Origin of the sequence: Salinicola sp. RZ23 (genome assembly GCF_003206675.1) — a bacterium.
Taxonomy (GTDB): Bacteria; Pseudomonadota; Gammaproteobacteria; order Pseudomonadales; family Halomonadaceae; genus Salinicola; species Salinicola endophyticus.
In genome coordinates this window covers 57672-114565 of record NZ_PZJK01000004.1, presented here as the reverse complement: position 1 = coordinate 114565, position 56894 = coordinate 57672, and the positions used below count along the sequence as shown (strand labels likewise).

Genomic DNA, 56894 nt, shown 5'->3' with positions numbered 1-56894 from the left:
CAGGGCTTGCGGGTCGAGGTATCGCGTGCCGTCATGGGCACCTCCTGAGAGATTTTGTTGTTGTCGTCGCTCTCCGCCGGGCTGCATGTCGGTACCGTGCGGCCGGTCGGGGAGTGCTATTGATTATAATGAATAGACGCTAAGCCGGATGGGCAGGGGTGTCAACGCGACGAGCGGAGGTTGCCGCTCGCGCCACGTCTTGCCTGTGGCGGGCGCGGCGCAGGCAGCCGGGGCAGGGCGAGAGGCCTCTCGGCGGGGCGTGTCGAGGTGGGCGCTCTCTTCGGTCGCGTGCCCAGCACATTGATTGCGTTGAGAAATTCAGCGCCAGGAATTCTCACCCGCTGTGCGATTCACCCTTGACGCCTCGAATCCAGTCCGTATACTACGCCGCGTGCTGACAGATGTTCCCCGATAGCTCAGTTGGTAGAGCAAATGACTGTTAATCATTGGGTCACAGGTTCGAGTCCTGTTCGGGGAGCCAACAGCCAGCACGCGATGAATCCGATCCCCGATAGCTCAGTTGGTAGAGCAAATGACTGTTAATCATTGGGTCACAGGTTCGAGTCCTGTTCGGGGAGCCATCATCGCCCCACATTGCCGGTAACATATCGATCCCCGATAGCTCAGTTGGTAGAGCAAATGACTGTTAATCATTGGGTCACAGGTTCGAGTCCTGTTCGGGGAGCCATCGATAGGCAAGAAGATTTCCGCTAAGTAGCGCCACCTCTGCATTCATCCCACATTCCGTCGGATGAGGTGCAGTTATGCGCGTTTCAGCAACGGTTTGTTCTAAAGGCGGTGTCGGCAAGACCACCACGACAGCCAACCTCGGTGGCCTTCTGGCTGACGCGGGTCTCCGGGTTCTCCTCATAGACCTGGACACTCAGCCAACCCTCTCTTCTTACTACGAACTGTCACAGCCCGCCCCTGGTGGGGGCGACAGAGCTGGTCGATCTTGACCGGATCATTTCTCGTACCGCTTTTTCCACTCTCGACATCATCGTCTCCAACGACTATCGGAACCAGCTGCAGCAGCTATTGCTCAATGCATCGCATGGTCGCTTCCGCTTGGTCGACCTTCTTGAACGCTTCGCCGGCGGACGGCGCTCGCTGCCTTACGCTGCACAGCCGCAGCTCAACAGCGCGGCTGAGCAAGTCTTCCTCCGTGCCGTGACCCGCGCCGTGGGCTCGGACGCGATGATCGCCTGCAAGGTCCGCATCGCCGACGTCCTTCAGGTTCGCCTTCGTAAGCGTCACCCGCGCGATCAACGCTGGTGGCGGTACTTCCGCCTGATCAGTTCCAAACACGTCGACATCGTGCTGTGCGAGCCTCTGGGTGGGCGGATTCTCGCGGCGATAGAGCTGGATGATCGTAGCCACCTGCGCCGTGATCGCCGCCGGCGCGATCGCTTCGTGGATGACGCCTTCGCCTCCGCGGGCGTGCCGCTGCTGCGATTTCCCGTACAGGGGCGCTATGACCCCGAGGCGATTCGCGATCGCCTGAAGACATGCCTGGGCACCTCACCGCTTCAGCTTGAAGGATCATCTGAATGACAACCAACAACGTCGTGGCGCTGGATGCTCGCCGGTGCACACTTCATCTGCTGCCCGTGCTGCAGATCGACCCGTTCGATCAGGTTCTGGCTCAAAACATCACGCTGTCCGTCACGGCGAGCTGGCGCGAGGTGCCGATCGTTCCCGAAAGCGGTTGGCGTATCGTCCAGCCGTACCCGAACCCACTCTACTTCGTCGGCGGCTCCGATGAGTGCCGCCTGGGGCACTTCGTCGAGCTGCCCGAAGGGCTGAAGGGCGGTGACGTGGTTTTTCGCTGGACCGTCGAAGCGGCCGGCATGGCGCCGGGGCGCATCGAGGTCACCCATCAGTTCGACCTCACTTTCGATGCGGGGCCGGGCCGTACCTGGTCGATGGACATCGGTAACTGGTGGCAGCAGAGCGGGTATGCCGCTGACACCCACTCCACCCCTGAGATCGGCCGGAACCGCTTCTCGCGGCTCACACAGCGTGGAATCTCCCCGACTCGGCGCGCGCATGTGGTGGAGGTGCTGCGGGGCGGTTGGCGGCTGGTCACGATCCATGAATCCCTGGCGCTACCCGCGGTGACGCTGGGGGACTGCTGGACGGTGGCCACCTATGGTGGCGAGTCTGCGGTCAAGAGCCTGGAGGCCCTGAGATGAAAGCGATGCTGGCCAGCCTGCCGTTGCTAGCGCTTTTGGCGCCCATGCCTTTGCTCGCCAGTACCGGGGCTGCGGGGACGCAGATCCCCTCCGCGCTGAGGGCGCTGGTGATCAACGGCAACTCGGTCACCCCCGACTCGGTTCGTGCCGTAGAGATCCAGGGGCCGCTCTATGAGGTCCGGCTGCGTAGTGGCGAGATCTTCTACAGCGATGCCCAGGGTCGGCGGATGATCGTCGGCACGCTCTACGATAACGCGCCCGATGGCCTCACCGACGTCACTGAGCAGCACAGCCGTCAGGATCGTCTGGCACAGCTGAAGGCATTGCCGCCGGAGAGCACCGTGAGCTTCCCGGCCCAGGGCGAGGAGGTAGGGCAGATAACCGTCTTCACTGACACGACGTGCCCCTACTGCGAGAAGCTGCATCAAGAGATCGATCAGCTGACGGCGGCCGGGGTCGCCGTTCGCTACGTGCCGTTCCCGCGCGCCGGCAGTCAGTCACCAGCCGCTCGTCAGCTGGCTCAGGTCCTCTGCGCGGAATCACCCACCGAGGCCATGGACCGCGCTTTCCAAGGCGAGGCGCTGACGGACCAGCCCACCCAGCGTTGCCAGACTGCCGTCGATGATGGTTTTCAGCTGGGGCAGCGCTTTGGGGTGAAGGGTACGCCCACGATCGTGTTGCCCGATGGTGAGATCGGGGAAGGCTACGTGCCAGCGGAGCAGTTGATTCAGGTAGTCAGGGGAGCCCAGCCATGAATGTGATGCGACAGCGAGAGATCTTCACAGACGCCATGCGGTTTGCGTCCGGCGACGATGAACCAGCTACATTTTTGCGGCTATGGCTTGAAGGGGACTGGGATGCCCTCGGTAGAGAATGGCCTGAGTATTCGATTCCCGTTGAGCTGAGGCACCCTGAGCGGCCTGACCATCCCTCAATCCATGCTTGCTCGAGTGGGGCTGTTCAAAGCTCGTCGTCTCTGGATACCTGGTTGGCTAGTCAGCGCGAGATCATGGATAACGAGGGGCCTTTCCATATTGGGCACCTGTGGACCTATCGTGCCAGTGAGCAGTATGTGGCTCTCGACCTGATCGCAGCAAATCAAGAGCTTGGATTGACGATTGCGATCACCGGCCGTCTAAGGCTCCCTGAGTCCATTCATAGCGACCCGTTCATTGAGACTGTCGATGCCGTTGATGCCTACTACCTTTCCTCTCTAATTGCACATGAACTGAATATACCGCTCAGCTATGGTTCTTTGTCGGGGCCTCTCAGTAGAGAAAGACTCTTGAGGTCGTCCACGACCAAAGAGAAAGACTCGTGCTTATCGCTAAAGGTCAAATGGCCCAGCGCATAGATGGTAAAATAGCGGCGCTTTTCGGGTTCTTTCAGGATCTCTTCGAAATAGTTACGATGTCGGGCTGCCTCCACAAGGCTTGGGGAAATGTACAACGTGACTGGGTAACGTCCAATTTCCACCCCCTCCTTGTAATGCTTGAGTTTGTCGTAAAATTCGAATTTAACGCCTTTTCCAAAGCGATGGATAAATCTCGCTCCCCCGAAAATGACTCTCTGGTCGGTCTCAAGCGAGCAGTAACGGATAGCCTTGAAATAGTCCACTAGGCGCATGCGACCGACACCGACAACCTGAAGTTGTAGTGAACGAAGCTCCTCGGAAGACAGCCGCTTCAGAGCCTGTCGGTACGAGGTGACGAGTCGATCCAATACCGTTGTTGAGCGCATTCCTGGCTCGTTGTGCCGTTCGCCTGGATTTCGGGAATTAGGTGGCTGGGATGTCACAGATGACACATCCTTGCCATCACCGTTACCTGCTTGATCCTTGGCTCCCTTAGCGCTGGGTGGCGTAAACCTTTCAATGAAGTCGCTTATCTTGGCCTTGGCAGCCCTTTGGAGGAACTCTTCTTCCGGCTCATCGTCCCCCTGGATGGGAGTGATTGCCTCGGTCTCCCATGGGCAGCCGGGGGCATGGGTGTCCCGAGACTTACGAAAGTGAGGATCCTTGTAAACCTCGGTGTCTTCCAGTGGGCGGTGATCATTCACGCCAAATACCCGTACACCTGCCTGACGACAGTCTAGGTTCGTGCAGAGGTAGTTGAACCGATTACGCTTTGCCGCACTCAAGGAGAGGAATTCGAATCGCGCCTCGTCAACAGTGACGATACGATCAAGCTCTAAACAGAAGGCATGGGTGATGGTCGTCACGGAGATCTAGCGCCGATATGGATTCACGGAAAACCCTATCGCATCCATTGAACATTCTCCACTGCTCGTCAAACGGGGAAGTAGCGTGGGCTGATAACGCACGTAGGTAGCTTTCATGTTCTGAATCCGTTGGGTAGCCAGTGTCTCCGCCAACTATCGCGTCTTCCAGGGCGCGACGTTGACGGACCAGCCCACACAGCGTTGCCAGACTGCCGTCGATGATGGTTTGCAGCTGGGGCAGCGCTTTGGGGTCAAGGGGACGCCCACTATAGTGCTGCCCGATGGCGAGATGGGCGAGGGCTACGTACCCGCGGACCAGTTGATTCAGGCAGTCAGCAGTGCTAACTGATAGGTTGCGACCGGCGCTATGACAATGTCCTTATAGTGCCGCTTTCAAGTTGATTGCCATATTTACAAAACTCGCTAGAACTAAGATTTCAGTGACTACCAGTGTTACCATCCCTGTTATTATGTATTTTGGGTTTTTCCTGAGATCCTGGCAGAAATTTATGAGCCAGCCCGGTGTTTTCGCCGGCCTTGCCTCGAAGTGCGGTTTTAAGGTTTCAGGCACCGGGTTCGGTATAGTCTGCTTTACAAATCTGTAGCTATTTACAAGCATTCCGATAAGGGCGAGAGTGAAAGTTATGGCTGCGGGGACGGTGAAGAGGTATTGAGGGGCCTGGATTAACGCCAATAATCCCATGGCCATGAGGATCGACGTGCTCAGGAAATTGTTCAGGAATGGCAGTAATCCATCAAAAAAACCTTCGAGAGAGATAATCGGGCGTTTGAGTTTCGGCATGAGGGACCTCGCAGCTTCATTAGGTGGTCTAGCTAAAGGGCTCAGGGAGAGTCGCCGCGAAAAAACCTATCAGATGCGTTTAACGTTCTCTACTGCCCGGCCGACAGGGACGCGGTACACCTGACGGCTGATACCGCCGTGGAGACCTGTCCATGTTCTGCGTCTGTCGGCCAAGCGCCGCGCTACTGTTACTCTTCCTGCTCGTCTGGAGCCATGCCGCCATCGCCGGCGTCGAGGTGTTCACCACCGCTGACGAGCCGGTCGTCAATGTCCCAAGCGACGCGGCCGTCATCGAACTCGACGCCCCCGCGCGACTGGATGCCCGCATCTCGCAAGATCTGCCGGCGGACCCGAGGCGGGCTGAGCAAATCCTCAAGGCACGCATGAGCAAGCCGGCGTGGCAGCAGACCCTGCAGCAGTACGGCCAGCTCTATCAGGGGCTGGCTCGTGCCTGGATGCTGGGCGTCGAGAAGTTGCCCGCGGTGGTCGTCGACAGCCGCTATGTGGTGTACGGGCAAGCCGATGTGGGCGCGGCACTGCAGGAGATCCGGCAGGCGAGGGCAGGGCAGTGAGCCGGGGACTGAAAGCCTTCGCGGTTGGTGTCGCGCTCGCGCTGTTCGTCGGGCTGGCCAGCCTGGCACAGGCGCCGCGGGCCGAGGCCATCACCACCCCCGAGATCATGGCCTCCTCACTCAGTCCCTCGTGCCTGGACTATAAGGTGATCGGCATCTGCGCCTGGCTCCATTGCTCGTTCTGGGGCTGTACCGTGCGCACGTCGATTCGTGTCAAACACTACATCCCGGAGCTGGTTGTCAGCAGCTACGAGAACACCGGCGACAATCCCTGGCGGGAGATCGCGCTACTCTCTCCGCCGCTGGGGAAAGCGCTGGGCGGCGGCTCAAGTCACGAGAACATCGCACCGCAGCATCTCAATACTCACTTCAAGAATGTCGACGCCATCGGACATCCCTCGAAGCTGTTCTACGAATTCGCCGGCGGCTTCGGCTTCATGTGCCACAGCAAAGCAGTGCCGTTCAATCCCTACTTCATCTCGACTCTGGATGCGCTGGCGTGGCGCTCGGGCGTGCCCGAGATGGCCTATCCCGAGGCGCTGGTGCCGGGGATGCGTGAGATGGGGGGGGCCGGGGATCTGTGGAGCCCGATCTATCCGCGCAGCGGGTTCGTCTCCCAGACCCACGACTACAAGGTCGCCGCGACGACGGCGCAGCGCGCCGCGGACATCGTGACGCGCTCTGGCCAGCCACACGTCTATCAATCGCTGGTCGCGCCTCAGTCGCCAAGCAGGGGCATTTGGGGGCCGGATCCGGTGAAGGAGGGGGAGCGCTCGACACATCGTTGGCAGCGCCTACAGCCGAACCGCTCCATGTCTTGCTCGATCTTCCCCGACGGCGGGCAGAACGCTGCCCTGCAGCAGCCCGGTGACTACGTGTGGGCGCTCTGGCGGCCCTATCGCTGCTGCAAGCGTCGGGGCCAGAAGCTGCTCTATTTCACCGGAGGCTAGCCCTATGAAGCCCACCGTATTAACCCTGACACTCTCGGTGATGCTGGCTTTGCCGCTGGCCGCACAGGCGCAGTCCGCAGACAGCCTGTATTACGACATTGGTGGCGCCTCGCCTTTTGGCGCCTCGGCGGGGCTGAGCCATAGCCCGCGTCTGACCGGGCTGGGCGTGCGCTGGAACGTCGACGCCACCTGCGGCAACTTCGATCTGGGCGCCACCGTCAGCAACCAGCTCAACGGCGTCACTCAGGGCTTCCAGAACATGATGAGTCGGGTGGTCTCCAACGCCACCGGTGCGGTCGCCAGCCTGCCGGCGATGATCATCCAGCGCTCCAACCCCGCCCTCTACGACCTGCTGACCAATGGGGTCATGCAGGGCCGGCTCGACTTCGACAAATCGAAGCTCTCCTGCCAGCGCATGTCCGAGCAACTAGCCGATGCCACCCTCGGTGGGCGCATGCAGCAGGCCGCCGTTGCCGAAAACTGGAAGGACATCGCTGCCCGCAACACCGATGCGGTGTCCGCCGAAGCGCAGGCGGAGCGCCAAGCCGGCAACGCCGGCCGCACCTGGGTCGGTGGTCAGAAGCGCGGGGGCAGTGGCCAGGCCCCGATGCGGGTCGTCGAAGACACCACCACGGCCGGCTACAACCTGCTCTACGGGCGCTCGGACCCCACCAGCGAGGCGCCGGTCTCCGGCGGCGGTGGCGGTTGGGGCTCGGTGGCCACCTCCAGTGGGGACTGGGTTGGCGGCGGTGGCATCGCCGGCGGCTCCGGCGGAACGGGTGGCGGTATCGGCGGTAGCGGCCGTGACTGCCAGGGCGGCATGTGTACGGTCTGGGGCAGTCCCAAGGAGGCCGCCGAGTGGACCCGCAAGGTGGTGGGCGACACCGAGCTTCGCTCCTGCGAGGGGTGCGAGAAGACCGAGTCGATTGCCGGTACCGGCCTTATCCGCGAACTCGAGACGGAGCAGAACAAGATCCACCAATCGTTGGTGGAGATGATCAACGGCGGCGTGATCACCCCGGCCAAACTCAATGACGTTTCGGCGGGGAACGGTCTCGCCGTTTCCCGCGGCGTCATCGAAGCGCTGCGCACCGATCCCCAGGCGCCGCTGCTGGCCCAGCGTCTGGCCAGCGAGATGGCGCTGGCACGCACCCTGACCAAAGCCATGTGGGCGCGCCGCGCGCTGATCGCGGGGACCAGCGACCCTGGCATCGAGAACAACGCTGAGGGGATGAGTGCTCTCGATCGCAAGATCGACGCCTTCAACCGGGATATCGAGCTGCTGCAGAGCGAGATGGATATTCGCAAATCGCTGGCCAGCAATGCAGCCAGCTCGGCGCTGCATCGCGCTGCTATCCGCGCGGCGGGATCCGTCCAGGACGAGTACACCTCACCACGCAGCCAGCTCGATGCAAATGGCGCCCCCGTCGACAGCAACTAAGGGAACCACCGATGAACTTTCTCAAGCGCCACCCCCTGCTGATGGGGCTGTTGGGCCTCGTGGCGTCGTTTGTGCTCGCTGGCATCATCGCCTCGATCGGGGCGCGTCTGTTCGGCGGGATGCAAGAGTACCGTGCCGCCCTGGGGGAGAACCGCGACGTCATGCTGCTGTGGAGAGCCGTGCTTTACGGCGCGGTAGCCTGTTTCTGGATCCGCTACGGCCGCCCGCGCGTGCTGCGCAGCGTCGCCGACGACAAGGATGGCGGCGCGCAGGCGCGCCTGCTGCTGCGCAAGCTCGAGCGCATGGTGCTGATCGCCCTGGGGCTGATCGAAACCTACAACCTGATCACCTGGTGGGGGGCCTGACATGGCGACGTTCGTGGTGAATGACTACATGGAGGGCACACTGATCACCCTCGGGTGGATCATCAACAACGGCATCTGGGAGACGCTATCCTCGACTGGGGTCGCGTCGGCGCCGTTCATCGCGCTGGTCGCCGGCGAATGGTTCCGAGCGCGTCAGGAGGGCGACGACGAGGGGAACAAGGGGGTGCTGTCCCTGAATCGCATCGAGTCGCGCCTCTACGCCATGATCCTGGTGCTCGTGTTCACCTGCGTGCCTGTCTTCACCTTCGGCGTGAACCCGGTGAATGTGAGCAAAGAACATGCGGACCAGTGCGGGACGGTCATGCTGTCATCGGGCAAGTGGGGGGAGTCGACGATGACCGCGATCGATGGGCAGCAAGCGCGCGTGCCCATGTGGTGGGCGATCACACATGCCATCTCGAAGGGGATCACCAACGCCGCGGTGTCGAAGATCCCTTGCTCGACTGACTACCAGTCGGTCAGGACAGCGCTGGATCTCAGCTCGATCACCGATCCCGGGCTCCAGCGCGAAGTGGGGGAGTTCCAGCTGGCCTGCTTCGGCCCCTCGCGCAACAAGCTGTTCCAGACGGGCGCGAGCCTGACGCCCACGGAAAGCCAAGACGTGGACTGGATCGGGTCCAAGTTCTTCCTCAACACGCCCGGCTATTACGACAGCTTCTACTCGAATCGGCCCATGCCCGGCTTCCCGTACCAGGCCGCCCGGGACAGCGCGCGCCCGAGCACCGGCCCCGGCCGCCCCGGCTACCCAACCTGCAAGGAGTGGTGGAGTGATGGCACAGCGGGTCTCAAAGCGCGGCTCAAAGCCCAGGTCAAGCCATCCTTCTGGGCACGCGTGCAGAGCGTCTTCCCGTCAACGCCCAACGCCGACGACTACATGATCCGTCGTATGGTCAGCCCGCGCTCTGGCGCAGCGAACGGCAACACGGATCAGGCCTCGATTGGCTACCGCAACCTCGACGGCAGCTTGGACACAGCCATCGCTTCTGTATTGGGGTTGTTCGGCAACGCGGTTTCCGTCGTGCCTTTTCGGGCCGGCATGGACAGCCTCAGGCAGTCCCTGCCGATGATCCAGGGCATGATGCTGATGGCGATTATCATCTGCCTACCCTTCGTCTCAGTGGCCTCCGCCTACTCCATGAAGGTCGCCGGACTCGCCACGTTCGGGCTTTTCGGCGTGTTCTTCCTCACGTTCTGGTGGGAGCTGGCCCGATGGCTGGACGACCACCTGATTGCCCTGCTGTACAGCAGCGATGCGGCAAAATTGAGTTGGGTGGCGCAAGTCGAGAACGGTAACGACAAGATCGTCTTGATGTTCGTCAACGGGATGATGTTTTTCGTGCTTCCCACGATCTGGATTGGGGCGATGAGTTGGGCTGGAGCAGGGGCGGGCAGTGCGATATCTACCGGAATCGATAAATCAGGGAAAAATATCCAAGGAGCTGGTCAGAAAGGCGGTGACGTTGCTCAAAAAGGTTCATCGGGAGGGAAGTTGTAATCAGTTAAGCTCTCCGGGCTGCGCAGAATATAATGCTGATACAGCTCAGTCGCTGATTTTATAGCCACCCATATAATCGCCATATCCTTCAGGTCCATGGTGATAGCCATCGGGAACGCTCTGCCAAGTCTCGTCTGAATCGCTTTGGGCTGCACTAGTATTTTCAGGCAGGGCGTCCCAGACATTCTTGCCTGCCTCGGCAGAAGCCTGACCCAGCGTACGCAGTAGCCCTTGGGACTCGTTGGTGCCGAACAGCAGCGCCGACGAGAAGGCGACGGAGCCTTTCATCGTCTTGCGGGCCGCTTTCTTGGCGGATTGGCGACGCTCTTCGGTAAAGAGACTGGAGAGCTTCATGGGGGATCTCCCATGCACTGTTACGGAGTGTGACTTCAGATTACCCCGGGTAGTGCTGAACGGCAAGGCTTAATCGGTCTCGGTCGCAATGTCAACCGGTAGTGCTGTGGCAGGCGGTTGATCCATCTCTAAGGGCGTTGCGATTCTATAGAGCCTCAATGTGTCCAGAGTTTCATGGTCCACGTCACGACTCTAGCATGTTGATCTGTAGACACGCCAGGTATATATTTGTGTCTACTGACCTGGAGGCGATCATGACAGCCGTAGAAAAGTTGGCCGATGACAAAGCACGCAACACTGCTGGATTACGCGCTGCGGTGAAGATCTTGGAGAAGTGGGGGGCCACCCAGGATCAGGGAACAGAGGTCCTACGTGTCTCTCGCAGCACCTACAATCGCGCCAAGCGTGGCGATCAGGAATGGCAGGTCAACGTCGATCCCGACCAGCTGACGCGGATCAGCCTCGTGCTGAACATCCACGCTGCGCTGAGGACACTGTTCGAGAACCCAGCCAACGTCTATGGCTTCGTGAACATGCCCAACCATAACCCTGGCTTCAACGGCCTCACGCCTTTGGAATCGATGACTCGGGCCGGGCTCCCGGGCCTGTATGAGACTTTCAAGCGCATCGACGGGCTGCGGGGCGCCCAGTGGTAAGCCTTGAGGAGATACCTCGGCTGCCTGAAGAGACTCGCCGAGCGCATCGACTGATCAACTCCAAGTTTCCTCCGATCAGCCTGTTCGATGACGTGGCCGACGAGAGAGAGTTCGACGCGCTGCATCAGCTCCAGGCGCTCACCAATCCTCGGCTGCTGACTGAGGCAGGCGACCTCGGACTCATCGACCGGGCAGACATTCCATTCGGCATAACGGGCTGCTCCTACGCGGTTGCGCCCTTCACCCACCTCAATACCAGCGGCTCGCGATTCAGCGATGGAAGCTTTGGGGTGCTGTACCTGGCTGATTGCCTGGATACGGCCATCGCCGAAGTTCGCTACCACCAGGAGGCTTATTGGCAAAACGTCCCTGATCTGGGCTTTGATCGTTTCGTGTTCCGTGAGCTGATCTCCGAGTTCTCTGAGGCCAATCTTCTGGACCTCTGTCAGTTACCGCTGGACGATCCCATTTTTGCCCCGGACGACTATACCGCCAGTCGTGCGCTGGGCGCCGCGGCCAGCGACCAGAAGATGCCTGGCATGAGGTATCCATCCGTTAGGCAGCAGGGTGCGGTGTGCTGGGGACTTATGACCCCGCGACTTGTTCACTCGATGGTACAGTCCTCCCATCTTGAGATGATCTGGAACCAGGGGGTCACCGCGGTCAATGTTGTGAGCCAGCCCTGAACGATTATCCCTCCGAGGGAAAGGGGTAAATGGCCAGGCCAAAAGGGATGAAGGGAAGGGGAAGTAAGGGGAAGGGGGTTATCCGGTTGGAAGACCAGGGAAACCCCAAAGGGCCGGGCGAGAGAAAGGGCAAAAGGGGAGCACCTCCGGTACTAGTCGCTGAATGCGTTCTAGTTTGGACTCGCCGGATGACTTAGGTTTCCCTGCTTAGTCAGCTTTCGGCTTAGAGCGGACGTTCGCTTGGTGCAGTTCAATTTCTTTTTTGCAGTGGGAGTGGGCCTTCATTCTGCTAAATTCGATGCCTCTAGAACGGCTCCACAGTGTTTGAAGTTTAGAGCTGGCCGGCGATAGATCCTCAAGGACACCTTGGGCCTGTAAACTCCGTCAGCTGCGGATGCAGTGAGTGCAGATAAATATGGCAAAGCAAGGTTCTGTAGGACCCTCCAGGAGCGGTGATCAGTTCCACTATCAATGGGCTGCCCGGCAGTGCCTCGGGCTGCTTACCGGCGAAGATGGCCTAGTGGCGGTGGCGATCGAAGGAGCGTCACTGGACGAGGGGGATATATCTACGAGCGTCGGCGACGAGGTCATTGACGTCGGCTTGTACTACGGGAGCGAGGAAGTTACAGCAGCAACGTCCATCCGCTATGTGCAGCTCAAACACTCGTCCAGGCAAGCGCACACCCCGTGGAGGGCAAGCGGCCTCAAAGGAACCATCGAACGCTTCGCTGGGCGTTTCAAGGAGCTGGAATCATCGCTTGGCCTGGACATCCTGGCTAATAAGATTCGGTTCGTCTTTCTGACGAACAGGCCTATGGACGGAGCTGTTCTTGAAGCGTTGGCGGATCTCGCCGTGGGGTCAACAGCGCCGCGGCACCGCGAGATTGACGAATTGCTGAAACGGTACGCGGCTTCAGCTAGCAACAATGTACAGAGCTTCTTCGCCGCCTTCTCGGTTGAAGCTGGTGAGCCGGATCTATGGGAACAGCGCAACCTTCTGAGTCAGGATCTGAGCGCATACTTGTCCGAGCCGGACACCGAGGCTGCGCTCCAACTGAAGGAACTGGTTACCCGCCGGGCAACCGATGAGGGAGCGAAGAACCGCTCCGTTCGCCTCTACGACGTACTCCGCGCACTGCGAGTGTCCGAAATCGACTTACTGCCGGCGCCCTCGTTGATCTCGGAACCGAAACAGGTGCTTCCACGAGAGCAGCAGGCAGGTATCCTGGCGACGCTGCTCTCCGCACAACGCCCGGTGGTCATCCATGCAGACGGTGGCGTAGGCAAGTCGACTCTTTCTGCTCACCTGGCCCGTGCCATGCCTGCTGGATCGGTGGCAGTTCTGTACGACTGCTTCGGTGACGGGACTTATCGCCAATCTTTAAAGTATCGTCATCGTTACCGCGATGCCCTCGTTCAGATCGCGAACGAGCTCTCAGGGCAGCAGCTTTGCCTGCCGTTGATTCCGTCCGGTGGCACGGATCCGAAGCAGTTCATGCGAGCCTTTGTATCTCGGCTCAAGCAAGCCATTGATATTCTTAGAGCCCGCACGCCTCAGGCGAGCCTTTGCATCATCGTCGACGCTGCCGACAACGCTTACATGGCGGCTCATGATATTGGTGAGCATGCCTTTGTCCGTGACTTGATCAGCACGGACATGCCCGACGGAGTGAGGTTGGCATTCACATGCCGATCACACCGGCGGGATTACCTAGGAGCTCCGCTGGATGCCATAGTGATCAAGCTAGAGCCGTTCTCCAAAGCTGAGACTGCCACGCACCTACGGATGCACTATCCAGAGGCAACAAACCCGGAGGCTGCGGATTTTGCTTATCTAAGTAGCGATAACCCGCGCGTTCAAGCGCTGGCGATGGAGGGAACTCCACCCATCGGCGACATGCTGAGGGCTCTGGGGCCAACTCCGATGACGGTTCAAAGCGCGATTGGAGGCTTGCTGACCAAAGCCATCGATAGGCTGAAAGCCGAATGGGGCCCGACAGAAGCGAATCAGATAGACCTCATCTGCAAGGGCCTGGCGGTGCTCCGGCCCTTGGTACCCATTTCCATCTTGGCGCAGATCGCCGGCGTTCCTGAGAGCGCCGTCCGTACGTTTGCTACTGAGTTTGGGCGACCGCTCTTTGTGAAGGACTCAGGTCTGCACTTCATGGACGAACCGGCAGAGACCTGGTTCAACGAGACGTTCAAGCCCGATGCGGCTTCGCTTGATGCGTTTCTTGCAAAACTGAAGCCCCTTGCGGCGACCAGTGCATATGTGGCGGCGGCGCTGCCGCAGTTGCTACTGTCTGCCGACCGGATGGACGAGCTGATTGCGCTGGCGCTCTCGAATGAGAGCTTGCCAGAGCTCAACCCTCTGGAGCGACGAGACGTCGAGCTGCAACGAATGATGTTCGCGCTCCGAGCGTGCTTGCAGCAGGGGCAGCATGTTGCCGCCGCTAAGCTCGCGCTGAAGCTCGGCGGTGAGGTAGCTGGCGAGACTCGCCAGAACACGCTCATCCAGCAAAATACTGACATCGCCAGTGTTCTGCTAGCGCCAGATCGCATCGAAGAAATGGTCTCCAGACGAACGTTCGGCGGTGGATTTCTTGGCTCACATCACGCCTATGAGGCTGTACTGCTCGCCGGAAGCGATGACCTTATCCCTGAGGCGAGAAGCAGGTTGCGCATGGCCTGGGAGTCATTGGTCGCTTGGAGCCACCTGCCAACCAAGTGCCGCAAAGAGGATGAGATCGATGTCGCCGATATCGCCGAGCTTGCTATTGGTGTCCTGAGGTTGCGGGGATCTGCTGAGGCCGCGCAATTCCTAAAAGCATGGACTCCCAAGTCCACCGTACTGAGAGCCACGAAGGTCGTGGCCGCCCGGCTTGCGGACGTCGGTGACTTCAAGGGAATCGATGAACTTGCCGAGCACGCCGAGGGAGATGCCTGGATGCTGCTGGGATTGGCAACCGAAGCAGTCTGGGTCGCACATCTGTTGCCGGCGGAGCCGCTGCGCCATTTGATGGGCATCTTGGTCGACCCTAAGGTCAAGTTACCCGAGGAAGATCACTCATGGAGATCTAGGGGGAACGTACTAGGCGGAGTCCGGTCTGCAATTACTCTGGCCCTCAGATGCCTCCCGCGCGACGATGCGGCTTGGGCGGAGGTGTTGCGCCGTTATTTGCCAAAAGATCCGCCTCACCAATTCCATACCTTCGATGACGAGCGAGCAGAGTTTATTCGGGCCTACGCTTTAGAAGCCGCGCTTCGCGGAAAACGAATTGAGTTGATTGATCTGGCGCCCAAAGATGTTCGCCCTGAATTTGAGACGAAGGGATCTCCTGTTAAGAGCCAACAAGCGTCCCAGTTGCAGCAAATGACTGGTGGCGTCCTCCCCTGGTTCATCTTGGCCGCTGAGATTGCATGTGGTCGCCAGTCTCCTAACCTTGATGACGAAGTCGAGCTTGCGCTAAGACATACCAAATCTGCGTCGTCACGTGACTATTATCGAAACTTCAATTTGGATAAAGTTGTTGCCATCGAATGGGTACTGACCATTCGCGATGCTGGCTCCATCAAGCCCGCGCAGATCGACGCGCTTCTGAAGTGGGTCGACAACAACGACCGCATCTACCCGAGCACTCTCACGAGGATGTGCCACGTCGCTTCGCGAACAGCAGGGATGGGCGACCTCTCATTGCAGCTCAGCTCTAAGGCGTTCGATCATATCATCGCTTCGCGCAGCGATGCGGAGGCACAGGTTAACGATCTTCAGGAGCTAGCGCGCGCCATCTTTTGCGTAAGCAAGTCGGAAGCGGCTGCTTATTTCGACAAGGCGATCGAGATCGCTAGCAAGCTCGGAGAGGAACATCTCTATCGATGGACAACGTTCTTGGATCTCTCGCATCCCGCGCATCACCCGGGACAGGCTAAACCTAGGACCGCCTACCGACTGTCGCGTATTGCTGAGCTTACCTATGAGCACATGGCTCGAGACAAATACATGGACTGGGATCGGTTGGTCGAGAGTTTGGTCGGACTCTGTCCTTCATCTAGTCTCGCAATTCTCAGCCGTTGGCGGGATCGTGGGTTCGGCTTAGCTGGCGAGCTATTTCCCGTCGCCATATACAGTCTGATCGATCGAGGGCTCCTTCCAAAAAAGGCAGCGATAGCTATGAGTGGCACCGAGACGGGATGGGAGCGCGTCAGCGATATAAAAGCGGCCATTGACTCTGAATCCGACAACAATCGGAAAAGATCAATCCTTCAGATCGCCTACCGCTTCCTCCGAATTCAGACCCACAAGACATCCACCTGGCGCGAGCTCAAGGTTATGGCCGACTCCCTGTCGATATCGCTTCCAGATTTGGAAAGGCTGCTTAAGGCATCTGTGACCAAAGGAGCTGGTGAGTCAGTGACTGATACTCGCGTGTCCCAGACGGTTCCACGTAAAGAGGTGCAGAAGCCCGACTGGGATGCCATCTTCTGCAGCGTCGATCTCTGCGACTCAGCAGCGGTTGCCGCGGCACGGCGATCGCTTAAAAAGGTTGATGGTCGTTCATACGCTAGCGAGTTCAATGAGCAAGGCTTGCGGCGCGCGAAATTGTCGGAGATCGACGGATACCTCCGTGCGCTCCAGTTGGACGACGAGTTCAGTGTGTTCAGCTTCATGGACGTCATCAGGCACCTCCCCGAGGCGAGCAAGAAGCTTCTGTCCGTCCGCAACGAACTAAGGAAGGCAGCCCTCTTGCTGGCTGAAAGCGAACCCAACCGCGTGGGGCGCCGCGGTTGGGGCAGTAAGGGCCCGTTTGATTGTCTCTATTTAGAGGGCATCATCGTGGAGAAGGGTGTAGCGTCAGCTCGGATCAGCGGATACCTGTCGCAGTTCGACGGGCTTGATGCGAACGACTTGTTCCATCTAGTGGAGCCGCTCTCGCAACACCTGACCAGCGACGAGGCCGATGAGGTGTTGAACTTCGGCTTCGACCTGCTCGAAGAGATCCTTGAGGACAAAGACGGCGATGGACCTTGGAACGACTCGCTCGCACCGTCATCCTCTTGCGAGGAAGCCTTGGCTGGCTACTTATGGGCGGGTTTAGCCCGCCCATCCACTGCGGAACGCTGGGAGTATGCCCACTGCGTCCGCAACTGTCTTGAGCTCGACTGGCAATCCCTGCTGTCCGCGCTGGCTACTCGTGCATTGGGATCTGACCCGCAGCCATTTGTCGACAGTGGCCTGCTCTTTTATGAGTGGCACGCCCGTCAATGGCTCTGTATTGCCTTGGCACGAGGCGCCATGGACGTGCCAGGTGCCGTTATTCCTTTTCTTGCGTTTCTTGATTACTGCGTAAGGGAACAGCACGTCGTTATCCGACACTTTGCTTCGGATGCATTGAGACGCCTACATGAAGTCCATTCGTTGCCATCGGATTTGCTTGCCATTGCGAATTGCGCAAACCGGGCTGCTCTGCCCAAGGACGTCTACGATCATCGCGAGTACGAGATCGTTGATGACTATGGCACGGACGACGAAGGCCTGGACGAAGACGATAGATACTTTTTCGGCACTGACATCGGGCCCCACTGGTTCGCACCGTTGGGCGGCGTTTTCGGTTTGAATCAGCAGTCGATTGAACAACAAGCACGGTCAGTCTTGTGTGGGCGCATGTCGCTAGGACTTCACCGTCGCGTCGATGATCAACGTTACAGACGCGGGATTTTCCGAGGAGAAGACACAACCCACTCGCATGGAAGTATGCCTAGAGTGGAGGATTGCGTCGTCTACCAGTCCTATCACGCCATGATGTTTGTTGCTGGCCAACTCTTAGAGGCAAAGCCGGTGCGCTGTCACGCTGATGAGGAAGAAGATCCTTTCGACGATTGGTTGGATAGACAGTTGCTCACTCGCAGTGATGATCGGTGGCTTGCGGATCGACGCGATCCCGAGATCCTGAAGATCGCTGCATCGTCGACGGATTTATCGGATGACTCATGGTATTGGCAGGTCAATAGACAGTACCTGGATGATCAACTGACAACGGACGACGGCATGAGTGTCCTCTGGGGCCATTGGACGACCACCGATGCGATCAACTGTGAAACGGTGTCGGTAAGTTCTGTACTCGTTCCTTCTTGCCATGCGGATGCGTTTATAGCCGCAATGCAGACGAGCCCTAGTCCAGGAGCGATTTACCTTCCAAGCGCGGATGACATCGACCACCGGAATGATGTTAATGATCCAAAGCTGAGGCTACTTGGCTGGGTGAAGTCGAGTAGCGACTCGATGAACCTTGATGAATACGACCCGTGGGCTGGCGAGGTGGCTTACCCAGGCCCGCAGCCTTGTCAGGTAATTCTCAATGCCCTGAATGCGGTGACGGATCCAGACGCGCGATCGTGGACGCTACCGGATGGTGGCTGGGCGAGAAGCGAATCTTGGTCGCGCATTACAGGCTACAGGGAGAAACGCGACTTTCTGACCGGCACTCGGCTCAGCGCCGACAATAAGTTCATTCACGCGCTGTTGGGTGGGCATCCATACACATCTCTGGTCGTCTGCGTTAAGGTCCGCCGCAAGCCACCAAAACGCAAGAATGGCAAAGATGACTACTCCTTCTACAACTATCCCTATAACCGCTACTACCTGATTGGACACGATGGAATCACTCGATCGCTCTAAAGCCGTTATCGAGATCGGCAAGCGGATCGTTGCCGACTTGAAGCTCGGCGACGATGTTACTGCCCAATGGATGGCGCACCTCATCGCCGAGAAAATCTCCGCTGCTGAGGATGCGCCCGAAACAGCGCGAGATACTGCAGTGGCCGAGTGCGTGGATATGATCCAGAAACTCTGGGCACACCGTTACACATTGCCTCCGTACATGCGACCGTTAAGGGAGCTAGACCCGCTGCTGCGCACGCTTACTTCCCTTGGTGTGGATGAGATGGATGAATTCAGGTTTTTCTCGCGTCCGCCTAGCAGCGAAGAGCTTGAAGGTGCCACAGAGGAGGAGAAAGAGCTATTTGAGTTCGCGATCGGGATCGATCACGCAGCAAGGGAGCTAATCCGTTATGCACTCGGCGTTGCCGCCGAACGATCTATCAACGTGGTCAAACCATGGCTAGAGGAATCTGTAAAGGGCGGTCTGGAGGCAACCGTAGAGTTGCGGGTCTCAAGATTTGCTGAAGATTGCCTGCTGAAGAGTCAGAAAGAAACAAATAGTCAGGTCATGCTAGATCGCGCTGTTCGGCTGGAAAGTTTCGCAAAAGCCGCTTTATTTCTAGCCAGTGAAATGAGAGAGATGCTTCCGCACGATATCACGAAGTCGGATGACTGAGAAACAAGGCTCCGTGACCTAGCGAAACGGTCGACGTTGCCTAACCTAGTGAGAGATGCTGGAAAAATAAATAAAATTGGTGAACAACGGTTTATCGGTCTACCTTATTTATGAGGTTTCCGTCAGCAAGCTTTGCCGCTGGTTCGGCTTTCCACGACGCACTTGGTACTGCCGCTCCGTGAATTTCGGACGCAGGGTAAGGTCGGAACTAGCGGCGCCAATCAAGGCACTCATAGAGGAAGAGCCGTCCTTTGGCTACCGCACGGTGGCGCATCTGCTGGGTATGAACAAGAACACCGTCCAGCGCATCTTTCAGTTGTGTGGTTGGCAGGTGCGTAAACGGGCCGTGGGCTTTCGGCCCCGTATTCAAGCCTTACCTTCCGTCGCGATGGCTCCTGACCAGCGCTGGTCGAATGACCTCTGCCGAGTGTGGGGTGGGCGTGACGGATGGCTTACGCTGGCGCTGGTCATTGACTGCCATACCCGACAACTGCTGGGTTGGCACCTGTCCCGCTGCGGCAAGGCGAGCACGGCTGTCGGCGTCCTCGAACAGGCCTTGATCAGCCGCAACGGTTCACTGGGGCGAGTCTCCAAACCGTTTCTGCTGCGCTCCGACAATGGCCTGGTTTTCACGAGCCGACGCTACACGAGCTTGGTTCGTAGCTACGGCCTCAAGCAGGAATTCATTAAACCCCACTGCCCGCAGCAGAATGGCATGGTCGTGCACCTGATCCGAACCCTGAAAGAGCAGTGCGTGCATCGCCATCGCTTTGAGACGTTGCAGCATGCCATGCGCGTGATCGGGGACTGGGTCCAGTTTTACAATCACCGGCGCCCACATCTGGCGCTGGGTATGAAAACACCCGCTGAAGCGTATGCCAGTGCATGCCAATTAGCGGCCTGATCTGTGCTGGAACCGCTGGGTCATTACATTAATGCCGTGCTCTGTGGCAAACTTGTTGATAGCAGTGCCTTATAATTCGGGCGTCTGCGTGTTTTGCTTTACTGTTTTTCGAACAGTAACTTTCCAATCCACCAAATTGATAGGCCAACATTGGATATTAACTGCTCTCCCTGCCGCAAATATGAGTTGCTGTTGTCAATCCCCGCGAGCTTTAACGCATCCCCGATTTTCGAACTGGTAGGATGTGCATCACCTACTCGCATATCGTAAGCCCCCGCAATTGGGCCAAATACTTTACGAGCTTTTTCGGGCCCTACTTTTTGAGCCAGCACATCCTCAAAGAGTTTATTTGAACCCAATTTATCCCTGTTTGAATGCTTTGAAAGTTTACGAAGCTCGCGCACATCCAGCCTATCAGAAAAAATACGAACGAGTTCTTTTGCCAGCCGTAGAAGAGATGCCTGATCCTTGCTGGCGAAACGAGAGATGTGCTTCATAGCTTCTAAGCGGTTAATTTCATGTGTGAAAAGCGGAACGCCAAAGGATTCACGGAAACCGTTTTCAAGCATAGTTATCACCTCCAAAAGAAGCTCCTCTACAGCACGTGTAGATGCCGGTTGAGCTTTCACTTGTGAGTCCAACAGCTCACCTGATACCTTCCCATCTGGAACGACATTTTGTGCCGACCAGATATGCTGCTCCCATGCAGGAAGGCGAGCAATGTCATAAGCGTAGATGGTGATTAAATCTGAAGAGTTTATCCCAAAGTGAATCGAATGCCCGGAAGTCGATTTGATACTGCCAGTTTCTGCTGTATGCCACTCGAGCGAAAATCCACGTAGCTCAAGAAGCTCATTAACAATACTGGAACGAAACCAAAGCCATCTTCCAATATCTTCACTTTTTAATTCGGTAGACGGCAAACGAGTACCATCAGTTTCCACTATGAACTGAGGTAGATTGTTATCTGCATCCCCTCTCACGCGAGTGCTAGTCCTTTGGTGATCTATCCACTCGTCCCGCCAGAACTCCCCCTCCACTCGAACACCTTCATAACCACCATTGTATCCTTGGGAACTTTCATAATCAGTATTTTCGTTGGTTTCTGGCCCCATAATAGGTGCATCTTCGTCTTCGTCTACGTCGTTTCGCCAAGCGCGGAACATCGCCCAGCTTCCTCCAAAAACGTCGTTGATGTCGCGAATCAGTAGCTTATATCGACCGCCATCTCGCTCTTCTTGATAGTCTTTTAGACCTGCATAGTCGCTAGTTTCAAGAGAGGTTGTGTTTTCCACTCTCTGACGGTAGTAAGAGAGCCGTAACGCTAGGTTCCTAGCTGCCAAGTAATCAAGTAAGTATTCCCTCTTTATTTCTACGAGACGCTGCTCACCGTTCTCATCGAGAATCTCACGAGCGACAACTACAAAATTCTCCTCAGGCCTAACCCAATTGTCCCCTTCTTTAATAAGGTGAAGGGCTGCAACGAGGTCCGGATTCAATATCCATTGCCTTCCCCCGACAACTGGTAAATGCAGCTCTAGGACCAAGTGAACGCCTACCGGTTCTCTATCGTTATATTGATACTCATCAATAGTCGAGTAGAAGCCATCCTCGTATGCACAAGGGCCAATTGTGCTGCTAAGCCCGATGTCCTCCCAGCTTAATTCCTCAGCTATTTCACGATTTTCTGGAGAGAATGCAACGGACCCGCATCCAAAGAACTCGTTGCTGTAACCTATATTTTTAACGTTACCGTTCTCGTTCTCTACAGAAGCTCGCAAAGGTACCCAAGTCGATTTAGAAAATGTGCGACGGGTCTCCTTCTTTTGAAGAATCCAATCTTGATCCATCTGAGATTATTCTCCGTAGGCATAACGCATAGGTTATGCATCAGTCACTTGATTAAAGACATCTTTCAAGGCCTGAACTCTATTGGAAAAGGCGTCTTCCCGTGTCTGGATTAACTTATTAAGCTGATTGATTTCCTGTATATATTCTTGGCGTGTGCTGTTCAGGACGCTACTGTTGAAGCTTTCAGCAGCTCCATCTAGCGCGTTTTGGAGTGGTTCGACGGCTTTTTCATGTGACTCTCTTTCAGCCAGCAATTGCTGCTTCAAAATTGACGCAGTACTCTCTTTTGTTTTCGCAACTTCTAGTTCTTTCTCTGCCCAGAGATATCCGGATCCGCCACCTATAAGACTTACTAAAGAAAAAAAGCACAAAATTATGATGGTTTCTTTGAAAGAATGTCCACCGCTCTTGCTGCCCTCTATAATTCGGTAGCAAAGATAAACAAGCATGGCGACGAGCCCTAAGTAGCCAAACTTCAAAAATTCAGAAACCACATTCTCTCCTTAACGTGCATAACGGCTAAGCTCATTCGCCGCTGGAGCAGTCTAAGCCTGCGGAGGGAGCCCGAAGCGCTAGAGCACTTCGGGAGGTCAAATGCAGCGATTCATTATACGCGACATCTGGAGCTTATCATCTATTGCCCGTACTCAATTGCGCATGTCGGGCAGTAGGTGTCACCCGCAACAGCAAAATTTTTGCAGCCAGGGCCACCACACTTCTCAACGAGAGAAGGTTCGATGGAGTCTTCGTAAATGTGTTTCTGATTATTAGTCAGAGGTTTCTTTTCTTCTCCCAGAATCTGTCGTGCGATTCCAGCCATTGGCCCACTAGAATTCTCGGCAATATACTTTAAAGCCCGCCGTTTTTCATCGTCCGGTAGTTCCTTGGCGGCTTCTTTCCACTCATCTGGCATGATCTTTCCTCAATGTGTAACAGGTATTAGGCTGCCAGCTCGTTTATTGGCATGAGCGAGCTGGGACGTTCATTTGTGTCATGCCGCATGTTGTTTTCTATCTGTCTCATTGGAGTTAAAAGAAGTTGGTTGTGGTTGGGCGGCATAGCACCAATCATCTTGCCGGCGCTTATAATACGACTGAACGAACATGCCACGTTTGCCGGAAGCGCCGCTTAGGGCCGAAAACGACTCATCCTATCGACATGCCAACCCGTGACCTTGGGGTAGATCCGCTCACCTTATGCCCGAGGCTGTATCCTGCGAATGTAAATTAATGTTCTCTCAAGTTCCACCCATTTAGACTATGGCAGTAGCTCGAGGCCGCGTTTGGTGTTCAGCGAGGGCAGGGCAGCGCCGGTCTGGCAGGTGACTCTTGCAGCTCATCATCTAGTCCAGCTATCCTCAGCTAGTACGCCGCTGGTCACTGACGGTCATCAGTGACGCCCTTTGCCTTCGGGCAATCCCGAAGCCGTAACGCATCCCGAAAGACGGCGCTCATCGCGAGCCGGATGCAACTCACCCTCCCAGGGAGATCTCCCTGGCGGGGAATCTCCCTTTAAATTCAGGAGATTCCCATGAAGCACTCGATAAGCCTCTACGACGCGCTCCGCGCGATCGATGTTCCAGCCGACAAGGCCCGGAATGTGATTGACGCCCTGGAGGATGACATGCGGGATATCGCCAGCAAGCAAGACTTGAGGGATCTCGAGCAGCGCATCACGCAAACGCTCACGATCCGTCTCGGTGGCATGTTGGTCGCCGCTGTCGGCTTCCTCTCAGCGATCAAGTTCTTCAGCTGATCGCAATCTAGCCCTCGCCGCTGCGGCGTGCTCTGGACCTTACCCATCAGGGGAACACCTCCCCGATGGGGCCGGTGTATCTCCTGAATCCTCACTTCAGGAGCCACACCATGAAACTCCATCAGTTCCTCAACCTCTCCGCGCTGCTGGTCATCATGCTGCCCGATGTCATCCCCGAGCCACTGCGGTGGACGTGGCTGACGTTCGTGTCGCTGTGGTGGCTCAACGCACTCGGTATCGTCAAGATCGGCCTGCTCGGTCGTACCTTGCCGAACAGCTTTTGGAGCCCAGTCAGTGCCTTCTGGCTGCTCCGGGTCGCCGCTGCCGCGCCCGCAGATCTTCTCGGTCGTTCGACCGTCGAACCTCGGCCTAAGCGCTCCACTCGGACGCAAAGCCATACGTCTGCCGGCCCCAAGTCGGAGCGTCGTGATGACGGGACCATCGTTGCCCTAGGCAACGCCCCTTACGAGTTCAAGTCGGGTAACCGCCTGAGCTTCTACATCACGCTGCAAGACGATCGAGGCCAGGAACGCACCGTGTGGGGCGTTGACCTGCGCCGCGTGGCGCGTGAAACCAACTCGGAAGTCGGACAGCGGGTGATTCTCGAGTTTCTCGGGAAAACCCCTGTCGACGTCTCCGAGCCGGTCCGCAACGTCCATGGCGTCGTGGTAGGGCACCGCAAGGTCCGCACTCACCGCAACACCTGGCGGGCGACGGTCGTCGGCTGATCCACTCAAGCAGCATCCATCCCATGGGGAAGTTTCCTTCCCCATGGGGCGAGGACTTCCCCAATTTTTGAGGAGAAGTTCTCATGCAATCCAATGCCACTATCCGCATCGACCTCACTGCCAAAGCGCAGCGCCTAGGACTCTGCCCTGAACGTCACGACGTGATGGTGCAGATGGAGCAGCCACTCATCAACGAGGTGGCCGCGCTCTTCGACTCAGCGGCATCGCTTCATCCTGCTCTGGATCAGCTGCACTGGATAGAGCGCCTGGACGCCTTCCTGACCGAGGCTCGCCAGAAGCTCGCTGACGCCCCCTCAGGGGCGCGCGCGTTCGACTTCGAGGTATCCGCGCCTCACCGCTCGGGGGCACTGCTGTTGCCCCTGGGCGTCGAGGTGCACGCCGAGATCGAACGTCTCTACGACAAGCACGTGCTGGTGTTCTCGCTTCAAGGGCGGGATCGCCTCGCCGCCTGATCTCTAACCCAATCAGCCCGGTTCGCCGGGCTTTTCCCTCCACCCCGACCGGGATCCTCTCCCGGCGGGTGAGAATCCCGGTCGTCAGCTTGAGGTGCTGACGATGTCTGATATCTACCAAGCGATCACCAACCAGATTCTGGGCAGTCTCGAAGCGGGGTATCTGCCAGGCATTGGCAATCCCTGGGACCCGTCCAGCCGGACGCCACTCATTCCCTGCAACGCTGTCTCCGGGCGGCAATACCAGGGCATCAACGTGCCGCTGCTATGGGGCATGGCCGACAAGCGTAAGTATTCGCAGGACCGGTGGCTCACCTTTCGCCAAGCCAAGGAGGCGGGCGGTTCGGTGCGCAAGGGAGAGCGGAGCACGCTGGCCTGTTTCTACAAACCCATGAAGCGCCAGATCCTCGATGACGCCGGCGAGCCGGTGCTGGACGAGGAGGGCAACCCCAAGGAGAAGAGCTTCGCAATCCTCCGCGGGTTCAACCTCTTCAACGTCGACCAGTGCGACGGGCTTCCTGATGCGATCACCAATCCTCCGCCGGCTGGTGGCGAGGCGTTCGACGGCTTCGAGACGCTGGACGATTTCATCTCGGGCTGTGGCATCAAGGTTACGCACTCGCTGGATCGAGACGAGGCGTGTTACCTCCCAAGGCAAGATCGGGTGCTGCTACCCGTGAAGTCGCGATTCCACAGCGCGGAGAGCTACTTTAGCGTGGCTCTACATGAACTCACCCACGCGACCGGCCACGAGTCACGGCTGGCGCGTCCTGGTATCACCGAGTTCGATGACTTCGGTTCGCCGCAATATGCCTTCGAGGAGCTGATCGCGCAGATGGGCTCAGCCTTTCTGTGCGGGCACTTCGGTATTCGTAACGAGGCCTTCGATGCCGCCTACATCGCCAATTGGATCGAGGTGTTGCAGTCGGACAAGAAGGCCATTTTTCGCGCCTCTGGCGCGGCACGCCTAGCAGCGGAATTCCTGAAGCAGGTTCATCAGGAAAACCGCCCGCAGGCATCGACCGATCAATCGCTCAAGGCGAGCGCCGAAGCCAAGCTGACGCGTCGGCCCCAGGCGGATGATCAAGACATCGAGCTGTTCGGGCACCAGTGGCCACTGGGTGACAGCGTAAAGCTGGACTCCACCGTCGATCGGGGCACCTTGCGTGCCCAGATATCTCGGCTGAAGCAGCTCGGCTATGAACTCGATACCGCGACACAGACCTGGATCTATTCAGCTGTGGCAGCGGCCTAACTCAGATTCAGTTAACCCCCTAGGGACGAAGCCGCCCCGATGGGGGCGACTCGTCCCTCCACCCCTGGAGAGCATCATGGACATGAATCAAGAACCCAACCCGGCTGTGTTTGCAGACCTATCGGAACAGCAGCTTTGCAACATCGAAGATGTGCTGTCCAACGACGAGGTGTCGTCCGACGAAGAGCTGGTCGATTACTTCATCGAGGAAGGCATTCCTGCAGACGCCGCGAAAGAGCCTGTCGCTTACCGGAATCGCTATCTCCTCAACATCTACAAGGCTGGGCACGGTCCGATCCGTGAGGATCGCGAGACGCTGCGGTACGACCCCTACAAGAGGGAATTCGTGCCCGACTGAACCAATCCAAAAATCTTGCTATCTGACCTCGCTCCATAAGGAGCGAGGCCTTTTCAGGGGCATGCCTTAAGCTCGCTTCCATCACAAAGCGCATTCGTATTGTCATAGAGTTTCATGAGAACGGCATTAGCCGCACCTGAAGTCGCTATTCTCTAGGGCCCACGCTTGCCATTTCGATTCAGGAATATTCCTGAATTAGTCTTCTAAGTGTCGCGGCGCCAAAATCATGTTGATCCTCTTTGGGGTCCAGTTAAGGTTGAGCTATAAGGGCTCGCTGTCTCGCATAGGCCAGAGTGACCTGGATGCTAGCGTGTGCCACCCAGGTCGCAACCAGCGCGCCGTAGGCCATCTTGGCCGCCAGTAACACGGCAAAGTCGATGTTGGCCCCGGCAATGGCCCACAAGAGGACAGTGCCGCAAGGACTACCCGCCAGGGTCGTCAGCAGGGCAATCAGCAGGCTGCGCGCGAATGGATGACGCGGCAGTCGCCAGGTCCTGCCGGCCACCGCGTCCAGTTGCCCTCGCGCTAACTTGCGGCGCGTCGTCAACGCAGGCAACAGCGCGCTCATCAACGACAGCATGAAGGTCTGCGGCAGAAAGTCGACGGCGGCGCCCCTGGGCCCCCACAGCGGTGCCGGGTGGCTATCGCCGAACAGGGCGAACACGAAGGCGGCGCTGATCAGGGCACTGATTACGGCGGCGATCGCTGCCTCCTTTCTGATGGCGCGCTTCAGTTCGTGAGTCATGGCGTTCTCGCTGGGTTGTTGTGTGGTTGTCATTCCCGTGTCTCTCGGTTCTATTGATGAACCATCACCTGCTGGCGAATGACACCGAACAGCGGCGTGTCATCGGCTTGGCGCGCCTCCATGTGGACCCGGTCACCAGCCTGCAGGAAAGGCGTGCGTGCTTCACCCAAGTCGAAGATTTCCGCCGCGCGACGCTCGGCAATGCAGGCGGAGCCCACCTGGCGAAAATCGGGATTCGACACGGTGCCCGAACCGATCACCGTGCCCGCCGGCAGATCGCGGGAGTAGGCCGCGTGGGCGACCAGTTCGTGAAAGCCCACCGCCATGGCAGCGCCGTTGGGGTGTCCAAACGGCGCGTCGTTGACGGAGATTCTTAGGTCCAGTGCGACACGCCCCTCCCGCCAGCTGGCGCCCAGCTCATCGGGTGTCACGGCAACCGGTGCCATCGAGCAGCGCGGCTTGCACTGGAGCATGCCGAATCCGCTTTTCATCTCGATCGGTCCCAGGTAGCGCAGGCTCCAATCGTTGACCTGGACAATCAGGCGTATCGCCTCCATGCCGGTCTCAGCATCAGCGGACATCCCGACTGCCCCGGTGATTACCGCGAACTCACCCTCGAAATCGATGTTGTCCTGCACCGAGGGGAACGCACTGGGCTCAACTGATGACTGGAAACGGTCGGAAATGCCCTGATACATCAGCGGTCGTCCCAGCGCATGGCGTGCCTCCAGCTTGAAGACCTGCTCCATCAGTTCGCCATGGCTGTCGAAGGCCGAGCCGTCCAGCCACTGCCAGGCCCGAGGCAGCGGCGCCATGGCCTCGGCAGGATCGAAGGGCCGGGCATCGTCCAGGCAGCCTTCATTGAGTCGGTGGTACTGCGCCTCAAGGTGCGGTGCCACTGCCTCCCAGCGCTCCAGGGCCTCCTGTAGCGTCGAGGCTGCTTCCGACGGCACCGTTATGGCGTTGCGGCGGCAGACCAGATGCAGGCGGCCATCAGGATGGCCATTGGCAAGCGTCGCGAATCGCATCATTCACTCCTTGGTTGGGTGGGCACCAACGCGACCGGTCGGCACCAGCCGGCCGAGGCACGGGCGATCTTCACCGGCAGACACATGACCTCGAAGCCGGTGGCGGGCAGCCGATGGAGGTTGCCCAACTTCTCCATATGGCAAAACACGGTTTCCGCTCCCGCCTTGTGGCCCTCCCAGAACAGCGAGGCATCGCCAGTTTCGCGCACGCGCGCCACCTGACTGGCCAGGGGCGGATCCCAGCTCCATGCATCCGTGCCGGCAATTTTCACGCCACGTTGGGTCAGATAGAGCGTGGCTTCGCGGCCGAAACCGCACCCCGACGCCACGTAGTCGTCCTGGCCATAGCGTTCGCCGGCCCGGGTGTTGACGAGCACGATGTCTCCGGGGCTCAGTTCGTGGCCGATACGTTCGAGCTCGGCAGCGACCTCGGCGGCACTCAACCGGTGCCCGTCCGGGAACGCCCGGAAGTCGAGCTTGACGCCGGGGCCGATACACCACTCCAGCGGTACCTCGTCGATGGTCATCGCCGGTTTGCCGCCGTCCATGGTGGGGTGATAGTGCCAGGGAGCGTCCATGTGGGTGCCAGCGTGGGTGCTCATCATGCAGCGTTCGACGGCTGCGCCCTTGCCCTCCAGTTGCTGATCAACGCCGATGCCGAAGATCTCCTCGAAGTCACGGGCGCCCTGGTCATGATCGATATAGTCGATCTGCGGCCCCAGGCCGGGCGGGTCCGAGGCGATGCCGGCGGTGAGACTTACCGCCAGGTCTATCAATATCTTGCCTTGGGTCAGCATGATGGTCTCCATAGTGAGGCTGACGTTGTCGAAATACTGAGCGCTTTGGCGGTCCGCGCCGCGAGGGAAGGACCGGGCGCCTCAGAATGAGAGCGTGACCCCGGTGACGAAGACGTCGTCGATCTTGTCGCTGTCCACGCCCTGATAGCGCTTGTAGTCGAAAAAGACGCCCTGGCCATACATGGACGCGGTGAGGCCTGCTCCGATCACGGCGTAGGTGGATTCGTCGTTGAGCTCGTTCAGCGTATTCGCGTATTCCTGTTCGATACCGATCGTGGCGCTGGGCAGCCATTGCAAGCCAAATGTCTGACGCGGCGCCCGTTGCAGCGTGAAGTGCGCCCAGGCCAGGCCGAAGTCCTCGTTGGCGCCGTTGACTCCGGTGACTTCCGGAAGGTCGATGTCGCCGAGGCGGGGGGTGGTTCGACCCAGGTCACTGTGGTGGTAGAGCACCCCGAAACGGGGATGGGCCAGCGTGCCGTCCGGCAGCCAGCTGGTCTCGTCTCCGAGCCAGGAGCCGACCAGATCAGCCTGTAGATAGTAGCGATCGTCATCCTGCTTCTGGCGGAGATTGGCGGCCCCATAGGGGGTGGGAACGTCGTAGACGCGATTCTCGGTTTCCCCCCACAGGTACAGTCCGCGTGTGGCAATGCCCCAGTGGTCGTTGAACTTCTGCAGGTAGTCGAGACGCAGGCCTCGGCTATCCCGGATCACCTTGGTTCCGCTAAGCTGGTCTTCGCTCTCGAAATTATTGGTAATCAGCCCGACACCCCACATGATATTTTCGTTGGGTAAATGCAGAAATTCGATGGTGCCGTGATAAAGTTCGTCCTCCAGGTCCAGCGCATGGGGTTCGGAACTGCCGTACGTATACTCCCCATTGATGCGCAGAAAGCTGGCCCCGGAAGAAGCAGGCAGCTCGATCATCACATTGAGAGGAGTAATCAGGACATCATGATCCTCACGGAAATCATCGAGTGTTGGATTACCGTCCTTGGCGCCATAGGCAAAGCGTGCCGCCCCCATCCGCGACTGCGCCTGGCCAAACTTTTCGTTTGAGAAGAAGGGGTGCAGCAGCCCGGCGTCGCCGAGATTGATCAGTGAGCGCGCCCCCTGGGAAAGTCGAGGTAACTGAGGCTGCTCGGCCCCGTGAGTGTGCGAGGGCTGTGTCAGGGCTAGGGCTGACTGAGCTATGAGAAGGGAGATCGCAGTGACCCCCGTGAGGTTGATCTTCTTGGACATCGTGAGCTCTCTATAGTTATTGTATCGAAATGATATTCGAGATGCTTTTTTTTAAGGGCTTTGAAAGGCGTGTGGCGAATGGCTGTTCAATACCTTAAGGCTCACGATGTGCTTTGAAAAAACACTTTTGCCGATGCCAGTTATTGATGCAGTGAATGTGTTTTAAATAGACAGTAAAGCCCTTCCGGGTTTGTTCGGAAGGGGGGGTTAGGCAGTTAGGCCGCCTAGTGTTTCGGCAAACCAATCGGCGATGTAGTGTTTTCCGAAGCTCATGTTATCCGCGCCGACATGTTCAATGCCGCCTTCCCTTTCCGTAAATACCTTTAACTCGCGGCGCGGGCAGTTAATTAATTGTTCATACGATTGGTGGGCGTAGTCGAGGCTAATCTGGCGATCCTTGGCGCCGTGGGTTATCAGGAAGGGAACTTGGATACGGCCCATGACACCATCCAGTGTCATGCCTGCTGCGCGACGGAAGAAATCGTCGCGATCGCTGGCGCCGAACACCCACTGGACGTGATTCCAGTAATGGGGAACAGGGTTCTCCCCCTCGCGCTGCAGCCGTTTTTGCTGTACTTCCGCCCAGTTGTGGTTGGCACCCCACACCGCCCCCGATGCAAATCGGGGCTCCATGGCGCAGATACGAGGGGCATAGTAGCCGCCCAGGGAAATGCCGGTGATGCCGATGCGGTTGGCATCGACCCGGGGTTGGGCCGCGAGCCATTCGTAGACCGGTGTTCCCCACAGTTCGGCTTGCCAGGTAGCGCGCAGATCTTGTAGGCGCAGACTCTCTCCGGTGCCCGGTTGATCCACGCATAGGCAGCTGATGCCCCGACGCGCGAGCTCTTCCGGCAAGCGGGACCACCACAGCAGTTCCTTGCAGCTATCCAGCCCGTTGAGAAAGACCACGGCCGGGGCGGGCCCCTCGACCCCCTGGGCTTGGCTGAAGAGAACGGCGATTCGCTTGTCGCCATAAGGAATCTCGTATCTCGCCACGTTCAACGTGCCCAGCCGTGCACCATCGTCGAAGCTCTTGCGCCCCTTTTGGAAAGTTGCCAGCCGGTTCTCGGATCCCTGGGCCTGCATGCGTTCGGCGATCAGGTAATACAGGGAGGCGCGGTGCAGCTTGTCGCTGGCCGAGAAGCCGCGCCCTGAGGCGCTGTCCTCGTATGCCAGCGACACCAGCTGGTCGGCCTTGCGCACCCAGGCCTGCAGGAAAGCCTGGGTGCCGATGTCCTCCCCTTCTCGGGAAGCCTCGAGAAGCGGCTGACACATATCCATGATCTCGCCGAGCTTGGCACCGCTCTCCATGGCGATGGCGACGGAGAGATTCCAGACATAGTTGGGGAAATAGTTGAACAGTGCCATACGAAACGGCTCCTTGCTGAAGAGTGAAGGGATTCAAAGCAGCTCGGCCATGAGCGACACGCATTGTCGGTTGATCTCGGCCGGATCCACGTCGCGGCGTTTGCCCATCTGCATGTCGCCGATCGCCAGCGAGTTGAGGTTGACGAAGCGGCATCGCTCGATGCGCCGTTCGCGATAGCGGCACAGTGAAGGCTCCAGGGCATCGCCGCTTGCCAATTCGTCGGCCAGCACCAGAGCGTCCTCGATCGCCATACCGGCGCCCTGAGCGAGATGGGGAGTCGAGGCGTGGACGGCATCGCCCAGCAGCACCACCCGGCCCCTGTGCCATTCGTCTTCCAGAAAGACCACCTCGAGGGGCTTGGCGACGATGCCGGCACTATCGGTCACGTTGTCCATCAGCTTCTGGATCTGCGGTGCCGCATGGATGGCGCGCTTATGCATCAGTGCATGGGCCTGCTCGTGCTCCAGCCGGAAGTCGTCAGGCTCCTCGCTGAGCATGAACAAGTACATCAACTCCTTGGAGAGCGGCGTGAGGCCGCCATTGACGCGGCCGTAGAAGAGCTGAATGCCGGTTACGTCCGCGGGACGCGGCATGTTGTAGCGCCACACCCATTGGCCGGTATAGCGCGGCTTCGGCGCCTGTGGGAACAGCGTCTGGCGAGTCTGAGAGAAGATGCCGTCGGCCCCCACCATCAGATGGAAGGAATCGCGGCTCCCATCGCTTAGGGTGACCTCGACTGCGTCCCCACTGTCTTCCCACTGTTCGACGACGATCCCCAGGTGGATGTCGGTTCCCAGTTCGTGGGCCTTGCCGGCCAGGATGCTCTGTAGTGAGGTGCGCCGGATGCCCACGTTCGACGGCAGGTGTTCCCCTGCCAGCCGGGGGGCCGTAAAGGCAAACAGCGGATCTCCCTGCGGTCCGAAGCCCTGCGTGGTGTCGAAACCATAGGACTGCGCCAAGTAGTCCTCGAGGACGCCTATCTCCTGCATGGCGCGCAGAACGTTGAACTGTTGAATGATACCCACACCGCTGGCGGGCCAGTGGGGGGTCTTCTCTACCAGCGTTACCGCAAAGCCCTGGCGGCGCAGCGCGATGGAAGCCGTCAAGCCGCCGATACCACCACCGACTACGAGAATCTTTTCTTGTGTCATATCAATTACCTCCCAAGGCGACCCTAGTGAGCTAGCGGTTGCGATAAAAATTGAGGCTTCCCATTGCTGGTATTCACGTCACTGATGACAGGCCCGACGACATCGATGATGCGGCGCGATGCATCAGATCGGTCAGCCAGCGGATACCGGGATCCTGGTCTCGGTAGGCATGCCACTGGATACGCTCTTCGAGCAGCGGCATGTCGAAGGGGAGCGGGTGGATGTCGATGGCGACATGATCGCGGTAGCGTAGTGCCAGATGCTTGTGCACGGTCGCCACTCGCTCACTGCCGCTGATGAGCTGAGGGAGCGAGGCGAAGGTGTAGCTGGTCAGCGCGATGTCGCGATGGATGCCACGCTGTGCCAGCCACTGCTGCTCGAACGTTGCCCCACCTCTCGTTGGCACCATCTGTACATGGCGTGACTCGGTGTAGCGCTCCATGGTCATGAGCCTGCCGTGGTGACGGCTATGGGCGCAGGTGATGCAGACATACTCTTCGCTGAACAGATGCTCGCTGGGGTGATCGGCAGAAGTCAGCGCTCCGGGGGCTATCAGCACGTCGGCCTCACCCTTTTCGATGGCTCGGTAGGGAGACTCGATCTGTGGCAGGAGCTGGAAGCGGATGCTAGAAGACTCGTTGTCGGCCAGTTCAAGCACCTTCGGCATCAGGGTCGACATGGTGAAGTCCGACAGGATGATGCGGAAATCGCGCGTCGACTGGCTGGGATCGAAGGTGAGATCGGTGGCGACTGTTGCCTCGATACGAACCAGAATATCGCGTACCGAGTGCTTGATGGCTTGCGCGCGAGGCGTCAGTTCCATCCGTCGACCGACCTGGACCAGCAAGGGGTCGTCGAAGTAGCTCCTGAGCCGAGTGAGGGCGTTCGACATCGCTGACTGGGTCAGATTCATGCGTTCGGCCGCCCGGCTCACGGACTTGAGCGTCAGCATGTGATCGAGTGCCACCAGCAGATTGAGATCCAACTTATTGAAGTGCATGGCGTGTCACGGAAGTCGTTATCGTAATTATGTGAATCATTTATGCCTCGGATAGCAAAGCTCTGTGAAATGGATTTCATGAATGAATTAATGGATATCATGAATGGGTGAGTTAGCAGTCATTCATTCACATGATCCATTGGTCTAATCACGCGGAACCATTTTTCACGTGCCGCCATTCCCTCTAGCGTTACCTCATCGAGACAATGGATGCTCGGCATCCCATAACATCAACAACTCAGCCGACGAGGCAGCTATGCGAATCATGGGACCCGACGAGGTCGTGTTTGGCGTCGACGATGTCGAAGCGTCGAGAACCTTCCTGGTGGATTTCGGACTGGAGGAACAGCGGCAAGCTGACGGCAGCCTGCGTTTCGCCGCGCTGGATGGCACCGCCATCCGCATTCATCATCGAGAGGCGCAGGGGCTACCCGCTCCGCTGCCGACCGCCAACAGCCTGCGCCAGACGGTATGGGGCGTGGAGGATCAGGCGGCGCTGGACACCATCGCCGAGGAGCTCTCGCGAGACCGCGAGGTGCGTGCCCTGCCGGGGGGCGGAATTGGCTGCCAGGACGACGCGGGCTTCGAGATTGCCTTCCAGGTCACGGTACGGCGCCAGCTCGACCTGCCGCCCGAACGGATCAACTCGCCAGGCGCGGCACCGGGGCGGGGCGCCAATCAGATCGGCGCCGACGAGACGGCCCCGGCGTTACCGAGGACGCTGTCTCACGTGGTGTACTTCACCCCGGACATGGAGCGTATGCAGCGTTTCTACATCGACCGGCTGGGCTTCGTGGTCACCGATCACTTCACCAACACCGGCCCGTTCCTGCGCCCCCAAGCCAACGACGATCACCATGTGCTGTTCCTGCTGCAGACGCCGGATTACATGCAGGGGCTGGAGCACGTGGCGTTCCATATGCAGGGGCCATCCGAACTGATGTTGGCCGGTACCCGCATGATCAACAAGGGCTACGAAAGCTTCTGGGGGCCGGGCAAGCACAAGTTCGGCTCCAACTGGTTCTGGTACTTCAACTCGCCAATGGGTGTGCATGTCGAGTACGACGCCGACATGGACAAGCACGACGAGCGCTGGACGGCGCGTGAAGCCCCTTCCAACGCCGAGACGTCCCAGCTATTCCTGTTCCAGAGCACGTCCAAATGGGCTCCGATGGGAGGTCCGCCTCCAGGCAATAGGAAATGAAGTCGATGGCGCCACGCTGGCAGCATCTCGCCAGGCTGGACGAGATCCCCGTCGGAGAATCGAAGGGGTTCGATCTGCACGGCGAAGGACGGGACAGCTTATTCGTGGTCCGGACGGGTGAAGCCTCCGTGGTGGCCTATCAGAATGCGTGCCCGCATGTGGCGGGGGCACGCATGGCCTGGAAGAAGGACCGATTCATGAGTAGCGATGGTCGACATATTACCTGCTTCGGCCACGGTGCCCTGTTCCGGCCGGAAGACGGGTTCTGCGTGTCGGGGCCATGCCAGGGGCAGTATCTAGCCACGGTGGAGATCGCCATCCGAGAGGGGGAGCTCCACCTGCGCCTGGACGAATTGGCTAACTAGGCATGAACTTCTAAAGAATTAGAGGATGAGGGCAGGTATGTTGAAAGAAAGTCTTGATTTTGATGACGACTCTTCGCTCTTGGCCGTAAGGTGGCGATCTTGGGTGACCTCGCCGTTGTAGATAAACGGTCGGAGAATCGCTGCGTTAGATCAATAGTCTCGGTGATCGGCCGTACACGAAAGAATACCAAAGGTACATAGCCTTAAATTTTCGGTGGATGTGGCAGCGGCCCAGTAACTGGGCCCGGGCCGCTCTCTCCGAGTAATGAATTCAGGCAGTGGTCTTAGTGTTCAGCCAAACAGCGCCATATCGAGTGAAGGGCTTGGGAATGTCGATGGACTCCTGTAGGTCGTCCGCCGCGCTGCGTACCCAAAAGGGATCCCTTAGCATCTGGCGTCCGATGAAGACCAAGTCGGCCCTGCCATTCTGCAGTATTTCCTCGGCTTGACGCCCATTCTGAATGAGGCCGACCGCGCCAGTGGCGATGTCCAGGTGCTTGCGCAGCATTTCCGCTGCGGGTACCTGGTAGTTCGGATAGGACTCGACTTTCACCATCTTGATCCCCCCCGAACTGCAGTCGATCAGGTCTACACCTTGTTCCTTCATCCAGCGGCCGTACTCGAGGAAGGCTTCGGGAGTATTCCCGCCCGCGGCATGATCGGTACTGGAAATGCGCACGAAGAGAGGGCGCTCTCCCCAATACTTCTTCACCTCGTCGATGACTTCCCGCACGATTCGGTACCGGCGTTGAGCATCGCCGCCATATTCGTCATTACGGGTATTGGCCAGTGGCGACAGGAACTCGTTGAGTAGATAACCGTGGGCCGTGTGGATTTCCAGTATGTCGAATCCGGCTTCGACAGCGCGTCTTGCGGCCTGGCCGAACGCTTCCACGATCCTGGCGATCTCGTCGGGTTCCAGCGCATGGGGAACAGGGGACTCCTCGGTGAAAGGAATGGCGGAGGGAGCGACCCGAGTGACATTGGGCAGGTCCGCGTTGCGGCCAGCATGACCTATCTGCGCGCCGACCTTGGCTCCAAAGCCGTGCAGTAGCGCCACCAGCTCTTTCAGCCCGGCGACATGGGCATCACTCCAGATGCCGAGATCGCCTTTTCCAATGCGAGCATCGGCTTCCACCGCAAGCGTCTCCGGGAAAACGAGTCCGACCTGCCCCTGGGCTCGAGCACCGTAATGCACGCGATGCCAATCCGTGACAAAGCCATCTTCTTCCGCGCTGTGCATGCACATCGGCGACATGACCACGCGGTTGCGCAGTTTGAGACCTTTGAATTCGAACGGGGATAGCAACAAGCTCATATCGAGACTCCATGGGTTTAGCGTGGAATCGATGCTAATCTCTGCACGTGATTTTTGTAAGTACGCACAGTTTTGTATGGTAGGCACATTTTTTATACCTGGGAGAGGATATGAAGCTTGGCATTCCTCACGGCGAGGCGGAGGCATTTGCTTGCCCCGTGACCTTTACGGTCGATGTGATAGGGGGAAAGTGGAAGGCGCTGATTCTCTTTCACCTGATGTCAGAGACTCGGCGCTTCAATCAGCTTCGGCGGCTGATGCCCGAGATAACCCAGCGCATGCTGACGCTACAGCTTCGCGAGCTGGAGGCGGATGACATCATTCACCGGGAGGTCTACCGGGAAGTACCGCCCAAGGTGGAGTACTCGCTGGCACCTCTCGGAGAGACGCTGGTGCCTCTGATCACCGCCATGCGCGACTGGGGGGCGGCGCATGAAGAAGAAGTCCTGTCCCGGCGCCAGCGGGCTCGGGAGACGAGTTGAGGGGAGTGCGCGATGAACGTTAACTTGAAACTCATGCACACCTTTGCACGCGTGGCTCAATTGCGTAGCTTCAGTCGTGCGGCGGAGGAGTTGGGCCGTACCCCCTCCGCAATCAGTATGCAGATCGCCGAACTCGAGGGGCAGATGGGCCTTAAACTCCTCGAGCGCACCACTCGGAGTGTCACCACGACGCCCGATGGAACCTTTCTGTTGGAGCGGGTCCAGGACTCCATTAGGCGACTCGAGGAGGGGATTCTCGAGACACACGAATCCGCCGAGCGCAGGCGAGGGAGGGTGGCCTTCGGCTGCGCCCCTACGGTTTCGGCCAATCTGCTCGCCGCCGTGCTAGCGGAGTTCCGCCAGCGTTTTCCGCAGGTTTCCATCCATATCAGGGAGGTGACCTCAAGCGATCTTCTGGCCGCCGTACGCGATCGCGAGATCGATTTCGGCGTCACTCCCTTCGTGCAGGCCAGGTCTGACATGGCCTTCCGGCGACTGCTCCGCGAACCGCTCGTCGCGCTGGCCTCCAGCGAGCATTTTCGGGATCTGCCCGAGGCCTTGACGCTGGAACAGCTGGCCCGCCTGCCGCTGCTGGTGATGCAAGGCATGCCTATCATCACCCTGCATGATGGCAGGGAGTCGCAGATGCTGCTGACCGAGTATCTGAAGGGCGCTCGCCGGCCCCTCCATATCGCCTGCAGCGTCAGGCAGGCCGCGACGCTGGTGGATCTCGCCGAGTCTGGCCTGGGCATCGGAATCGTGCCGAGGCTGGCGGTACCGCCGGAGATGCCACCGGGTATGCGTATGCTCAAGCTCGTCGAGCCTCGGGTCGTCAGGGACATCGGGATCGCGACACTCAAGGAGGAAATCCTGAGCGAGCCGTCAACGGCTCTGGCCGAGATATTCGAGAAACGGCTCAACCCCGGCGACGTCAAGGGGGGCTCGCAAGGCCGGTGAAGCGACCATCGAGGTTGGCATCCCGATGGCTGATGCCACCAGGCGACTGGAAGTGTTTCCGCTTTTGCCTTTTCCGCCCGGCTCGCGGGCAGGCTTCGAGGCGTTATCAGGTTTTCTGATCAATCTTTAAGATTAATCAGGTTGTTGTAATGCTCACCCCCGTTTAAGTTTCGTCCAGTGGCCGGGTCGCCCACGGGTTACCTGGCGGTATTCCAGCCGCCTGCCACGACGCCAGCTCGATATACATGATGGAGGGGCGCTGCCAACGCACCGTTGGTTCTGCCTTGCCAATAACAAGGATAACTGTGGGGGGCGTAATGCCGATACTCAGATGGATACCGATTGCTGTCTTATCCCTGTGGGCGACAGCCGCCACGGCGCAGAATGTCGTCATGGCTCACACCTTGTCGTCCACGTCTCACTACGGGCTGGGCGTCAAGGCCTTCGCTGAAAAACTGAACGAACTGTCGAACGGCAAGTACCAGGTCACCGAGGCACCTGCGGGGCAGCTTGGTGGCGAGCGCGATTTGATCGAAGGCTTGCAGATCGGCTCCGTCGACCTCGCCATCGTGGCGTCTGCTCCTCTGGCCAATTTCGTGCCTGAAATCTCGATTTTCGATCTGCCTTTTCTGTTCAAGGACTACGAGCATGCCAGAACCGTACTCGATGGTGAGATCGGCGACGAGCTGCTCAAGAAAGTCGACGGGAATGGTTTGCATGCGCTGGCCTGGTCTGAGAACGGCTTTCGTAATCTGACCAACTCGAAGCATGCCGTTTCCGAGCCTGCGGATCTGGTGGGTCTTAAGATTCGCACCATGGAAAATCGGCTGCAGATGGCGGCCTTTGCCGGTATGGGGGCGTCGCCCACGCCGATGGCGTTCAACGAGCTCATCCCGGCGCTACAGCAAGGCGTGGTCGATGGACAGGAGAATCCTCTTACCGTCATTACCTCTTCACGTATGTGGGAGGTACAGAAATACTTCTCTGCGACGCGGCATGTCTATTCGCCCGCCATCATTCTTGCTTCTCCTTCACTCTACGACGGCCTCTCCGACGAGGAAAAGCACTGGTTTCGGGAAGCCGCCCAGGCCTCAGTGGCGGCCACTCGGGCGGAGGTCACGCGGCTGGAGGCTGCGGGCGTAGAGATGTTGAAAACGCATGGCATGACGGTGACCACCAATATCGACCGGGCGGCCTTCGCCAAGGCCGCCGAAGCGGCTTCTTACGAGCTCTATACCGATCCGTTCGGTACCGAGCTGATCGACCAGATCAAAGCTGCCGAGTAATCGCGGCCGGCGGCGGGGATAGGGTGCGTGGTGGTGACAGCAAACCGGCCCCCACGCGCTCGCCGACGTGCACCAACCCATCGATGGTAGCGTTATCCATGAACCTGATACTATCTATCGAAGCTATAACCTCGAAAATCGCGACCCGGGCGGCGGTGTCTTTCCTCGCGCTCGCCACGGGGCTGACGATCTACCAGGTCGTCACTCGATTCGCCTTTGGCGATCCCTCTTCCTGGTCCGAGGCGGCGGCTCGTACGTCCATCATTTGGGCCGTCTTTCTCGGCGTCTCCGCCACCATCCGCAGCGGCAGCATGATCGCCGTGGACGTGGTGCAGCGCGCCCTCCCGCAACGCCATGCCCGCCTCATCGCCAACCTCACGCGGCTTCTGAGTCTGATCTTTTTCAGTGTGCTGGTCGTCTACGGGGCAATGCTGATTGATCGCGTCTCATCACAGTTGTTGTCGTCGCTGAACGTCTCGATCGGGTGGGCCTATGCCGCAATTCCCGTCGGTTCGGGCTTTGCGGTCATCTCGCTGATCGCCGAGTTGGTGCGATCAAACGCTCCCCAGGCGTCGCGGGACGCAGCCGCTGGTGGTGAGGAGAGGCAGTCATGAATATCGCGCTCTTAGCATCGTTGCTGGTCCTGCTCCTCGCCAGCGTGCCCATCGCCGTTTCCATCGGCATGGCGTCGATAGTTGGCATACTGGTCTATGGCAATCTACCGCTGCTCATCGTTCCCCAGCGTCTGTTCGCGGGTCTGGACAGCTTTCCGCTGATGGCGGTTCCGCTGTTCATTCTGGCAGGCAATCTGATGGCCCAGGGTGGCATATCGCTGCGACTGGTCAATCTTGCCAAGGCGCTGGTGGGCGGCTTCCAAGGCGGTTTGGGTGCCGCCTGTGTCATCACCTGCTTGATGTTCGCAGCCGTCTCCGGTTCCTCGGTGGCGACGACGTTCGCGATCGGTGCCATCTTGATTCCGGCCATGGTGAAGAATGGATATCCGACGCCGATGGCTGCCTCGATCCAAGCGACATCGGCAGAGCTCGGAGTCCTCATACCACCTTCGATTCCGCTGATCCTGTTCGGGGTGGCGACGGAGACCTCGGTGGGGCAGCTCTTCATCGGGGGCTTCGGTCCGGGAATCCTGATTTCCCTGGCGCTGCTGCTGACGGTCTACACGCTCTGCCGATTGCGCGGTGTGGGGATCGACGACGGCGCGGACCGGCTTTCGCTCGGCCGGGCATTGCTGGCCGCCGTGCCGGCGCTGGCGGTTCCCGTGGTCATCCTCGGCGGGATCTACAGCGGCATCTTCACGCCGACCGAAGCGTCCGCCGTCGCCGTCGCTGCCGCCTTGGTGGTCGGCCGATTCGTCTACCGCGACTTGAACCTGGGTGATGTGCCAACCATTCTGCGTGCGACGGTCATTTCCACTACCTCGATCATGCTGATCATCTCGGCGGCGGCGCTGTTTTCTTTCCTGATCGCCAGGTCGGGGCTGACCTCGCATATCGCCGAGCTGTTCTATGGCGCCTTCGACTCGAAGCTAACCTTCCTGCTAGCGATCAACTTATTGCTGCTGGTAGTAGGGATGTTCGTCGAAACGTCTGCGGCCATTTTGATTCTCGCGCCCATTCTGACGCCGGTGGCGGTGGCTTACGGTGTGGATCCCGTGCATTTCGGGCTGATAGTGGTCGTCAACCTGGCACTCGGGATGGTCACGCCGCCGCTCGGTGTCAATCTCTTTGCCGCGTGCGCCGTCGCCAAGATACCAGTCGATAAGATTATTCCGCAGCTGGTTTGGTTCGTGATGGCGGTATTTATCAGCCTGATGGTCATTACCTACGTGCCGGCTATCACCCTGACCCCGGTTGAATGGTTTACCGGGACGCCCTGACCTTCGCCTGCGGCGGTTTGGCCGGACGTTGTGCCGGAATAATGGGATGAAGTTTGCAATTCGCCATATTAGAGAGATTGCGTAATGAAGAAGATTGGCATTATTGGTGTCGGATTAATGGGCCACGGAATTGCCAAGAATATTGTCGAGAAAGGCTGGGATCTACACTTTCTTGACCAGCAAGGCAACCAGCCGACCGTCGACTTAATCGAGAGAGGCGCCACTCCCTGGCCCAATGCGACCGATGTGGCAGCCATTTGCGATGTATTGGTCCTATGCGTAACTGGCACACCTCAGGTTGAGGATGTGCTTGTGGGGAGCGGTGGCGCACTGGCTTCGCTGAAGTCCGGCGCGATCGTAGTCGATTGTTCAACAGCGATTCCGAGCTCGACACGAGTGCTGGCCGATAGGGTCAAGGAGGAAGGCTGTGAATTTGTCGACGCCGCAATGACGAGAACTCCGAAAGAGGCTGAGGAGGGGCGGCTCAACCTTCTGGTTGGGGGAGAGACAACGGTCATACAGCGTATTCGACCGCTGCTGGAGAGTTTCTCGGAAAACATCTTCGTTGCTGGGGGCGTCGGCAGCGGCCACCAGTTGAAACTGGTTCACAACATGGTCTCGCTGGGCTCCGTTACCTTGATCGCGGAGGTGGCCGCTTGCGCCATAAAGGATGGTATGGATGTGGAAGCCATGGTGGATTGTTTGAGAAAAGGTGGGGCCGGGGGGGCGGCGCTAGAGCGGGTCGCGCCCTACATCCTAGAAGGTAATGCCGACCTGCTGCGTTTCACCATCCAAAATGCCCACAAAGATGCCGACTACTACGACCAAATGGCCGAGGAGTCTGGTGCGTCTCGCCTGGTGGCCCGGGCTATTCGCGAGACCTTGGGAGCGCTAGTCGAGCGTGGTGATGGAGGCGCCTTCATGCCTGAGCAAGTGGCCCTGCTTCAGAAGGCGCCGCTTAAAAAGCCTTAAAACGAGTCGACATCCGGCGTGCCTGCACCGTAAGCAGGCGCGTGAGGAAGCGTTTACGAAGACTGTTAAGAAATTTCAAACAGTTTATAAGAATATCAAGTTTGTTTGAAATATGGCGACGCCATAACATCGCTATGCAAGGCGTTTTACCTTGGCGCATGCGTTGCCGTCAGCGGCTTGAGAGGGAAAACGAGATGACCGAAACCTATATCGCGTGTGAAGTCAGCGGCCAAATTGCAACGATTACGTTGCAGAACCCGCCGCTCAACCTCTTCAAGATTGAGATGACCGGACAGCTCGAGGCCGTTCTTGAGAAGCTGCGCCAAGACGACAGCGTGCGTGCAATCGTGCTGACCGGTTCTGGCAAGGCGTTTTGTGCCGGCTCCGATATCGCCGAATTCGAGCACTTTCATCGGCCCGGGCAGGTCATCGAGCGCAAATTGCGCCGCCAGAACGCGGTATTCCAGAAACTGGATACCTTTCCCAAACCGGTAGTAGCTGCCATTCACGGCCTCGCCTTTGGTGGCGGCCTGGAAATCGCCCTGTGTTGCGATCTCATCGTTGCCGAAAGCGACAGCCGATTCGCGCTGCCCGAGATGCGTCTGGGGGTGTTCCCTAGCAGCGGCGGGCCATACCGGGCTGTGCGTCGGATCGGAGAAGGCCGGACCAAGCAACTGATCTTTCTGACGGAATCGGTGGATGCCGATACTGCACTGCAGTGGGGGTTGATCGACCGTATTGCCGCCAAGGGAGAGTCGCTGGAAGCCGGGCTGGCGCTGGCGGCAGAGATGGCTAAGCGCCCGGCGCTGGCGTTCGCGTTGTGCAAGCCGCTGATCGACGAGGCCACCCGGTTGTCCTTACCGGAGCTAATCGCGCGATCGCTGGAGTCCAGCGACGCCGTGTTTACCTCCGCCGACTGCCGGGAGGGCGTGCGCGCTTTCTTCGCCAAGGAAACACCCGATTTCAGCTCTACCCAAAACACGCCGGAGGCCTCATGAAGCCGCTTGAAGGATTGAAGATCGTGACTGTCGAGCATTTTGCCGCCGGACCTTACGGATCGATGTTGCTGGCCGATCTGGGGGCAACGGTGATCAAGGTGGAAAACGTCAAGACCGGCGGCGACCCGGCAAGGCGTCTTGGGCCGCACTTCCTGGGCAATAACGACAGCCTGGTCTTCCAGGGTTGGAATACCTGCAAGCAGAGCTTGGCCCTGGATCTCAAAGACCCGGAAGACCGTCGGGCCTTCGAGAGCGTGGTTCGTACCGCCGATGCGGTTATGAACAACCTGCGCGGCGACCAGCCGGGCAGGATCGGACTCGATTACGCCAGCCTCAAGCACCTGAACCCGGAACTGGTCTGCCTGCATATCTCCGCTTACGGCCGCAACAATTCGCGCGCCGCCTGGCCTGGCTACGACTACCTGATGCAAGCGGAGGCCGGGCTGATGCACTTGACTGGTGACCCCAGCGCCGACCCAACCCGTTTCGGCGTGTCGATCATCGACTTTATGACCGGCACGCTCGGCGTCACTGGGCTCCTCGCTGGGGTGCTCAAGGCCCGTACGTCAGGTGAGGGCAGTGACGTCGACGTCAGCCTGTTCGATGTTGCACTGCATCAGCTCGGATACGTTGGAACCTGGTATCTCAACGAGGGGGTTGAGTCCAATCGGGTGCCCCGCGGCTCCCACATGTCCGTTTCGCCGGTGCAGACGTTCACCTCCGCCGACGGCTGGATCTACGTGATGTGCATGACCGAGCAATTCTGGCAGCTCATGCTGGAGAAACTGGACCGCCAGGATCTGGCCGAGGACTCGCGTTTCGCCGATCAGAACCTGCGCTCCCGCCATCGTGACGAGTTGACTCCGATTCTTGACCAGGAGTTTGCCAGTCAGCCCACCAAGCACTGGCTCAAGGTCTTCGAGGGCATCCTGCCGATCGCACCGATCTACACGGTGAAAGAAGCGCTGGACAATCCGTTCGTTCAGGAGGTCGAGATGATTTCCGAGGTCCCACATTCTTCACGTCCGGACATGCGCTTGCTGGCCAGCCCGTTGCGCTTCAATGGCCAGCGGCCAAGGCAGCGGGCGGGCAGCGCCTTCGGTGCCGACAATGCCGGCCTCCTGAGCGTCGATGCGCGAAAGGTGAATGGCTGAGCGGAATGACATTCGACCGCTGCCGTCGTCCGGCAGCGGCCACCAGGATATCAAAAGGAGTCACACATGAACGACATGACCTCAATGGACGGGCTGCGCATCCCCGAGCCGTTGAACCTGATCTCAGGAGAGTGGGTGCCCTCGCGAAGCGGCCGGCTGATGCCCGTCGTCTCCCCAATCGACGGGGAACAGTTCGCGCAGATCGCCGACAGCGATTCCGAGGACATCGAATCTGCGGTGGCCTCAGCGAGAGCGGCGTTCACCGAAGGCCCCTGGGCGAAGCTGTCGGCGGCGGAACGCGGGCGACTGCTGGCTCGGCTCGCCGCGCGGATTCTCGAAGAGGCGGAGCCGTTGGCGCGGCTGGAGACCAGAGACAACGGCAAGCCGATCAAGCAGTCGCGCGCCGACATGACGATCCTGGCGCGTTACTTCGAGTTCTATGGCGGGGCGGCGGACAAGTTCCATGGCGAACTCATCCCCTTTCTGGAGGGGTACGACGTCGCGATGTACCGCGAGCCCCATGGCATCGTGGGTGTCATCCTGCCTTGGAACTATCCGGCCCAGCAGATCGGGCGCTCGGTGGCGCCGGCACTGGCCATGGGTAATACCGTGGTGCTCAAGCCCTCGGAAGATGCCTGCCTGAGCGGCCTTCGCATCGCCCAGCTGGCGATAGAGGTCGGTTTCCCCGCGGGGGTATTCAACGTCGTGACGGGCCGTGGAGAGATCGTCGGCAAGGCGCTATCCGAGCATCGCGGCGTCGACTTCCTCTCGTTCACCGGCTCGCCGGAGGTTGGCACCTTGGTGCAGATCGCGGCGGCTAGGAACTATGTGGGCTGTACTCTGGAGCTTGGGGGTAAATCTCCCCAGCTGGTGTTCGAGGACGCGGATCTATCGGTAGCGCTCCCGGTGCTCGTCAATGCCCTGGTTCAGAATGCGGGGCAAACCTGTTCGGCGGGCAGTCGCGTGCTGGTGCAGCGCTCGATCTACGATCGTGTTGTGGAGGAACTGAAAACGCGCTTCGAGGCGATAGAGGTCGGACCTTCCGACGAGTCGGTAATCATGGGGCCCCTCATCTCTGCCAAGCAGAAGCAGCGGGTCGAGCGTTACATCGCCGAGGCCGACGCACCGGTGATCGCCCGGGGGCGGATCGGCTCGGCGGCGCCGGCGGAGGGTTTCTATGTCGCACCGGTAGTGTTCGGGCCGTGCGATCCGGCTTCTACCATCGCTCAGGAGGAGGTCTTCGGGCCGGTCCTCTGTGTCATCCCCTTTGATGACGAGGAAGAGGCGATCACCATCGCCAATGGCACCGACTACGGCCTGGTGGCGGCGCTCTGGACCCGTGACGGTGCACGCCAGAAGCGAGTCGCCAAGGCGCTCCACTGTGGTCAGGTGTTCATCAACAACTATGGTGCTGCAGGGGGCGTCGAGTTGCCTTTCGGCGGCGTGCGGAAATCGGGCCATGGGCGCGAGAAAGGATTTGTCGCCCTGCAGGAGTTTTCGAGAATCAAGACGGTCGTCAACCACTACGGGTGACGGTGTATCCGGCAAGTCGATGGCCAGTGGCCGGGCGAAGCTGGAATGACGCATAGAGGAGAAAGACCATGAAAGTCGCCATCGTGGGGGCCGGTGCGGTCGGCTGCTATTACGGCGCCATGCTGGCGCTGGCCGGGCACCAGGTCGTGCTGTTGGGACGTGCGGCCCTCGTCGAGGCGGTGGCCCGCAACGGTCTGATCCTGGAGAAGCACGGCGAGCGCCGGGTCGCCTCGGCAGAGGCCAGCAGCGACCCGGCGGCAATCGCGGGGGCCGAACTGGCGATGGTCTGCGTGAAGTCCGGCGACACCGAGCGCGCCGGGCGGGAAATGGCTCCGCATCTGAGTCCGTCCTGCATCGTGCTCAGCCTGCAGAATGGTGTCTCCAATGCCGGAACGCTGGAGGCACTTCTCGGCCGGCCTGTGATGCCGGTTGTGGTCTATGTGGCCAGCCGCATGAACGGGGCCGGCGTGGTGCACCACGAAGGGCGTGGGGAGCTGGAGCTGTCCGGAGAGCGAGCGGACGAGGTGGCGGGCATTCTTAACGCGGCCGGAGTCGAGACTCAAGTCAGCGAAGACGCCATGGCGTCTCTGTGGGCCAAGTTGGTGGTGAACTGTGCCATCAACCCGCTTTCGGCTATTACCCGCATGCCCTACGGCCGGATGGTGGAGCAGGACGGCATACCGCAACTGATGGAAGAGATCGCCGGCGAGGCGATCGCCGTCGCTCAGGCGGAGGGCATTGTCGTGCCGGATGGGGTATTTGATGCTATTCGCGCTATTCCTACGTCGATGGCCGGGCAGTACTCGTCGACAGCCCAGGACCTGATGAACGGCAAGCCCACGGAGATCGATTTCCTCAACGGGGAGGTCGTCGTGCGCGCCGCCCGGCATGATATCGCTGTCCCCCTCAACCGCACCCTGACGCTGCTGGTTAAGAGTGCGGAGCGGTTCGGCGTCAATGACCTGAAAGGAAACGTGGAACGATGAAGCTACAGCATATCGCTGCCTTCTCCGCCGAGGGGCGTGGTGGCAATCCGGCGGGGGTAGTCCTGTGCGACGACCTGCCCGCCGCCGAGCGGATGCAGGCACTGGCTGCAGAGGTCGGTTACTCGGAGACGGTATTCGCCGCTCCCACCGGTAATGGCTGGCGGGTGCGCTACTTCGCGCCCGGCGTCGAGGTCGATTTCTGTGGTCACGCCACGATCGCGCTGGGTGCCGCGCTCGCCCGGCAACAGGGGCCGGGGCTGTTTCCGCTCGAACTCAACAAGGCCAATATCACAGTCGAGGGCCATCTTTCGGCAACGCGGTGGGGAGCCTCCCTGCAGTCGCCGTCAACCCGCAGCGGCCCGGCGTCGGCGCTGCTTCTCGAGGAGGCGCTGGCGCTCTTCGGGCTGAGCCCGGACGATCTCGACCCGAGGATACCCGCGGCGATCGCCCATGGCGGCGGCGACCATCTGATCCTGGCGCTGAACTCTCGGGAGCGGTTGCGGGCGATGCAGTATGACCTCGATCAGGGGCGCGTACTGGCCGCCCGCGAGGGGCTCGTTACCTTCAACTTGGTCCATGCCGACACCGCACGTCACTTCCACGCCCGTAATCCGTTCCCGTTCGGTGGCGTCTACGAGGACCCGGCCACCGGGGCGGCGGCGGCCGCACTGGCCGGCTACCTGCGCGATCTCGACTGGCCGCACGAGGGCGCCATCGTCATTCGTCAGGGGGAGGACATGGGCGTGCCTTCCTGCCTGGAAGCCGGCATCCCGCCAGAGCGGGGTGCCAGCATTCGCGTCTCCGGAGACACTCGCGTGCTCCGCGAGCCATCCATCATCGATAGCAAGGAGTGAACATGACACCGGAACAGAAACTGGATTCGTTGGGACTCGTTCTGCCAGCAGCCCCCGAACCGTTGGCGCAGTACCGCCCGGTCAAACAGGTGGGCGACATGTTGTACCTGTCCGGTCAGGTCCCCCGCAATGCCGATGGCACACTCGTCACCGGCCGGATGGGCCAGGACACCTCGATCGACGACGGGTATGCGGCGGCGCGCAACGTCGGCCTTCAGCTGCTGGCGGTTGCCAAGTCGGTGGTCGACGACTTGGCGCGCATCGAGATCGTCAAGGTGACCGGCATGGTCAACGCCGATCCTAATTTCCGTGATCATGCCAAGGTGATCAATGGCTGCTCGGATCTGTTCACCGAGGTCCTGGGCGAGGCCGGTTTCCATGCCCGCTCGGCTGTCGGTATGGGGTCGCTGCCGCTGGGCGTGGTCGTCGAAATCGAGGCCATCATCGCCATCAGGTCGTAGATCGCCAACAGCAGTAGAAGAGACGATGCGTTCCTTTCAAGACAATAATAACGGAGATGTCACATGCTCGATCTGCTCAACGAGTTGCTTTGGGGCAAACTGCTGCTGGTGCTATTGGTCGCCGTCGGCATCGGCTTTACTGTCGCCTCTCGCGGCGTCCAGTTTCGCTACTTCGGTCGAATGTTTCGCGTGCTCGGCTCGGGCCAGGCCTTCAAGCGCGAACAGAACGGACACCTCAGCTCCTTCCAGGCGCTGGTGCTGTCCGTCGCCGGCCGCGTCGGCGGCGGCAACATCGCTGGTGTCGCGGTGGCGATTACCTTGGGCGGGCCAGGGGCTATCTTCTGGATGTGGCTGGTCGGCCTGATGGGCATGGCCACCAGTTTCCTGGAGTGCACCCTCGCCCAGACCTACAAGCAAGCCGAGGGTGACGGCACCTACCGCGGCGGGCCGGCGTACTACATCACCCGAGGGCTCGGTCGGCGCTGGAAGTGGCTAGCAAACGTCTATGCTGTGCTGCTGCTGCTCACGTTTGGCCTCGCCTTCACCGGGGTGCAGTCCTACGCTGCGGCCACCTCCCTGGCAGACGCCTTCGGCTTTCCGGTCCTGGCCTCAGGCATCACGCTCGCCGTGATCGTCGGACTGATCATCTTTGGTGGTATCAAGCGCATCGTCCGTATCTCCGACGTAGTGGTGCCGGTGATGGCTGTGGGCTACCTGCTGGTGACGCTGGTCGTGCTCGTTATGAACGTCGACAAGCTGCCCGGCGTGATCGCACTGATCTTCCATAGCGCCTTCGGTCTCGAATCGGCGGTGGGCGGCGGCATCGGTGCTGCCATCATGATGGGGCTCAAGCGGGGGCTCTTCTCCAACGAGGCGGGGCTGGGCAGTGCTCCCAACGTGGCCGCGGTGGCCTATGTCCCCCACCCGGTCAACCAGGGCATCGTGCAGGCCTTCTCGGTCTTCATCGACACCCTGCTTATCTGTTCCTGTACCGCCTTTCTGATCCTTCTCAGTGGGGTCTATGCCCCCGGCATGGACAGCGATCTGAGTGTCGTGGCCCTTACCCAGGCGGCGATGGCCGAGCATGTCGGCGCCTGGGGCAGGTCATTCGTTAGCATTTCGCTGCTGTTGTTCGTCTTCAGCTCAATTCTCTACAACTATTATCTAGGCGAGAACAGTCTGTATTACTTCAGCCCCAACAATCGCTTGCTGACGACGCTCTATCGGGGGTTCGTGGTGATACTGGTGGGCTGGAGTGCAACTCGCGACCTGAGTTCGGTATTCGGCTTCGCCGACGTGACCATGGGGCTGCTAGCGGTCGCCAACCTTGTCGCTCTGATTTTGCTGTTCAAGCCTGGCCTGGCAATCCTCAGGGATTATGACGACCAGGTACGAAAGGGCATCGACCAGCCAATATTCGATGTCAGGAAACACCCTAGACTCGATCTGGATCCGACATCCTGGGAAATGGAGGCAGGCAACACCGGCATCGGCCAGCAGGATTTGAAGAGGGGCTCGGCACTTACCGATCGTTGAGTCATTGCGCGAGGTCGCCCCCGATAGCCCGTCAGACAGGCCATTGCCGGCCAATGGCGGTGGGGCGAAAACATCATCACGGAGAGAGGAATACCATGTCTTATCAATGCGTCAAACGTCTCGGGCTCGTCGTCAAAAAGTCCGGCATGTCACAGGAGGCGTTCGAGAAACACTGGCTAACCGTGCATGCGGATCTTTGCAAGCAGTTGCCCGGCATGTTGCGTTATTCGGTGAACCTTGTTAGCCGCGAACAGTTTCCCGAGTTCGGTTACGACGGTTTTTCTGAACTCTGGTTCCGCTCCGAAGAAGCGTTGAACGCGTCGCTCGCCAGCCCCGAGGGCAAGACCTTGCTGGCGGACCTGCCGAACTTTACGGAAACCATCTACCCCATACTAAGCCACGAATATCAGCATATTTGGTCCGGCCAGTGACAGGGCGCGCCTACGCGACGAACTGGGTTGGTTCCCATTATCGAAATAGTTGATCGCATGACTTGATTTTTCTGAGTCGAGTTTTCTCCCGTCGGTGTGTCTCTCGGGTCGGCGTCAATCGCGCTCTCAATGGGAAATTGCCGGCTTAGCCGGCGGGAGTTTTTTAATAATATCGAGCAGCTCTGAAAGTTGGCCCTAGATAGCGGAGCTTAATACCTAGATTCTTCGGCCAATGCTTGACAAAAGGAGTGACTATGCAAGGCTCATCCTCATCCCGTCCTTTGGACGGCATCACGGTCGTCAGCCTGGAGCATGCCATCGCGGCTCCTTTCTGTACTCGTCAATTGGCCGACCTTGGTGCTCGAGTAATCAAGGTGGAAAGACCCGAAGTCGGCGACTTTGCTCGCGGCTACGACGAGCGCGTCGAGGGACTGGCGTCACATTTCGTTTGGACGAATCGCTCCAAGGAAAGTCTGACGCTGAACGTCAAGGCCGATGAAGCCGACGATATCATGCAGCGGCTGCTTCAGGACGCCGATGTACTGGTCCAGAATCTTGCGCCTGGTGCCTCTGCCCGGCTGGGCCTGTCGTTCGAGGCCCTCCACGAACGCTTTCCGCGGCTGATCGTCTGTGACATTTCAGGGTACGGTGGTGATGGCCCCTACCGGGACAAGAAGGCATACGATCTGCTGATCCAGAGCGAGGCTGGTTTCCTATCCACTACGGGGTTTCCCGGTGAGGGTGGCATGGCTAAAGCGGGGTGTTCTATCGCCGATATAGCGGCCGGCATGTACGCCTACACTAATGTCCTCTCCGCACTGATCCATCGAGAGCGGAGTGGTGTGGGCAGCCACATTGATGTCTCTATGCTGGAGAGCTTAGCCGAATGGATGAGCTATCCGATGTACTACGCCTATAACGGCGCCCAGCCCCCAGCACGCGCTGGCGCCTCCCACTCGACGATTTATCCCTATGGCCCCTTCCCGGCGGGGGATGGAGAGACGGTGATCCTGGGATTACAGAATGAGCGCGAGTGGCAGGCCTTCTGTGAGGTCGTGCTGCAGGATGTGTCACTGGCCGGCGATGCACGCTTTTCCAGCAATGCCAAGCGCTCGGCCAATCGTGCGGAACTGCGCGCGCTAATCTGCACGACCTTCGCGGCACTTAGTGCCGAGCAGGTCATCGCTCGACTTGATCAAGCCAAAATCGCCAATGCCCACGTCAACGACATGCATGGCGTGTGGCAGCACCCGCAGCTCGAGGCCCGCCACCGCTGGGTCGAGGTGCCCTCCGCAGCAGGCCCATTGCCGGCGCTACTTCCCCCTGGTCGCAATAATGCCTATACGCCGCAGATGGGCGGAGTTCCTTCTTTGGGCGAGCACAGCGTGAAGTTGTTGAGGGAGCTAGGTTTCTGTAATGAGGTGATAAACGACTTTGAATCCCGTGGTGTGATTTGATAAGCCATGAGACTGCACCACCCTCGGGTTGTATGTTTTTCAAAGCCTAGCGCCAAGGGTGTTGATGAGGGTCTACGAGCCGTGCCTGCTTTGTCAAGATGTTTGATTTAGAAATTAAAGAGAGAGGCTTTTTGTTGTGAAATTGTTCGTCCCATTTGTCTTTCACAACTACATTTTCTATCAGCTTTAGGTCTGTGGGACGCCATAAGCAGAATTCGAATATCCAGGCTTAGAACAAGATTTTGAAAGTTAAGATGGAGTGTTTGACTGGGGGGACAGGCCGTCGTGTACTCTACCAAAGAGTCAGCTAGGGCCGCATTAATCCACGATGATGCTAACGAGTAGCTATTGCGGCGTCCTTGTTGCAAGGTGATACCTGATCTCTAGTATATGGTGCGGGAACTGTTTCTATAACCGGTCCAGGGCAATCCAACACCTGGCGAGGTTGCTCAATCAGGCTTGATTTGAGGGTTCGAAATGTACTGCTAATAAGGTGTTTTCTTGAATTCTTGGTCAGTTTGGTGAGCCTTGTGGTCAGCATCTAATAGCCTGTTTGATGCGTCTTGAAGGGTTTCTCCATTACACAGGTTACCGACGCTGCTCGTATGTCTGCGATGGTTTGTTAGAGCTGGGGGCGTCCCCTATCTAAACTGCTAGCTTTAATTGTTGGTTGCCTCCATGTTGTTTGGATCGTAAATATTACTTGCAGCTGCACCTGTGGGGATTGTTTCTACGTCTTTGTAGGAATGTGATCTGATCGACGAAGTCACCAATGACCAATGAGCTAGAGCGAGGCGGCTTGATGGTTTTAATTGAACAGAGAAATCTGAAAGGCATTGTTGTGCTGTGCTAGAGTTCGGTAATTCTTTTTAGTGGCAGAGGCAGGCGGAAAATCCTGAAGGTTAATATTCTAATAAAAATAAATAGTTTATTTCTGATTTTCATGGCAGTGTCGTTATAAAAAGTATGGTTTTTCAGGCGTGTGCGGATAAATAGGTAAGTCTATACGATTCGTGAAATTGATGATTGATATATATTGTCTTGTGCCGAAGTGGTCTGCAATCACTATGCGCGCTTATTCATAAATGATGATCTGTCTCCAGGCAGGCTAAGAATTTTAAAGTTTGTCGATTACTTAGAGGGCTTCTGTGATTCAATAAATATTTCGCTCGGGGTCTACCGTTGCAAATGTTTATGAGGTGTGGAGTGGCTATCATCGATAAAAGTCATGCTTTTATAAGAATAAAATTCGCCATAATAAACAGAGAAGGCGGTGTATAATAGAGCCTTTTTTCAAAAAAATCTCGCACAATCAAATACTTAAGTTCAGTATCGTTGCTGTGATTTTTCCTCCGATAATTCGCTCGACTGCACGGCTATCACCCGGAGTCGTGTTAATCGAAAATCGAGAGGAGAGCGATAATGGTCGTTACGTTAGATGTCATCCAGACCGCGGGCGTCGCGGCGGTGGTCTATTTTTTCGGAATGTCGGTGAAGCATCGTGTGGTGGTACTTCGACGCTTTTTCATTCCGGCACCGGTCATCGGCGGGCTTGTCGTCAGCGTGCTGTTGTTTGCGATGTCCCAAGGGGGCGGGGTCGAGGTGCATTTCGACAAGACCCTGCAGAATTTTTTCATGAACCTGTTCTTCACCTGCGTGGGGTTCACGGTGAGTGCCGCGTTGATTCGCTCCAGTGGCCGGCAGGGCGCGCTGCTCGCCGTCATCGCGGTGGCTTTTCTGGTGATCCAGAACCTCGTTGGCGTGGGATTGAGCCGATTGCTGGGCATCAATGAGTTGCTGGGCGTCGCCATGGGCTCCATCTCGATGTCCGGTGGTGTCGGTTCGGGCGCAGCGTTCGGGCCCACGCTGGAAGCCGCCGGTGCAGCTGGCGCGACGACGGTCGGCATCGCCGCGGCGACCTTCGGGTTGCTGATGGGCAGTCTCATCGGTGGCCCCGTTGCCAAACGCCTGATCGATCGGCATGGCCTGCGCTCGGAGGGAAAGGAGCGCCATTCCGCCCGGCCGGTGGAGGTGCCGGCACCATTGACCGGCACTGGGCTTTTCCGCTCGACCCTAGTCATTCTGATCGCCGCCGCCATCGGGACCGTGATTTCCTGGCTGCTCAATTTTACCGGGATCCAGTTCCCTTATTACGTCGGTTGCCTGTTCGGCGGCGCGCTGGTACGCAACCTCGCCGATACCGGCAAGTTTCCTCTGCGCATGCCCGAGATCGATGTGATCGGCGACATTGCGCTCAACCTCTTTCTGTCGATCACGCTCATGAGCCTCAATATCGCGGCGTTGATCGGGCTGGCGCTACCTATGGTGCTCATTCTGCTGACGCAGATGACGGTTATGGCGCTCTACGCCTATGTCGTCACCTTCCGCTGCATGGGACGTGACTACGATGCGGCCGTGATGGCGGCGGGGCATTGCGGTGTGGGACTGGGCCAGACACCCAACGCGCTGGCGAACATGTCCGCGGTCATCGAGGATCGTGGGCCCGCCCCACGGGCCTGGTTCGTATTGCCGATCATCACCGTGGTGTTCATCAACATCTTCAATCCACTGATCATTACGCTGTTCATCAACCTGTTCGCGTGACAGTGCAAGCAACATATTCTCAAAAAGAATGTTTAAAGATACAAAAATATCGCTTTTTTGAGTCTGTGACCGCCGCTTACCGTGATCGAAACCGCAAGCCTGGAGTCTGACATGAACCCACCCTCCCTAGCGCCCTGCGTCCCCGACCTGGCCGATCCCGCACTCGTCGAGGCGCTTCAGGACATCGTCACACCGCATCTGAGCGACAATCTCGACCGCTTGAGCGGCATCCGCGGGCTCACGTCCTTCCACGATGGTAAGAAGCTGGTCGGCACCGCTTTCACGGTCAGGTGCCGTCCCGGTGACAACCTCTATGTATACCAGGCACTGACGCTGATCCGTCCCGGGCATGTCCTGGTGCTCGAAGGCGGGGGACATCTCGATAACGCGCTGATCGGCGAACTGATCAAGCTTTACGCCCAGCAGCGCGGCTGTGCGGGGTTCGTGGTCGACGGCGCCATTCGCGACGTCGAGGCGTTCGCCGGCGACAGCCTTCCGTGCTACGCCCGGGGCGCCGTGCATCGCGGCCCGTACAAGCACGGCCCCGGCGCGCTCAACGTGCCGGTCTCGGTCGGTGGCCAGGTAGTCAATCCGGGCGACATCGTCGTCGGTGATGCGGATGGCCTGGTCACGTTTCCACAGGCGGAGGCGGAGTCACTGATCGCGGCGGCCCGCGCCAGCGCGCGCAAGGAGGCCGGCATCATGGAGGAGATCGCCACCGGTGCGCACCACCAGCGCTGGCTCGACGCAGTGCTGTCGGCGCAGGGACTCGACTATGGCAGGGCGTCCGCATGAGCCAGCCGTTTGCCGATCGCCTGGCGCGCATCCAGCCGTCACCCAGTGTTGAAGCCAATGCCCGTGTCGTCGAACTGCGCGCACAGGGCAGGGACATCGTCAACTTCACCATCGGTGAACCCGACTTCGACACGCCGGCACACATCGCCGAAGCGGCGGTCGCGGCGCTGAAAGCGGGCGATACCCACTACACGCCGTCGGCGGGCACGCCGGCGCTACGTCAGGCAGTCGCCGACAAGCTCGCACGTGACAATGGTCTCGACTACACCCGCGACGAAGTGGTGATCGGTGCCGGTGGCAAGCACATCCTCTATCACGCCCTGGCGGCGACGCTGAACCCCGGCGACGAAGTGATCGTGCCAGCGCCCTATTGGGTCTCCTATCCCGATCTCATCGCGCTCAACGAAGGCGTGCCGCGCATCGTCGCCTGCGATGCTTCGTCTGGCTTCAAGCTCACCGCGAGGACGCTGGCCGGGGCGATCACCCCTAGAACGCGCTGGCTGGTGCTCAATACGCCGTCCAATCCCACTGGTGCGGTCTACAGCGAGGCGGAACTTCAGGCGCTGGCCGTTGTGCTGCGTGAACATCCTCGGGTCGAGGTGATCTCCGACGAGATCTACGAGCACTTCGTCTATGCGCCGGCCCGCCATCTCTCTCTGGTCAACGTCGCGCCGGATCTCAAGGCACGCACGCTGATCGTCAACGGCGCTTCCAAGGGTTACGCCATGACCGGCTGGCGCATCGGTTTCGGCGCCGGGCCGCGCGATCTGGTCCGGGCGATCATCAAGCTGATCTCGCAGACGACGACCTGCCCGAGTTCTCTCAGCCAGGCCGCCGCGGTGGCGGCCTTCGCCGGCGATCAGGCGCCGGTGCGAGAGATGGCCACTCGCTACGCCGAACGGCGTCAGCTGATGCTGGAAGGGCTCCAGTCGGTGATCGGGGTGAGTGCTTTCGCACCATCGGGTGCCTTCTACGTCTATCTCGATGTCGAGGGGCTGATCGGGCGAGAGACGCCGACGGGGCAGCGGCTCCAGAGTGACGACGACGTGGTGCTCTACTGGCTCGAATCGGTCGGCGTGGCTGGGGTTAGCGGCAGGGCCTACGGCCTGTCTCCCTATGTCCGACTCTCCTTCGCCATCGGTGAAGCGGCGATCCAGGAAGGGTGTCGGCGGCTCGGGGAGGCGTGTCGGGCGCTGCGCTGACTCCAGCTACCTCTGGCGGCAACGATCTAACAATTCACAATGATGACAACGAGGTTCTTATGAGAATCGCCATACGAGGAGCGCGGGGCCTTCCTGCGCGCATTTTCATCGGTTTCGTGCTGGGGATCGCTTGCGGTTTGCTGTTCGCTGATTTCTCCCTGGCGATCAAGCCATTGGGCGATGCCTTCATCAGTGGAATCAAGATGCTCATCGTGCCGATCATCTTCTTCTCGGTTGCCGGCGGCATCGCCAACATGGGCGATGTCCAGCAACTCAAGCGGGTAGGCGGCAAGACGCTGGTCGTCTATACGGTGATGACTGTTGTTGCGGGCGCCATCGGTCTTGCGGTGGCCTCTCTCATCCAGCCGGGGCACGGGCTCGAGCTCACGGCGAGCGCCCCCGCCGGTGCCGCGCCGGCGGGCCTGGACATCGGCCAGTTCCTGCTGAAGATGATTCCCAGCAATCCGGTCGAGGCGATGGCCAGCGGCAACGTCATCCAGTTGATCGTGTTTACCATCCTGGTCGGTGTGGCGATGGTCATGCTGGGGGAGCGTGCCGCCAGGCTGCGCGCACTGTTCGACGAGGGCGCGGCTGTCTCGTTCCGTATCCTCGACATGATCATGGCCGTCTCTCCGCTCGGCATCTTCGCCCTGATGGCCTA

At 59.0% G+C, this 56894-nt stretch carries 55 protein-coding genes, 3 tRNA genes and 2 pseudogenes (2 of these 60 cut by a window edge); 45 read left to right on the top strand and 15 right to left on the bottom strand.

Annotation, left to right across the window (positions count from 1 at the left end; all coding sequences use genetic code 11):
- Positions 1-35 carry the 5' portion of an AbgT family transporter gene (locus DOM67_RS03320; RefSeq protein ID WP_110674251.1) on the bottom strand. 1375 nt of this gene lie to the left of the window's left edge, so 35 of the gene's 1410 nt are visible here — the first part of the coding sequence; it begins with the start codon at positions 33-35; its stop codon lies beyond the left edge, outside the window.
- A 370-nt stretch (positions 36-405) separates the two neighbouring features.
- On the opposite strand from DOM67_RS03320, the gene DOM67_RS03315 reads away from it, so the two are divergent.
- The 7 genes and pseudogenes from DOM67_RS03315 (at position 406) to DOM67_RS03290 (ending at position 2950) form a co-directional block, all read left to right on the top strand.
- Positions 406-481: transfer RNA gene (locus tag DOM67_RS03315), tRNA-Asn, on the top strand.
- Between the two features lie 24 nt (positions 482-505).
- Positions 506-581: transfer RNA gene (locus DOM67_RS03310), tRNA-Asn, on the top strand.
- Between the two features lie 31 nt (positions 582-612).
- Positions 613-688 (top strand) — tRNA-Asn (locus DOM67_RS03305).
- A gap of 76 nt (positions 689-764) precedes the next feature.
- Positions 765-1083 (top strand): annotated as a pseudogene (locus tag DOM67_RS20200) (ParA family protein); the annotation flags it as partial.
- Complete coding sequence (locus DOM67_RS19955; RefSeq protein ID WP_280951038.1) at positions 1069-1554, top strand: DUF2726 domain-containing protein; 486 nt, start codon at positions 1069-1071, stop codon at positions 1552-1554. The pseudogene DOM67_RS20200 and the gene DOM67_RS19955, both read left to right, overlap by 15 nt.
- Entirely contained in the window at positions 1551-2195 is a 645-nt protein-coding gene (locus DOM67_RS03295) for a hypothetical protein (protein ID WP_110674250.1), read from the top strand. The genes DOM67_RS19955 and DOM67_RS03295 overlap by 4 nt, the downstream gene beginning before the upstream one ends.
- Positions 2192-2950 carry a DsbC family protein gene (locus tag DOM67_RS03290; protein WP_110674249.1) on the top strand — a complete coding sequence of 253 codons (759 nt, stop codon included), beginning with the start codon at positions 2192-2194 and terminating at the stop codon, positions 2948-2950. The genes DOM67_RS03295 and DOM67_RS03290 overlap by 4 nt, the downstream gene beginning before the upstream one ends.
- A 490-nt stretch (positions 2951-3440) precedes the next feature.
- On the opposite strand, the gene DOM67_RS19740 is transcribed toward DOM67_RS03290, so the two are convergent.
- Positions 3441-4415, bottom strand: coding sequence for a hypothetical protein (locus DOM67_RS19740; RefSeq protein WP_157958781.1), 975 nt, complete (start codon positions 4413-4415; stop codon positions 3441-3443).
- A gap of 178 nt (positions 4416-4593) precedes the next feature.
- Here DOM67_RS19740 and DOM67_RS20060 point away from each other — a divergent pair, with 178 nt between their 5' ends.
- The gene (locus tag DOM67_RS20060) at positions 4594-4764 is read left to right on the top strand and encodes a thioredoxin fold domain-containing protein (RefSeq protein WP_280951032.1); all 171 of its coding nucleotides are present in this window, start codon (positions 4594-4596) and stop codon (positions 4762-4764) included.
- Positions 4765-4794: 30 nt separating this feature from the next.
- Here the strand turns inward: DOM67_RS20060 and DOM67_RS03270 are convergent, their stop codons facing one another.
- Positions 4795-5217 carry a hypothetical protein gene (locus tag DOM67_RS03270; RefSeq protein WP_110674245.1) on the bottom strand — a complete coding sequence of 141 codons (423 nt, stop codon included), beginning with the start codon at positions 5215-5217 and terminating at the stop codon, positions 4795-4797.
- Positions 5218-5369: 152 nt separating this feature from the next.
- Here DOM67_RS03270 and DOM67_RS03265 point away from each other — a divergent pair, with 152 nt between their 5' ends.
- The 5 genes from DOM67_RS03265 to DOM67_RS03245 are packed head-to-tail and all read left to right on the top strand — an operon-like array spanning position 5370 to position 10061.
- Positions 5370-5789 (top strand): TIGR03757 family integrating conjugative element protein, encoded by a 420-nt coding sequence (locus tag DOM67_RS03265; RefSeq protein ID WP_110674244.1) that lies wholly within the window; start codon positions 5370-5372, stop codon positions 5787-5789.
- Positions 5786-6739 (top strand): TIGR03756 family integrating conjugative element protein, encoded by a 954-nt coding sequence (locus tag DOM67_RS03260; protein ID WP_110674243.1) that lies wholly within the window; start codon positions 5786-5788, stop codon positions 6737-6739. The genes DOM67_RS03265 and DOM67_RS03260 overlap by 4 nt, the downstream gene beginning before the upstream one ends.
- Before the next feature lie 4 nt (positions 6740-6743).
- Positions 6744-8180, top strand: coding sequence for a hypothetical protein (locus tag DOM67_RS03255; protein WP_110674242.1), 1437 nt, complete (start codon positions 6744-6746; stop codon positions 8178-8180).
- An 11-nt stretch (positions 8181-8191) separates the two neighbouring features.
- Entirely contained in the window at positions 8192-8545 is a 354-nt protein-coding gene (locus DOM67_RS03250; RefSeq protein ID WP_110674241.1) for a hypothetical protein, read from the top strand.
- A 1-nt stretch (position 8546) separates the two neighbouring features.
- Positions 8547-10061, top strand: coding sequence for a conjugal transfer protein TraG N-terminal domain-containing protein (locus DOM67_RS03245; RefSeq protein ID WP_110674240.1), 1515 nt, complete (start codon positions 8547-8549; stop codon positions 10059-10061).
- A gap of 45 nt (positions 10062-10106) precedes the next feature.
- On the opposite strand, the gene DOM67_RS03240 is transcribed toward DOM67_RS03245, so the two are convergent.
- Positions 10107-10415 (bottom strand): hypothetical protein, encoded by a 309-nt coding sequence (locus DOM67_RS03240; RefSeq protein WP_110674239.1) that lies wholly within the window; start codon positions 10413-10415, stop codon positions 10107-10109.
- A gap of 254 nt (positions 10416-10669) precedes the next feature.
- Here DOM67_RS03240 and DOM67_RS03235 point away from each other — a divergent pair, with 254 nt between their 5' ends.
- From DOM67_RS03235 to DOM67_RS03215, 5 genes are all read left to right on the top strand, one after another.
- A complete protein-coding gene (locus tag DOM67_RS03235) occupies positions 10670-11071 on the top strand; it encodes an antitoxin Xre-like helix-turn-helix domain-containing protein (RefSeq protein ID WP_110674346.1) in 402 nt (133 codons plus the stop codon).
- A complete protein-coding gene (locus tag DOM67_RS03230; RefSeq protein ID WP_110674238.1) occupies positions 11065-11757 on the top strand; it encodes an RES family NAD+ phosphorylase in 693 nt (230 codons plus the stop codon). Before DOM67_RS03235 ends, DOM67_RS03230 begins: the two co-directional genes overlap by 7 nt.
- Before the next feature lie 415 nt (positions 11758-12172).
- Positions 12173-18433 carry an AVAST type 3 anti-phage nuclease/ATPase Avs3a gene (gene avs3a, locus DOM67_RS03225; RefSeq protein ID WP_110674237.1) on the top strand — a complete coding sequence of 2087 codons (6261 nt, stop codon included), beginning with the start codon at positions 12173-12175 and terminating at the stop codon, positions 18431-18433.
- Positions 18411-19091, top strand: a complete 681-nt coding sequence (gene avs3b / locus DOM67_RS03220) for an AVAST type 3 anti-phage proein Avs3b (protein WP_110674236.1) — start codon at positions 18411-18413, stop codon at positions 19089-19091. Before avs3a ends, avs3b begins: the two co-directional genes overlap by 23 nt.
- A gap of 79 nt (positions 19092-19170) precedes the next feature.
- The gene (locus DOM67_RS03215) at positions 19171-19995 is read left to right on the top strand and encodes an IS3 family transposase (protein WP_232825118.1); all 825 of its coding nucleotides are present in this window, start codon (positions 19171-19173) and stop codon (positions 19993-19995) included.
- Positions 19996-20093: 98 nt separating this feature from the next.
- Here DOM67_RS03215 and DOM67_RS03210 read toward each other — a convergent pair whose 3' ends face one another.
- The 3 genes from DOM67_RS03210 to DOM67_RS19730 all read right to left on the bottom strand — a co-directional run bounded on the left by DOM67_RS03210 (position 20094) and on the right by DOM67_RS19730 (position 22759).
- Positions 20094-21845 (bottom strand): hypothetical protein, encoded by a 1752-nt coding sequence (locus DOM67_RS03210; RefSeq protein WP_110674235.1) that lies wholly within the window; start codon positions 21843-21845, stop codon positions 20094-20096.
- 33 nt (positions 21846-21878) lie between these two features.
- On the bottom strand, positions 21879-22340 hold the full coding sequence (locus tag DOM67_RS19735; protein ID WP_157958780.1) for a hypothetical protein: 462 nt from the start codon (positions 22338-22340) through the stop codon (positions 21879-21881).
- Between the two features lie 140 nt (positions 22341-22480).
- Entirely contained in the window at positions 22481-22759 is a 279-nt protein-coding gene (locus DOM67_RS19730) for a hypothetical protein (protein WP_157958779.1), read from the bottom strand.
- Between the two features lie 617 nt (positions 22760-23376).
- Here DOM67_RS19730 and DOM67_RS03205 point away from each other — a divergent pair.
- The 6 genes and pseudogenes from DOM67_RS03205 (at position 23377) to DOM67_RS03185 (ending at position 26415) form a co-directional block, all read left to right on the top strand.
- Entirely contained in the window at positions 23377-23601 is a 225-nt protein-coding gene (locus DOM67_RS03205) for a hypothetical protein (RefSeq protein ID WP_110674234.1), read from the top strand.
- A gap of 110 nt (positions 23602-23711) precedes the next feature.
- Complete coding sequence (locus DOM67_RS03200) at positions 23712-24329, top strand: hypothetical protein (protein ID WP_110674233.1); 618 nt, start codon at positions 23712-23714, stop codon at positions 24327-24329.
- A gap of 83 nt (positions 24330-24412) precedes the next feature.
- Positions 24413-24802 (top strand): hypothetical protein, encoded by a 390-nt coding sequence (locus DOM67_RS03195; protein ID WP_110674232.1) that lies wholly within the window; start codon positions 24413-24415, stop codon positions 24800-24802.
- Between the two features lie 103 nt (positions 24803-24905).
- Positions 24906-25745, top strand: a pseudogene (locus DOM67_RS03190) (zincin-like metallopeptidase domain-containing protein); the annotation flags it as partial.
- Positions 25719-26057 carry a DUF3275 family protein gene (locus tag DOM67_RS20055; protein WP_232825126.1) on the top strand — a complete coding sequence of 113 codons (339 nt, stop codon included), beginning with the start codon at positions 25719-25721 and terminating at the stop codon, positions 26055-26057. The pseudogene DOM67_RS03190 and the gene DOM67_RS20055, both read left to right, overlap by 27 nt.
- Before the next feature lie 76 nt (positions 26058-26133).
- On the top strand, positions 26134-26415 hold the full coding sequence (locus tag DOM67_RS03185; protein WP_198651710.1) for a hypothetical protein: 282 nt from the start codon (positions 26134-26136) through the stop codon (positions 26413-26415).
- A 250-nt stretch (positions 26416-26665) separates the two neighbouring features.
- On the opposite strand, the gene DOM67_RS03180 is transcribed toward DOM67_RS03185, so the two are convergent.
- From DOM67_RS03180 to DOM67_RS03150, 7 genes are all read right to left on the bottom strand, one after another.
- Positions 26666-27160: a hypothetical protein gene (locus tag DOM67_RS03180; RefSeq protein WP_110674230.1), complete on the bottom strand. Its 495-nt coding sequence runs from the start codon at positions 27158-27160 to the stop codon at positions 26666-26668.
- 50 nt (positions 27161-27210) lie between these two features.
- Positions 27211-28188: a fumarylacetoacetate hydrolase family protein gene (locus DOM67_RS03175; RefSeq protein WP_110674229.1), complete on the bottom strand. Its 978-nt coding sequence runs from the start codon at positions 28186-28188 to the stop codon at positions 27211-27213.
- Positions 28188-28985 carry a cyclase family protein gene (locus DOM67_RS03170; RefSeq protein ID WP_110674228.1) on the bottom strand — a complete coding sequence of 266 codons (798 nt, stop codon included), beginning with the start codon at positions 28983-28985 and terminating at the stop codon, positions 28188-28190. Before DOM67_RS03170 ends, DOM67_RS03175 begins: the two co-directional genes overlap by 1 nt.
- A gap of 81 nt (positions 28986-29066) precedes the next feature.
- Positions 29067-30224, bottom strand: a complete 1158-nt coding sequence (locus tag DOM67_RS03165) for a hypothetical protein (RefSeq protein ID WP_157958778.1) — start codon at positions 30222-30224, stop codon at positions 29067-29069.
- Positions 30225-30431: 207 nt separating this feature from the next.
- Positions 30432-31592: an alpha/beta fold hydrolase gene (locus DOM67_RS03160; protein WP_110674226.1), complete on the bottom strand. Its 1161-nt coding sequence runs from the start codon at positions 31590-31592 to the stop codon at positions 30432-30434.
- A gap of 33 nt (positions 31593-31625) precedes the next feature.
- Positions 31626-32744 carry an FAD-dependent monooxygenase gene (locus DOM67_RS03155; protein WP_110674225.1) on the bottom strand — a complete coding sequence of 373 codons (1119 nt, stop codon included), beginning with the start codon at positions 32742-32744 and terminating at the stop codon, positions 31626-31628.
- 73 nt (positions 32745-32817) lie between these two features.
- Entirely contained in the window at positions 32818-33744 is a 927-nt protein-coding gene (locus tag DOM67_RS03150; RefSeq protein ID WP_110674224.1) for a LysR family transcriptional regulator, read from the bottom strand.
- Positions 33745-34000: 256 nt separating this feature from the next.
- On the opposite strand from DOM67_RS03150, the gene DOM67_RS03145 reads away from it, so the two are divergent.
- Complete coding sequence (locus DOM67_RS03145) at positions 34001-34948, top strand: VOC family protein (protein WP_110674223.1); 948 nt, start codon at positions 34001-34003, stop codon at positions 34946-34948.
- A gap of 5 nt (positions 34949-34953) precedes the next feature.
- Positions 34954-35313, top strand: coding sequence for a Rieske 2Fe-2S domain-containing protein (locus DOM67_RS03140; protein ID WP_198651707.1), 360 nt, complete (start codon positions 34954-34956; stop codon positions 35311-35313).
- A 271-nt stretch (positions 35314-35584) separates the two neighbouring features.
- Here the strand turns inward: DOM67_RS03140 and namA are convergent, their stop codons facing one another.
- Positions 35585-36631, bottom strand: coding sequence for an NADPH dehydrogenase NamA (namA, locus tag DOM67_RS03135; protein ID WP_110674221.1), 1047 nt, complete (start codon positions 36629-36631; stop codon positions 35585-35587).
- Between the two features lie 110 nt (positions 36632-36741).
- Between namA and DOM67_RS03130 the strand changes: the two genes are divergently transcribed.
- The 19 genes from DOM67_RS03130 to DOM67_RS03040 form a co-directional block, all read left to right on the top strand.
- Complete coding sequence (locus DOM67_RS03130; protein WP_110674220.1) at positions 36742-37113, top strand: helix-turn-helix domain-containing protein; 372 nt, start codon at positions 36742-36744, stop codon at positions 37111-37113.
- A gap of 12 nt (positions 37114-37125) precedes the next feature.
- The gene (locus tag DOM67_RS03125) at positions 37126-38070 is read left to right on the top strand and encodes a LysR family transcriptional regulator (protein WP_110674219.1); all 945 of its coding nucleotides are present in this window, start codon (positions 37126-37128) and stop codon (positions 38068-38070) included.
- Positions 38071-38462: 392 nt separating this feature from the next.
- Complete coding sequence (locus DOM67_RS03120) at positions 38463-39356, top strand: TRAP transporter substrate-binding protein (RefSeq protein WP_232825117.1); 894 nt, start codon at positions 38463-38465, stop codon at positions 39354-39356.
- 98 nt (positions 39357-39454) lie between these two features.
- Complete coding sequence (locus DOM67_RS03115; RefSeq protein WP_157958777.1) at positions 39455-39970, top strand: TRAP transporter small permease; 516 nt, start codon at positions 39455-39457, stop codon at positions 39968-39970.
- Positions 39967-41250, top strand: a complete 1284-nt coding sequence (locus DOM67_RS03110; protein WP_110674216.1) for a TRAP transporter large permease — start codon at positions 39967-39969, stop codon at positions 41248-41250. Before DOM67_RS03115 ends, DOM67_RS03110 begins: the two co-directional genes overlap by 4 nt.
- Before the next feature lie 84 nt (positions 41251-41334).
- Entirely contained in the window at positions 41335-42222 is an 888-nt protein-coding gene (locus DOM67_RS03105; protein ID WP_110674215.1) for an NAD(P)-dependent oxidoreductase, read from the top strand.
- A 194-nt stretch (positions 42223-42416) separates the two neighbouring features.
- Positions 42417-43220, top strand: a complete 804-nt coding sequence (locus tag DOM67_RS03100) for an enoyl-CoA hydratase-related protein (RefSeq protein WP_110674214.1) — start codon at positions 42417-42419, stop codon at positions 43218-43220.
- Positions 43217-44374 carry a CoA transferase gene (locus tag DOM67_RS03095; RefSeq protein WP_110674213.1) on the top strand — a complete coding sequence of 386 codons (1158 nt, stop codon included), beginning with the start codon at positions 43217-43219 and terminating at the stop codon, positions 44372-44374. The genes DOM67_RS03100 and DOM67_RS03095 overlap by 4 nt, the downstream gene beginning before the upstream one ends.
- 66 nt (positions 44375-44440) lie before the next feature.
- Positions 44441-45907, top strand: coding sequence for an aldehyde dehydrogenase family protein (locus DOM67_RS03090; protein ID WP_232825116.1), 1467 nt, complete (start codon positions 44441-44443; stop codon positions 45905-45907).
- A gap of 68 nt (positions 45908-45975) precedes the next feature.
- Positions 45976-46893: a 2-dehydropantoate 2-reductase gene (locus DOM67_RS03085; protein WP_110674212.1), complete on the top strand. Its 918-nt coding sequence runs from the start codon at positions 45976-45978 to the stop codon at positions 46891-46893.
- On the top strand, positions 46890-47747 hold the full coding sequence (locus DOM67_RS03080) for a PhzF family phenazine biosynthesis protein (protein ID WP_110674211.1): 858 nt from the start codon (positions 46890-46892) through the stop codon (positions 47745-47747). The genes DOM67_RS03085 and DOM67_RS03080 overlap by 4 nt, the downstream gene beginning before the upstream one ends.
- Positions 47748-47749: 2 nt before the next feature.
- Positions 47750-48208 carry a RidA family protein gene (locus DOM67_RS03075; RefSeq protein WP_110674210.1) on the top strand — a complete coding sequence of 153 codons (459 nt, stop codon included), beginning with the start codon at positions 47750-47752 and terminating at the stop codon, positions 48206-48208.
- A 63-nt stretch (positions 48209-48271) separates the two neighbouring features.
- Entirely contained in the window at positions 48272-49744 is a 1473-nt protein-coding gene (locus DOM67_RS03070) for an alanine/glycine:cation symporter family protein (RefSeq protein ID WP_110674209.1), read from the top strand.
- Positions 49745-49839: 95 nt separating this feature from the next.
- Positions 49840-50175, top strand: coding sequence for an EthD family reductase (locus DOM67_RS03065; RefSeq protein ID WP_110674208.1), 336 nt, complete (start codon positions 49840-49842; stop codon positions 50173-50175).
- A 254-nt stretch (positions 50176-50429) separates the two neighbouring features.
- A complete protein-coding gene (locus DOM67_RS03060) occupies positions 50430-51632 on the top strand; it encodes a CaiB/BaiF CoA-transferase family protein (protein ID WP_110674207.1) in 1203 nt (400 codons plus the stop codon).
- A 1422-nt stretch (positions 51633-53054) separates the two neighbouring features.
- A complete protein-coding gene (gene gltS / locus DOM67_RS03055) occupies positions 53055-54236 on the top strand; it encodes a sodium/glutamate symporter (protein WP_110674206.1) in 1182 nt (393 codons plus the stop codon).
- A 111-nt stretch (positions 54237-54347) separates the two neighbouring features.
- Positions 54348-55031 carry an RraA family protein gene (locus DOM67_RS03050; RefSeq protein WP_110674205.1) on the top strand — a complete coding sequence of 228 codons (684 nt, stop codon included), beginning with the start codon at positions 54348-54350 and terminating at the stop codon, positions 55029-55031.
- Entirely contained in the window at positions 55028-56233 is a 1206-nt protein-coding gene (locus tag DOM67_RS03045; protein WP_110674204.1) for a pyridoxal phosphate-dependent aminotransferase, read from the top strand. The genes DOM67_RS03050 and DOM67_RS03045 overlap by 4 nt, the downstream gene beginning before the upstream one ends.
- Positions 56215-56894: the 5' portion of a dicarboxylate/amino acid:cation symporter gene (locus DOM67_RS03040; RefSeq protein WP_157958776.1), read on the top strand. It continues 658 nt past the right edge of the window; 680 of the gene's 1338 nt are visible here — the first part of the coding sequence; it begins with the start codon at positions 56215-56217; its stop codon lies beyond the right edge, outside the window. The genes DOM67_RS03045 and DOM67_RS03040 overlap by 19 nt, the downstream gene beginning before the upstream one ends.

Coding starts and splice junctions, on each gene's coding strand:
- DOM67_RS03295 (WP_110674250.1), top strand. CDS start 1,551: ATGACAACCAACAACGTCGTGGCGCTGGATGCTCGCCGGTGCACACTT.
- DOM67_RS03290 (WP_110674249.1), top strand. CDS start 2,192: ATGAAAGCGATGCTGGCCAGCCTGCCGTTGCTAGCGCTTTTGGCGCCC.
- DOM67_RS03270 (WP_110674245.1), bottom strand. CDS start 5,217: ATGCCGAAACTCAAACGCCCGATTATCTCTCTCGAAGGTTTTTTTGAT.
- DOM67_RS03265 (WP_110674244.1), top strand. CDS start 5,370: ATGTTCTGCGTCTGTCGGCCAAGCGCCGCGCTACTGTTACTCTTCCTG.
- DOM67_RS03255 (WP_110674242.1), top strand. CDS start 6,744: ATGAAGCCCACCGTATTAACCCTGACACTCTCGGTGATGCTGGCTTTG.
- DOM67_RS03250 (WP_110674241.1), top strand. CDS start 8,192: ATGAACTTTCTCAAGCGCCACCCCCTGCTGATGGGGCTGTTGGGCCTC.
- DOM67_RS03245 (WP_110674240.1), top strand. CDS start 8,547: ATGGCGACGTTCGTGGTGAATGACTACATGGAGGGCACACTGATCACC.
- DOM67_RS03240 (WP_110674239.1), bottom strand. CDS start 10,415: ATGAAGCTCTCCAGTCTCTTTACCGAAGAGCGTCGCCAATCCGCCAAG.
- DOM67_RS03235 (WP_110674346.1), top strand. CDS start 10,670: ATGACAGCCGTAGAAAAGTTGGCCGATGACAAAGCACGCAACACTGCT.
- avs3a (WP_110674237.1), top strand. CDS start 12,173: ATGGCAAAGCAAGGTTCTGTAGGACCCTCCAGGAGCGGTGATCAGTTC.
- avs3b (WP_110674236.1), top strand. CDS start 18,411: ATGGAATCACTCGATCGCTCTAAAGCCGTTATCGAGATCGGCAAGCGG.
- DOM67_RS03210 (WP_110674235.1), bottom strand. CDS start 21,845: ATGGATCAAGATTGGATTCTTCAAAAGAAGGAGACCCGTCGCACATTT.
- DOM67_RS19730 (WP_157958779.1), bottom strand. CDS start 22,759: ATGCCAGATGAGTGGAAAGAAGCCGCCAAGGAACTACCGGACGATGAA.
- DOM67_RS03205 (WP_110674234.1), top strand. CDS start 23,377: ATGAAGCACTCGATAAGCCTCTACGACGCGCTCCGCGCGATCGATGTT.
- DOM67_RS03200 (WP_110674233.1), top strand. CDS start 23,712: ATGAAACTCCATCAGTTCCTCAACCTCTCCGCGCTGCTGGTCATCATG.
- DOM67_RS03195 (WP_110674232.1), top strand. CDS start 24,413: ATGCAATCCAATGCCACTATCCGCATCGACCTCACTGCCAAAGCGCAG.
- DOM67_RS03185 (WP_198651710.1), top strand. CDS start 26,134: ATGGACATGAATCAAGAACCCAACCCGGCTGTGTTTGCAGACCTATCG.
- DOM67_RS03180 (WP_110674230.1), bottom strand. CDS start 27,160: ATGACTCACGAACTGAAGCGCGCCATCAGAAAGGAGGCAGCGATCGCC.
- DOM67_RS03175 (WP_110674229.1), bottom strand. CDS start 28,188: ATGCGATTCGCGACGCTTGCCAATGGCCATCCTGATGGCCGCCTGCAT.
- DOM67_RS03170 (WP_110674228.1), bottom strand. CDS start 28,985: ATGCTGACCCAAGGCAAGATATTGATAGACCTGGCGGTAAGTCTCACC.
- DOM67_RS03165 (WP_157958778.1), bottom strand. CDS start 30,224: ATGTCCAAGAAGATCAACCTCACGGGGGTCACTGCGATCTCCCTTCTC.
- DOM67_RS03160 (WP_110674226.1), bottom strand. CDS start 31,592: ATGGCACTGTTCAACTATTTCCCCAACTATGTCTGGAATCTCTCCGTC.
- DOM67_RS03155 (WP_110674225.1), bottom strand. CDS start 32,744: ATGACACAAGAAAAGATTCTCGTAGTCGGTGGTGGTATCGGCGGCTTG.
- DOM67_RS03150 (WP_110674224.1), bottom strand. CDS start 33,744: ATGCACTTCAATAAGTTGGATCTCAATCTGCTGGTGGCACTCGATCAC.
- DOM67_RS03145 (WP_110674223.1), top strand. CDS start 34,001: ATGCGAATCATGGGACCCGACGAGGTCGTGTTTGGCGTCGACGATGTC.
- DOM67_RS03140 (WP_198651707.1), top strand. CDS start 34,954: ATGGCGCCACGCTGGCAGCATCTCGCCAGGCTGGACGAGATCCCCGTC.
- namA (WP_110674221.1), bottom strand. CDS start 36,631: ATGAGCTTGTTGCTATCCCCGTTCGAATTCAAAGGTCTCAAACTGCGC.
- DOM67_RS03130 (WP_110674220.1), top strand. CDS start 36,742: ATGAAGCTTGGCATTCCTCACGGCGAGGCGGAGGCATTTGCTTGCCCC.
- DOM67_RS03125 (WP_110674219.1), top strand. CDS start 37,126: ATGAACGTTAACTTGAAACTCATGCACACCTTTGCACGCGTGGCTCAA.
- DOM67_RS03120 (WP_232825117.1), top strand. CDS start 38,463: ATGGCTCACACCTTGTCGTCCACGTCTCACTACGGGCTGGGCGTCAAG.
- DOM67_RS03115 (WP_157958777.1), top strand. CDS start 39,455: ATGAACCTGATACTATCTATCGAAGCTATAACCTCGAAAATCGCGACC.
- DOM67_RS03110 (WP_110674216.1), top strand. CDS start 39,967: ATGAATATCGCGCTCTTAGCATCGTTGCTGGTCCTGCTCCTCGCCAGC.
- DOM67_RS03105 (WP_110674215.1), top strand. CDS start 41,335: ATGAAGAAGATTGGCATTATTGGTGTCGGATTAATGGGCCACGGAATT.
- DOM67_RS03100 (WP_110674214.1), top strand. CDS start 42,417: ATGACCGAAACCTATATCGCGTGTGAAGTCAGCGGCCAAATTGCAACG.
- DOM67_RS03095 (WP_110674213.1), top strand. CDS start 43,217: ATGAAGCCGCTTGAAGGATTGAAGATCGTGACTGTCGAGCATTTTGCC.
- DOM67_RS03090 (WP_232825116.1), top strand. CDS start 44,441: ATGAACGACATGACCTCAATGGACGGGCTGCGCATCCCCGAGCCGTTG.
- DOM67_RS03085 (WP_110674212.1), top strand. CDS start 45,976: ATGAAAGTCGCCATCGTGGGGGCCGGTGCGGTCGGCTGCTATTACGGC.
- DOM67_RS03080 (WP_110674211.1), top strand. CDS start 46,890: ATGAAGCTACAGCATATCGCTGCCTTCTCCGCCGAGGGGCGTGGTGGC.
- DOM67_RS03075 (WP_110674210.1), top strand. CDS start 47,750: ATGACACCGGAACAGAAACTGGATTCGTTGGGACTCGTTCTGCCAGCA.
- DOM67_RS03070 (WP_110674209.1), top strand. CDS start 48,272: ATGCTCGATCTGCTCAACGAGTTGCTTTGGGGCAAACTGCTGCTGGTG.
- DOM67_RS03065 (WP_110674208.1), top strand. CDS start 49,840: ATGTCTTATCAATGCGTCAAACGTCTCGGGCTCGTCGTCAAAAAGTCC.
- DOM67_RS03060 (WP_110674207.1), top strand. CDS start 50,430: ATGCAAGGCTCATCCTCATCCCGTCCTTTGGACGGCATCACGGTCGTC.
- gltS (WP_110674206.1), top strand. CDS start 53,055: ATGGTCGTTACGTTAGATGTCATCCAGACCGCGGGCGTCGCGGCGGTG.
- DOM67_RS03050 (WP_110674205.1), top strand. CDS start 54,348: ATGAACCCACCCTCCCTAGCGCCCTGCGTCCCCGACCTGGCCGATCCC.
- DOM67_RS03045 (WP_110674204.1), top strand. CDS start 55,028: ATGAGCCAGCCGTTTGCCGATCGCCTGGCGCGCATCCAGCCGTCACCC.